Origin of the sequence: Actinomadura sp. NPDC048021 (assembly GCF_040653135.1) — a bacterium.
GTDB classification, from domain to species: domain Bacteria; phylum Actinomycetota; class Actinomycetes; order Streptosporangiales; family Streptosporangiaceae; genus Spirillospora; species Spirillospora verrucosospora.
Genome location: NZ_JBEZJQ010000010.1, coordinates 213,738 through 268,063, shown reverse-complemented (window position 1 = coordinate 268,063; position 54,326 = coordinate 213,738). Strand labels below are relative to the sequence as shown.

Annotated in this window: 57 protein-coding genes, 3 tRNA genes and 1 pseudogene (2 of these 61 cut by a window edge); 41 read left to right on the top strand and 20 right to left on the bottom strand. The window is 72.9% G+C overall.

The genetic code is table 11. The features are described from left to right. The 7 genes from AB0C87_RS19270 to AB0C87_RS19240 all read left to right on the top strand — a co-directional run. On the top strand, positions 1-1,371 hold the 3' portion of the coding sequence (locus AB0C87_RS19270) for an FtsX-like permease family protein (protein ID WP_360578725.1). The gene continues 606 nt to the left of window position 1, outside the view; only the last 1,371 of its 1,977 coding nucleotides appear in the window; the start codon falls outside the window, past its left edge; it ends in the stop codon at positions 1,369-1,371. A gap of 53 nt (positions 1,372-1,424) precedes the next feature. Then, complete coding sequence (locus AB0C87_RS19265) at positions 1,425-2,972, top strand: DUF2079 domain-containing protein (protein WP_360578723.1); 1,548 nt, start codon at positions 1,425-1,427, stop codon at positions 2,970-2,972. A gap of 411 nt (positions 2,973-3,383) precedes the next feature. Then, positions 3,384-4,040: a hypothetical protein gene (locus AB0C87_RS19260; RefSeq protein ID WP_345174829.1), complete on the top strand. Its 657-nt coding sequence runs from the start codon at positions 3,384-3,386 to the stop codon at positions 4,038-4,040. 174 nt (positions 4,041-4,214) lie between these two features. Continuing rightward, positions 4,215-5,804, top strand: a complete 1,590-nt coding sequence (gene serA / locus AB0C87_RS19255) for a phosphoglycerate dehydrogenase (protein ID WP_360578721.1) — start codon at positions 4,215-4,217, stop codon at positions 5,802-5,804. An 871-nt stretch (positions 5,805-6,675) separates the two neighbouring features. Continuing rightward, the gene (locus AB0C87_RS19250) at positions 6,676-7,317 is read left to right on the top strand and encodes a (2Fe-2S)-binding protein (protein ID WP_360578719.1); all 642 of its coding nucleotides are present in this window, start codon (positions 6,676-6,678) and stop codon (positions 7,315-7,317) included. 58 nt (positions 7,318-7,375) lie between these two features. Further along, positions 7,376-8,425, top strand: coding sequence for a 3-isopropylmalate dehydrogenase (locus tag AB0C87_RS19245; RefSeq protein ID WP_345174835.1), 1,050 nt, complete (start codon positions 7,376-7,378; stop codon positions 8,423-8,425). Positions 8,426-8,589: 164 nt separating this feature from the next. After that, positions 8,590-9,693, top strand: coding sequence for a branched-chain amino acid aminotransferase (locus AB0C87_RS19240; RefSeq protein ID WP_360578765.1), 1,104 nt, complete (start codon positions 8,590-8,592; stop codon positions 9,691-9,693). Positions 9,694-9,751: 58 nt separating this feature from the next. Here the strand turns inward: AB0C87_RS19240 and AB0C87_RS19235 are convergent, their stop codons facing one another. Continuing rightward, positions 9,752-10,321: a hypothetical protein gene (locus AB0C87_RS19235; RefSeq protein WP_360578717.1), complete on the bottom strand. Its 570-nt coding sequence runs from the start codon at positions 10,319-10,321 to the stop codon at positions 9,752-9,754. A gap of 77 nt (positions 10,322-10,398) precedes the next feature. Next, positions 10,399-10,638: a cold shock domain-containing protein gene (locus AB0C87_RS19230; protein ID WP_345174838.1), complete on the bottom strand. Its 240-nt coding sequence runs from the start codon at positions 10,636-10,638 to the stop codon at positions 10,399-10,401. A 386-nt stretch (positions 10,639-11,024) separates the two neighbouring features. Here AB0C87_RS19230 and cimA point away from each other — a divergent pair, with 386 nt between their 5' ends. The 10 genes and pseudogenes from cimA to AB0C87_RS19180 all read left to right on the top strand — a co-directional run. Continuing rightward, a complete protein-coding gene (gene cimA, locus AB0C87_RS19225) occupies positions 11,025-12,602 on the top strand; it encodes a citramalate synthase (protein WP_345174840.1) in 1,578 nt (525 codons plus the stop codon). 38 nt (positions 12,603-12,640) lie between these two features. Then, positions 12,641-12,919 carry a GNAT family N-acetyltransferase gene (locus AB0C87_RS19220; protein ID WP_353835678.1) on the top strand — a complete coding sequence of 93 codons (279 nt, stop codon included), beginning with the start codon at positions 12,641-12,643 and terminating at the stop codon, positions 12,917-12,919. Positions 12,920-13,159: 240 nt separating this feature from the next. Next, positions 13,160-13,528 (top strand): hypothetical protein, encoded by a 369-nt coding sequence (locus AB0C87_RS19215; RefSeq protein WP_345174842.1) that lies wholly within the window; start codon positions 13,160-13,162, stop codon positions 13,526-13,528. An 82-nt stretch (positions 13,529-13,610) separates the two neighbouring features. After that, positions 13,611-15,167 (top strand): cellulose binding domain-containing protein, encoded by a 1,557-nt coding sequence (locus tag AB0C87_RS19210; RefSeq protein WP_360578715.1) that lies wholly within the window; start codon positions 13,611-13,613, stop codon positions 15,165-15,167. Between the two features lie 22 nt (positions 15,168-15,189). Then, positions 15,190-15,957, top strand: a complete 768-nt coding sequence (locus AB0C87_RS19205; protein WP_345174845.1) for a fumarylacetoacetate hydrolase family protein — start codon at positions 15,190-15,192, stop codon at positions 15,955-15,957. A gap of 10 nt (positions 15,958-15,967) precedes the next feature. Next, positions 15,968-16,603 (top strand): DUF2461 domain-containing protein, encoded by a 636-nt coding sequence (locus tag AB0C87_RS19200; RefSeq protein WP_345174848.1) that lies wholly within the window; start codon positions 15,968-15,970, stop codon positions 16,601-16,603. A gap of 101 nt (positions 16,604-16,704) precedes the next feature. After that, positions 16,705-16,776 (top strand) — tRNA-Gln (locus AB0C87_RS19195). A gap of 24 nt (positions 16,777-16,800) precedes the next feature. After that, positions 16,801-16,873, top strand: a tRNA-Glu gene (locus tag AB0C87_RS19190). A gap of 546 nt (positions 16,874-17,419) precedes the next feature. Then, positions 17,420-17,492, top strand: a tRNA-Glu gene (locus tag AB0C87_RS19185). Positions 17,493-17,597: 105 nt separating this feature from the next. Further along, positions 17,598-18,185: pseudogene (locus tag AB0C87_RS19180) on the top strand (hypothetical protein); the annotation flags it as partial. A 13-nt stretch (positions 18,186-18,198) separates the two neighbouring features. Here the strand turns inward: AB0C87_RS19180 and AB0C87_RS19175 are convergent. Beyond that, complete coding sequence (locus tag AB0C87_RS19175; RefSeq protein WP_345175211.1) at positions 18,199-18,960, bottom strand: TioE family transcriptional regulator; 762 nt, start codon at positions 18,958-18,960, stop codon at positions 18,199-18,201. Between the two features lie 90 nt (positions 18,961-19,050). On the opposite strand from AB0C87_RS19175, the gene AB0C87_RS19170 reads away from it, so the two are divergent. Then, positions 19,051-20,190 carry an erythromycin esterase family protein gene (locus tag AB0C87_RS19170; RefSeq protein WP_360578713.1) on the top strand — a complete coding sequence of 380 codons (1,140 nt, stop codon included), beginning with the start codon at positions 19,051-19,053 and terminating at the stop codon, positions 20,188-20,190. A 202-nt stretch (positions 20,191-20,392) separates the two neighbouring features. Then, positions 20,393-20,725 (top strand): YnfA family protein, encoded by a 333-nt coding sequence (locus AB0C87_RS19165; RefSeq protein ID WP_345174852.1) that lies wholly within the window; start codon positions 20,393-20,395, stop codon positions 20,723-20,725. Positions 20,726-20,771: 46 nt separating this feature from the next. Here the strand turns inward: AB0C87_RS19165 and AB0C87_RS19160 are convergent, their stop codons facing one another. Continuing rightward, on the bottom strand, positions 20,772-21,695 hold the full coding sequence (locus AB0C87_RS19160; RefSeq protein WP_360578710.1) for an NADP-dependent oxidoreductase: 924 nt from the start codon (positions 21,693-21,695) through the stop codon (positions 20,772-20,774). Positions 21,696-21,908: 213 nt separating this feature from the next. Between AB0C87_RS19160 and AB0C87_RS19155 the strand changes: the two genes are divergently transcribed. Beyond that, entirely contained in the window at positions 21,909-22,898 is a 990-nt protein-coding gene (locus AB0C87_RS19155; RefSeq protein WP_360578708.1) for an AraC family transcriptional regulator, read from the top strand. A 91-nt stretch (positions 22,899-22,989) separates the two neighbouring features. Here AB0C87_RS19155 and AB0C87_RS19150 read toward each other — a convergent pair whose 3' ends face one another. Next, positions 22,990-23,496, bottom strand: a complete 507-nt coding sequence (locus AB0C87_RS19150) for a cupin domain-containing protein (protein WP_353833426.1) — start codon at positions 23,494-23,496, stop codon at positions 22,990-22,992. Positions 23,497-23,553: 57 nt separating this feature from the next. Here AB0C87_RS19150 and AB0C87_RS19145 point away from each other — a divergent pair, with 57 nt between their 5' ends. The 10 genes from AB0C87_RS19145 (at position 23,554) to AB0C87_RS19100 (ending at position 32,992) form a co-directional block, all read left to right on the top strand. Next, positions 23,554-24,222, top strand: coding sequence for a TetR family transcriptional regulator (locus AB0C87_RS19145; RefSeq protein ID WP_353833425.1), 669 nt, complete (start codon positions 23,554-23,556; stop codon positions 24,220-24,222). A gap of 795 nt (positions 24,223-25,017) precedes the next feature. After that, positions 25,018-25,464: a hypothetical protein gene (locus AB0C87_RS19140; RefSeq protein ID WP_345174862.1), complete on the top strand. Its 447-nt coding sequence runs from the start codon at positions 25,018-25,020 to the stop codon at positions 25,462-25,464. 88 nt (positions 25,465-25,552) lie between these two features. Then, positions 25,553-25,897, top strand: a complete 345-nt coding sequence (locus AB0C87_RS19135) for an NADH-quinone oxidoreductase subunit A (RefSeq protein ID WP_345174863.1) — start codon at positions 25,553-25,555, stop codon at positions 25,895-25,897. Beyond that, positions 25,888-26,766, top strand: a complete 879-nt coding sequence (locus AB0C87_RS19130; RefSeq protein WP_360578706.1) for a hypothetical protein — start codon at positions 25,888-25,890, stop codon at positions 26,764-26,766. The genes AB0C87_RS19135 and AB0C87_RS19130 overlap by 10 nt, the downstream gene beginning before the upstream one ends. Next, positions 26,759-27,622 (top strand): complex I subunit 1 family protein, encoded by an 864-nt coding sequence (locus tag AB0C87_RS19125; RefSeq protein ID WP_360578704.1) that lies wholly within the window; start codon positions 26,759-26,761, stop codon positions 27,620-27,622. Before AB0C87_RS19130 ends, AB0C87_RS19125 begins: the two co-directional genes overlap by 8 nt. Positions 27,623-27,631: 9 nt before the next feature. Then, complete coding sequence (locus AB0C87_RS19120) at positions 27,632-28,159, top strand: NADH-quinone oxidoreductase subunit J (protein ID WP_360578702.1); 528 nt, start codon at positions 27,632-27,634, stop codon at positions 28,157-28,159. Further along, entirely contained in the window at positions 28,156-28,461 is a 306-nt protein-coding gene (gene nuoK, locus AB0C87_RS19115; protein ID WP_345174871.1) for an NADH-quinone oxidoreductase subunit NuoK, read from the top strand. The genes AB0C87_RS19120 and nuoK overlap by 4 nt, the downstream gene beginning before the upstream one ends. 40 nt (positions 28,462-28,501) lie before the next feature. Next, a complete protein-coding gene (locus AB0C87_RS19110; RefSeq protein ID WP_360578700.1) occupies positions 28,502-30,139 on the top strand; it encodes a proton-conducting transporter membrane subunit in 1,638 nt (545 codons plus the stop codon). Positions 30,140-30,143: 4 nt separating this feature from the next. After that, positions 30,144-31,625 carry an NADH-quinone oxidoreductase subunit M gene (locus AB0C87_RS19105; protein WP_360578698.1) on the top strand — a complete coding sequence of 494 codons (1,482 nt, stop codon included), beginning with the start codon at positions 30,144-30,146 and terminating at the stop codon, positions 31,623-31,625. Next, complete coding sequence (locus tag AB0C87_RS19100) at positions 31,625-32,992, top strand: NADH-quinone oxidoreductase subunit N (protein WP_360578696.1); 1,368 nt, start codon at positions 31,625-31,627, stop codon at positions 32,990-32,992. Before AB0C87_RS19105 ends, AB0C87_RS19100 begins: the two co-directional genes overlap by 1 nt. Here the strand turns inward: AB0C87_RS19100 and AB0C87_RS19095 are convergent. Together AB0C87_RS19095 and AB0C87_RS19090 are read right to left on the bottom strand one after the other, a co-directional pair. Next, a complete protein-coding gene (locus AB0C87_RS19095) occupies positions 32,989-34,122 on the bottom strand; it encodes a hypothetical protein (RefSeq protein WP_360578694.1) in 1,134 nt (377 codons plus the stop codon). The two genes, AB0C87_RS19100 and AB0C87_RS19095, sit on opposite strands and share 4 nt — an antisense overlap. Positions 34,123-34,244: 122 nt before the next feature. After that, positions 34,245-34,652 carry an NUDIX domain-containing protein gene (locus AB0C87_RS19090; RefSeq protein ID WP_345174880.1) on the bottom strand — a complete coding sequence of 136 codons (408 nt, stop codon included), beginning with the start codon at positions 34,650-34,652 and terminating at the stop codon, positions 34,245-34,247. Between the two features lie 73 nt (positions 34,653-34,725). Here AB0C87_RS19090 and AB0C87_RS19085 point away from each other — a divergent pair, with 73 nt between their 5' ends. Next, a complete protein-coding gene (locus AB0C87_RS19085) occupies positions 34,726-35,685 on the top strand; it encodes a LysR family transcriptional regulator (RefSeq protein WP_345174881.1) in 960 nt (319 codons plus the stop codon). Here AB0C87_RS19085 and AB0C87_RS19080 read toward each other — a convergent pair. From AB0C87_RS19080 to AB0C87_RS19060, 5 genes are all read right to left on the bottom strand, one after another. Further along, positions 35,682-36,914: an NAD(P)-binding domain-containing protein gene (locus AB0C87_RS19080; RefSeq protein ID WP_345174883.1), complete on the bottom strand. Its 1,233-nt coding sequence runs from the start codon at positions 36,912-36,914 to the stop codon at positions 35,682-35,684. The genes AB0C87_RS19085 and AB0C87_RS19080 overlap by 4 nt on opposite strands. 94 nt (positions 36,915-37,008) lie before the next feature. Next, on the bottom strand, positions 37,009-37,311 hold the full coding sequence (locus AB0C87_RS19075; protein ID WP_345174884.1) for a DUF202 domain-containing protein: 303 nt from the start codon (positions 37,309-37,311) through the stop codon (positions 37,009-37,011). After that, complete coding sequence (locus AB0C87_RS19070) at positions 37,308-37,700, bottom strand: DUF202 domain-containing protein (protein WP_345174885.1); 393 nt, start codon at positions 37,698-37,700, stop codon at positions 37,308-37,310. The genes AB0C87_RS19075 and AB0C87_RS19070 overlap by 4 nt, the downstream gene beginning before the upstream one ends. A 96-nt stretch (positions 37,701-37,796) precedes the next feature. Then, entirely contained in the window at positions 37,797-38,474 is a 678-nt protein-coding gene (locus AB0C87_RS19065; RefSeq protein ID WP_360578691.1) for a MerR family transcriptional regulator, read from the bottom strand. A gap of 103 nt (positions 38,475-38,577) precedes the next feature. Beyond that, positions 38,578-39,297 carry an IclR family transcriptional regulator gene (locus AB0C87_RS19060; RefSeq protein WP_360578689.1) on the bottom strand — a complete coding sequence of 240 codons (720 nt, stop codon included), beginning with the start codon at positions 39,295-39,297 and terminating at the stop codon, positions 38,578-38,580. A 136-nt stretch (positions 39,298-39,433) separates the two neighbouring features. Here AB0C87_RS19060 and leuC point away from each other — a divergent pair, with 136 nt between their 5' ends. The 4 genes from leuC (at position 39,434) to AB0C87_RS19040 (ending at position 42,311) form a co-directional block, all read left to right on the top strand. Then, positions 39,434-40,885 (top strand): 3-isopropylmalate dehydratase large subunit, encoded by a 1,452-nt coding sequence (gene leuC, locus AB0C87_RS19055; RefSeq protein WP_345174889.1) that lies wholly within the window; start codon positions 39,434-39,436, stop codon positions 40,883-40,885. 9 nt (positions 40,886-40,894) lie between these two features. Further along, complete coding sequence (leuD, locus tag AB0C87_RS19050) at positions 40,895-41,482, top strand: 3-isopropylmalate dehydratase small subunit (protein ID WP_345174892.1); 588 nt, start codon at positions 40,895-40,897, stop codon at positions 41,480-41,482. 245 nt (positions 41,483-41,727) lie between these two features. Beyond that, complete coding sequence (locus AB0C87_RS19045; RefSeq protein ID WP_345174893.1) at positions 41,728-41,874, top strand: hypothetical protein; 147 nt, start codon at positions 41,728-41,730, stop codon at positions 41,872-41,874. A 158-nt stretch (positions 41,875-42,032) separates the two neighbouring features. Beyond that, positions 42,033-42,311, top strand: coding sequence for an HU family DNA-binding protein (locus AB0C87_RS19040; RefSeq protein WP_021598708.1), 279 nt, complete (start codon positions 42,033-42,035; stop codon positions 42,309-42,311). Positions 42,312-42,417: 106 nt separating this feature from the next. On the opposite strand, the gene AB0C87_RS19035 is transcribed toward AB0C87_RS19040, so the two are convergent. Both AB0C87_RS19035 and cofC read right to left on the bottom strand, forming a co-directional pair. After that, positions 42,418-42,630, bottom strand: coding sequence for a hypothetical protein (locus tag AB0C87_RS19035; protein WP_345174895.1), 213 nt, complete (start codon positions 42,628-42,630; stop codon positions 42,418-42,420). A 10-nt stretch (positions 42,631-42,640) separates the two neighbouring features. Further along, positions 42,641-43,297 (bottom strand): 2-phospho-L-lactate guanylyltransferase, encoded by a 657-nt coding sequence (cofC, locus tag AB0C87_RS19030; RefSeq protein WP_345174897.1) that lies wholly within the window; start codon positions 43,295-43,297, stop codon positions 42,641-42,643. A 105-nt stretch (positions 43,298-43,402) separates the two neighbouring features. Between cofC and AB0C87_RS19025 the strand changes: the two genes are divergently transcribed. The 3 genes from AB0C87_RS19025 to AB0C87_RS19015 all read left to right on the top strand — a co-directional run bounded on the left by AB0C87_RS19025 (position 43,403) and on the right by AB0C87_RS19015 (position 46,562). Further along, a complete protein-coding gene (locus AB0C87_RS19025) occupies positions 43,403-44,359 on the top strand; it encodes a lysophospholipid acyltransferase family protein (RefSeq protein ID WP_360578683.1) in 957 nt (318 codons plus the stop codon). A 17-nt stretch (positions 44,360-44,376) separates the two neighbouring features. Next, positions 44,377-45,366 carry an NAD(P)H-dependent glycerol-3-phosphate dehydrogenase gene (locus tag AB0C87_RS19020; protein WP_345175213.1) on the top strand — a complete coding sequence of 330 codons (990 nt, stop codon included), beginning with the start codon at positions 44,377-44,379 and terminating at the stop codon, positions 45,364-45,366. Between the two features lie 71 nt (positions 45,367-45,437). Then, positions 45,438-46,562, top strand: a complete 1,125-nt coding sequence (locus tag AB0C87_RS19015; RefSeq protein WP_360350947.1) for a D-alanine--D-alanine ligase family protein — start codon at positions 45,438-45,440, stop codon at positions 46,560-46,562. Here the strand turns inward: AB0C87_RS19015 and AB0C87_RS19010 are convergent. Continuing rightward, on the bottom strand, positions 46,559-48,427 hold the full coding sequence (locus tag AB0C87_RS19010; protein WP_360578681.1) for a beta-propeller domain-containing protein: 1,869 nt from the start codon (positions 48,425-48,427) through the stop codon (positions 46,559-46,561). The two genes, AB0C87_RS19015 and AB0C87_RS19010, sit on opposite strands and share 4 nt — an antisense overlap. A gap of 159 nt (positions 48,428-48,586) precedes the next feature. Between AB0C87_RS19010 and AB0C87_RS19005 the strand changes: the two genes are divergently transcribed. Then, complete coding sequence (locus tag AB0C87_RS19005) at positions 48,587-49,159, top strand: acetamidase/formamidase family protein (protein ID WP_345174902.1); 573 nt, start codon at positions 48,587-48,589, stop codon at positions 49,157-49,159. On the opposite strand, the gene AB0C87_RS19000 is transcribed toward AB0C87_RS19005, so the two are convergent. From AB0C87_RS19000 to AB0C87_RS18980, 5 genes are all read right to left on the bottom strand, one after another. Next, positions 49,156-49,497 carry a carboxymuconolactone decarboxylase family protein gene (locus AB0C87_RS19000; protein WP_345174904.1) on the bottom strand — a complete coding sequence of 114 codons (342 nt, stop codon included), beginning with the start codon at positions 49,495-49,497 and terminating at the stop codon, positions 49,156-49,158. The two genes, AB0C87_RS19005 and AB0C87_RS19000, sit on opposite strands and share 4 nt — an antisense overlap. A 115-nt stretch (positions 49,498-49,612) precedes the next feature. Then, positions 49,613-50,488 (bottom strand): NAD(P)-dependent oxidoreductase, encoded by an 876-nt coding sequence (locus AB0C87_RS18995; RefSeq protein WP_360578679.1) that lies wholly within the window; start codon positions 50,486-50,488, stop codon positions 49,613-49,615. After that, positions 50,485-51,219, bottom strand: coding sequence for an SDR family oxidoreductase (locus tag AB0C87_RS18990; RefSeq protein WP_345174908.1), 735 nt, complete (start codon positions 51,217-51,219; stop codon positions 50,485-50,487). The genes AB0C87_RS18995 and AB0C87_RS18990 overlap by 4 nt, the downstream gene beginning before the upstream one ends. Then, positions 51,216-52,646, bottom strand: coding sequence for an aldehyde dehydrogenase (locus AB0C87_RS18985; RefSeq protein WP_345174910.1), 1,431 nt, complete (start codon positions 52,644-52,646; stop codon positions 51,216-51,218). The genes AB0C87_RS18990 and AB0C87_RS18985 overlap by 4 nt, the downstream gene beginning before the upstream one ends. Before the next feature lie 92 nt (positions 52,647-52,738). After that, on the bottom strand, positions 52,739-53,443 hold the full coding sequence (locus AB0C87_RS18980) for an enoyl-CoA hydratase-related protein (RefSeq protein WP_360578677.1): 705 nt from the start codon (positions 53,441-53,443) through the stop codon (positions 52,739-52,741). A 73-nt stretch (positions 53,444-53,516) separates the two neighbouring features. Here AB0C87_RS18980 and AB0C87_RS18975 point away from each other — a divergent pair, with 73 nt between their 5' ends. Further along, entirely contained in the window at positions 53,517-54,092 is a 576-nt protein-coding gene (locus AB0C87_RS18975; protein WP_360578675.1) for a TetR/AcrR family transcriptional regulator, read from the top strand. A gap of 95 nt (positions 54,093-54,187) precedes the next feature. Beyond that, a protein-coding gene (locus AB0C87_RS18970) for a protein kinase (protein WP_360578673.1) crosses the window boundary here: on the top strand, positions 54,188-54,326 show its 5' end (the start). It continues 1,352 nt past the right edge of the window; the window shows 139 of its 1,491 coding nt (coding positions 1-139); it begins with the start codon at positions 54,188-54,190; its stop codon lies beyond the right edge, outside the window.

Genomic DNA, 54,326 nt, shown 5'->3' with positions numbered 1-54,326 from the left:
CTGCCGATCGCCGGCGGCGTCCTCGTCGTGGCGGGCGTGGCGGGATCCCTGGAGGGCGTCCGGGTGCTGCGCGAGTTCGGCGCCGCGCTCGGCGCCGTGGCGATCATCATCGGCCTGGTCCTCGCCGGTCCGTGGATCGTCGAGACGACCGGGCGGCTCGCGCCACGGCTGCCGCTGCCGCTGCGCCTCGCCGTCCGGGACGGCGCCCGCAACCGGGCCCGCACCGCGCCCGCGGTCGCCGCGATCATGGCGGCCGTGGCGGGCGTCACCGCGCTGGCCATCGGGGGCGCCAGCGACTTCCGGCAGCGGCAGGTGGAGTACCAGGCGGTGCTGCCCCACGGCTCGGCGCTGATCCGTGTGACGCATGCCGAGCAGGAGGGCGCCGTGGCCGCCGCCGTCCGGCGCGACCTGCCGGGCGTGCCCCTCGTCCCGCTGCGCACCCTCCCTGGGCCCTGGGGGGAATGCCTGGGCGGGGACAGCGCGAAGTGCCTCTCGCTCTCCCTCTCGGTCAAGCGCGCCGGGCCGCAGGCCGAGGTCCTGCAGGTCGTGGCCGGCGGTCCCCGGGAGGCCCGGATGCTGCTCGGCCGCGACGATCCCGCGGTGTCCTCGGCGCTGGACGCGGGCAAGATCGTCCTGTTCCGGGCGCGGCCGCCCGACCACGGGACGGTCAGCGCCGCCGTGACCTACTGGGACGACGACAAGGAGCACACGCTCGCGACGATCAAGGACCTGCCGGCCGTCGCCGCCCAGGGCGACCCGCACGTGCCCGCCATCGTCCCACCCAAGGTCGCGGAGACGCTCGCCGGGAAGACGGGCCTGCCCGTCCGGACGGAGGCGTTCGGGATCGACCGCGCCGACCACCGGGTCACCAAGGCCGAGCAGGCCCGGCTGACCAGGACCATGCGGACCTTCGGCCCCAGCGACAGCGCGGTGCGCGTCGAACGGGGCTTCACCGAGTCGTACGGGCGCGTCACGCTGATGCTCGGCGGGGCCGCGGCCGCCCTGGCGCTCGGCGCCACCCTGATCGCCACCGGGCTCGCCGCCGCGGACGCCCGTCCCGACCTGGCGACCCTGCGCGCCGTCGGCGCCCGGCCCCGCACCGGCCGGCTGCTGACGATGGGCCGGGGCGCCTTCATCGCCGGGCTCGGCTGCTGGCTCGGCATCGCCGGCGGGCTCGTCCCAGGCCTCGCGGTGACGCGCCCGCTCACCGACAGCCTGGAGGAGACCGGCGCCGCCCCGCACGGCACGATCGTCGACATCCCGTGGCTGCTCCTCATCGCACTGGCGATCGGCGTCCCGCTCGTCGCGGCGCTCGTCGCCGGCGCGGTGACCGGCGGCCGCCTCCCCGCGGTCCGGCGCACCCCGGGGTAGAGACGCCCGGGGCCCCTCAACCACGCGCCGGCGCTGGTGATAGCGTCCGGCGCGTGGTCGAGGCGGTGGCGGTGCAGGGACCGGCGGGCGGCTCCTCCGCGGGCCGCGGGGGCGCCCGCCGCCGGCGCGCCGCCCTGGCGGCGCTGGTCGCGGCGAGCGCGCTGCTGTACGGGACGTACTCGCTGATGCGGCTGCGCGCCTTCCGGACGGGCAGCTACGACCTGGTGATCTTCGACCAGGCGATCCGCTCCTACAGCCGGTTCGGCCTGCCGGTCGCCATCGTCAAGGGCGTCCACAACGACTTCGGCCCGGACTTCTCGATCCTCGGCGACCACTTCTCGCCCCTCCTCGCCCTGCTCGCGCCGCTCTACTGGATCCACGACGGACCGGCGACCCTGCTGGTCGCCCAGGCCGTCCTGCTCGCGCTCGCGATCCCGCCGATCTGGCGGTACACCGAGCGCAGGCTCGGCGCCCGTGCCGCCTACTGCGCCGCGGGCGCCTACGCGCTGTCCTGGCCGATCGCCGAGGCGCTCGCCTTCGACTTCCACGAGGTCGCCTTCGTGCCGCTGCTGTTGGCGCTGATGGTCGAGCGGCACGACGCGGGACGGCGGCTCCAGGCGGCGGCCGCCGCGTTCGCCCTGCTCCTGGTGAAGGAGGACATGGGGCTGCTGCTCGCGGGCTTCGGCCTCTACCTGCTCACCCGTCCCACCGGGCGGGGGCGGCGGAGCCTGCGGGGCCTGCGCGGACTCCTGCCGCCGGGAGACCGGCGGGCCGGCCTGGCCTACGTCGCGGTGGGGGTCGCCGCGACCTGGGCCTGCTCGCGCGTGGCCGTCGCGGCGTTCGGCGGGGACAACGACTACTACTGGGCGTACGGGGCGCTCGGTCCCGACCTTCCCCACGCCGCGGTGCACGCCGTCACCCATCCCTGGGACGTCCTCCGCGTCCTCGGCGACCCGCCGCAGAAGCTCCTCACGATGGCTCTGGTGCTGCTCCCGCTGCTCCTGCTGCCGCTGGCGTCACCGCTGACCCTCACCGCCGTCCCGCTGCTCGCCGAGCGGATGCTCGCCAGCCGGTTCAGCAACTGGTGGGAGCCCCACTACCACTACAACGCGTTCATCGTCGCCGTGCTCGTCCTGGCGGCTGCCGACGGGGCGGCCCGGCTGCGCGGACGGGCCCGGTTCGCGCGAGGCGCGCCGGGACGTCTGCCGTCCGCCGCGCCGATGGCGGGAATCCTCGCGGTCACGGTCGCTTTCGCGCCGTTCTTCGCCTATCGCCATTTGGCCGACCCCGCGCTGTGGCGGCCGAACGAGCGGGTCCGGGCCGCGTCCGCGGCCGTCGAACGCATCCCGGACGGCGCGCTCGTCGAGGCCGCGAACGGCCTCGGCCCGGCGCTGACGTCCCGCGCCCGCGTGCTGCTGTGGGACGACCGCTCGCACGGCGCGCCCTGGGTGATCGCCCAGGTGGAGCGGCTGGAGTTCCCCTTCGCCTCGCCCGCCGAGCAGCGGCGGCGGGTCGAGGGGCTCAAGGCGGAGGGGTACCGGGAGGTCTTCCAGAGAGAGGGCTACGTCGTCCTGCACAAGGACGTCCCCGATCCCTGGTGAGGCGGGGCCCGGCGGGCGGGTCCCCGGTAAGGCGAACGCCTGGTAAGGCGAAACGCGGCTTTTGGACAGATTGTCCGATGACCGATCATCGTCGCACGGGTAAGAATTCGAGTGAAGGCGCCTCCCGGCCAATCATCCCTACCCTTTCTGGGTACTTTGCCAGATACTTGAAGAAAGCCGTTACGGCCGGGGCCGGCGCGGGAGGAGAGCCTGCGCGAACACCCCGTGACCTCGGCCGGAGCGGGCCTTGGGGCGTGTACATGAGCGGTGTGAGGCTGAACGGCGGCGAGGCGAGGGCACCGGTGGGCGGTGGCCCGGAATTTCTCGTCCGGCGGGCAATGCGACGGGCAGGCGAATCCCCGACGATCCGCGCGGCGGACCGGGGAACCGGTCACGGCGGGGAGCCGTGACATGCCGGGGCGGGAGGACATGCCGGGGCGGGAGGACCGGGACGTCCGGCGCTTCGAGACGTGCGGGCGGGCGTGGATCGGCGTCCTGCGGCACGTGTGGGCGGCCGGGGAGGCGGGGCTGGAGGACGGCGGGCCCATCATCGAGGGGCCGCCGCTGCTGTTCGAGATCTGCTCGCTGAGCTGGGAGGACCCGATCCTGCGCGAGTACGGCGACCGGGCGCGCCTGGTCCGTCGGGCGCAGGAGCGCACCCGCCGGGCCGTCCGCGGGCGGTTCTGGCCGCGGCTGCACGACCTGCAGGGCCACGACCAGATCCGGTGGGTGGTGGACCTGCTGCGCGCGAGGCCGTGGACCACCAGCGCCTGGATCTCGCTCACGATCCCGGGCGAGCCGGCCGACGGGCTGCCGGCGCTCACCGCGCTGTCGTTCCGCATTCGCGGCTACCGTCTGATCATGACGGCGATGTTCCGGTCGCAGAACGTCCACCGCGCCTACCTGGCCTACATCCCGCTCCGCGAGGTGCAGGTCCAGGTCGCCGACGAGCTGGGGCTGCCGCCCGGGCCGCTGCGGGTGTTCGTGGACGTCCCGCACGTGCACGTCGGCGACGCCGAGCGGGTGGCGTCCGTGCTCGCCTCCGTGCCGGAGCCGAACGCCGCCTGACGAATCATTACAACGCAGGACGAACAGGAGTTACTGACGGGTCTTTCCCTGCCGCGAACCCCCGCCGCCCCCGGGTTATAGACTCACCGGAGGGGGCGAGGGCACGACGAGGTGACTCGCGACTTCACCTGCACAGCACACGAACACCTACTTTTCTCGAAGGACTGTTTCCACTTGAGCAAGCCCGTCGTCCTCGTCGCAGAAGAACTCTCCCCGGCCGGCATCGCCGTCCTGGAGGCCGACTACGACGTCCGCCACGTCGACGGCAGCGACAAAGAACAACTGCTGCCCGCCGTCGCCGACGTGGACGCCCTGATCGTCCGCAGCGCCACCAAGGTCACCGCCGAGGTGTTCCGGCACGCCAAGAAGCTCCGGGTCGTCGCCCGGGCCGGCGTCGGCCTCGACAACGTCGACGTGGAGGCCGCCACCAAGGCCGGCGTGATGGTCGTCAACGCGCCCACGTCCAACATCGTCACCGCCGCCGAGCACGCGATCGCGCTGCTCCTGGCCACCGCCCGGAACGTGCCGCAGGGCCACTCCGCGCTCAAGCAGGGCGAGTGGAAGCGCTCCAAGTACACCGGCGTCGAGCTCCAGGGCAAGACCGTCGGCGTGCTCGGCCTCGGCCGCATCGGCGTCCTCGTCGCCCAGCGCCTCGCCGCGTTCGACATGAACGTCATCGCCTTCGACCCCTACGTCCAGGCCGCCCGCGCCGCGCAGCTCGGCGTGAAGCTCGTCACGCTCGACGAGCTGCTCCGCGAGAGCGACTTCATCACCGTCCACCTGCCGAAGACGCCCGAGACCCTCGGCCTCATCGGCGACCGCGAGCTCCAGCAGGTCAAGCCGTCCGTCCGCATCGTCAACGCCGCCCGCGGCGGCATCGTCGACGAGGCGGCCCTCGACCTCGCGCTCAAGGACGGCCGCGTCGCCGGCGCCGGCATCGACGTGTTCAGCACCGAGCCGTGCACCGAGAGCCCGCTGTTCCACCATGACAGCGTCGTCGTCACCCCGCACCTCGGCGCCAGCACCCACGAGGCGCAGGAGAAGGCGGGCACCCAGGTCGCCCGCTCCGTGAAGCTCGCGCTGTCCGGCGAGTTCGTCCCGGACGCGGTGAACGTGCAGGGCGGCGCCGTCGCCGAGGACGTCAAGCCCGGCCTGCCGCTCGCCGAGAAGCTCGGCCGCATCTTCACCGCCCTCGCCGGCGGCGTCCCCGTCCGGCTGGACGTGGTGGTCCGCGGCGAGATCGCCGAGCACGACGTGAAGGTCCTGGAGCTGGCCGCGCTCAAGGGCGTCTTCGTGGACGTCATCGAGGAGGCCGTGACCTTCGTCAACGCGCCGCTGCTGGCCCGCGACCGCGGCGTCGAGGTCACCCTCACCACCAGCGAGGACAGCCCCGACTGGCGCAACGTCGTGCAGGTGCGCGGCACCATGTCCGACGGCTCCGTCGTGTCGGTGTCGGGCACCCTCACCGGCCCCAAGCACGCCGAGCGGATCATCGAGATCAACGGCTACAACATGGAGCTCGTCCCGACCGAGCACATGGCGTTCTTCTCCTACGTCGACCGCCCCGGCATCGTCGGCGCCGTCGGCAAGCTGCTCGGCGACGAGCAGGTCAACATCGCCGGCATGCAGGTCGGCCGCGACGCCAAGGGCGGCAAGGCGCTCATCGCGCTCACCGTCGACTCGGCCATCGCGCCCCAGCTCGTCGACGCCATCAGCCGCGAGGTGGGCGCCGACATGGGCCGCCGCGTCGACCTGGAGGGTTAGCCGCCGGGGGGCGACCCCCGCATGACGCGAAGGCCGGCCGTCACGACGGCTGAGCCTCGGGCGGGCGTCCGGCCACGGGCCGGACGCCCGCCCATCTCATATGCCGAGATTTTGAGCCACGGGTCGGGACAACCCGCCGAACCGCGGGTAGCCTCGCTGTAGTCATGCGGCGCTTCGTGGTAATCCTTCGCTGCCGCAGCGGGGCCTGAACATCGGCAGGCCGGCACCCGCTGCGGAGGCTCTGCCTGGCCGTGAGTCCGATGCCGAACCGGACCGTGCGAACCACGGCCCCCCCGGCGGCCCCTCTGGCCACCAGCCCAGCGATCGGAGCATTCCATCATGAACGAGACCCGGAACAACGCCCCCGCCGACGACGCCCAGGAAGAAGCCGCCCGCGCCCTGCAGACGGCCCTGGAAAGAAGAGCCGATTAATTCTTCTCCTCCTTCGGGCCTAGGGGCCCTCCATCGTCGAAGAATTAGGGCGATCGCTGGCATCGCTCCGTCTCGCCTGGCGGCTCGCTGCGCGATCAGGTTCTCGCTTCGCTTGAACCTGCCTTCGGACGCGATCGCAACCACTGAGGTTGTCGCGGGGTTGCGAGGCAGGCTGAGGCGGTTGCAGTAGTGGGTCCGGTCAGCGAGTCGGGTGCCGCGTAGTGGCCGCCTCTAAGGCCCGAGGTTGCCCGCCAGTCTCGCTGCGTCGTGCCGGGCAGCCGCTCCGCGCTCAGGTTTCGTTTGCTTGAAGCTGCCTTGGACGCGATCGCGAGCCTTGAGGGCGTGCGTGGTTGCGGTGCTGGGCGGGCGGGCCTTGCCCGGGCGCCGATGCGAGACTGGGGGAGTGGCGGGCGATGTGAGTAGTGCCGAGGTTCGTAGCGTGCTGGGGCGCGTTGCCGGGCTTGGGCCCTATTTCGAGCTCGTTGCGGAGGAGGTCTCCGGCGAGGCCGGCTGGGGGGCGTTTCCCGGGGGTGCCGGACGGCTGCGGGAGGTCGTCCGCGACCATGCCGGGCGGCTCGGGACCGATGAGACCCGGGTGGCGGCCTCGCTGCTCTTCCAGGGGCTCGCGGCGCGGATCTGGTCGCCGGTCGTCGCCGCGGCGGCGCTCGGGGTCGTGCCCGATCTTTCGGGGCTGCGGTGGCGGTGGGCGCCGGGTGAGCCGATCATGCTGGGGCTCGCCGACGTGCGCGGGTGGCGCGTCGGGAGCGTGGCCGAGGCCGTCGAGATCGTCCATCCCATGGTCGTGGACGGGCTGCTGCGGCCGCTGCGGGAGGCGCTGCTGGACTTCGTCAGGCTCGCGGACGGGCTGGTCTGGGGCAACGCGGCCTCGGCCCTCGCCGGGAGCCTGAACGTGGGGGCCGCCGATCCCGGGCGTGCCGCGATCGTGCGGGCGCTGCTCGCGCGGGAACCACTGGTCGGGGCCGGGTCCTTCGGGCCGCGCGGGTTCGTCCGGAACAATTGCTGCCTGTATTACCGCGTCCCTGGTGGTGGCATGTGCGGTGATTGCGGGCTGGCGCGCTGAATGCCCGCGATGTGAGACGAAAGCCCAAGCACTGAGACGTTTGCAGTAGAGTGCGCGCATGGCTTCGCGCAGCATTCGTCTGGCCGTCATCCCGGGGGACGGGATCGGCCCCGAGGTGGTCGCCGAGGGACTGAAGGTCCTCGACGCCGTGTCCGGCGACCTCACGTTCGAGCAGACCTCCTACGACCTGGGCGCCGCGCGGTGGCACCGGACGGGGGAGACGCTGCCCGACTCGGTCCTGGAGGAACTGCGCGAGCAGGAGGTCATCCTGCTCGGCGCCGTCGGCGACCCGAGCGTGCCGAGCGGCACGCTGGAGCGCGGGCTGCTGCTGCGGACCCGGTTCGAGCTGGACCACTACGTCAACCTGCGCCCGGTGAAGCTGTTCCCGGGCGTCAGCACCCCGCTGGCCGGCGTGACCCCGGACGACATCGACATGGTCGTCGTGCGGGAGGGCACCGAGGGCCCGTACACCGGCGTCGGCGGCGTCCTGCGCAAGGGCACCCCGCACGAGGTCGCCACGCAGGAGAGCGTCAACACCGCCTACGGCGTCGAGCGCGTCATCCGGTACGCGTTCGAGGTCGCGGCGTCGCGGCCGCGCAGGAAGCTCACGCTCGTCCACAAGGACAACGTGCTCACCTTCGCCGGTGACCTCTACCAGCGGACCCTGAAGCGGGTCGCCGCGGAGTACCCGCAGGTCACGACCGACTACTGCCACGTGGACGCGGCCACGATGTTCTTCGTGAGCCAGCCGCGGCGGTACGACGTCATCGTCACCGACAACCTGTTCGGCGACATCATCACCGACATCGGCGCCGCGATCGCCGGCGGCATCGGGCTCGCCGCGTCCGGGAACGTCAACCCCGACCGCACCGCGCCGTCGATGTTCGAGCCGGTGCACGGCAGCGCCCCCGACATCGCCGGACAGGGCAAGGCCGACCCGACCGCCACGATCCTGTCGGTCGCCATGCTGCTCGACCACGTCGGCGAGGGCGACGCCGCCCGCCGCGTCGAGCAGGCCGTCTCGGACGACCTGGCCGAGCGCGCCGCGCTGGGCGCCCGGTCCACGTCCCAGATCGGCGACGCGATCGCCAAGCGAGTATCCGGCTAGGGGCACGCCGCCTCCGGCCAGACCGGGCGTGCCCTCGCGGCGCGCCCGGTTTTCCGTATGCGCCCGCGTGGAGGAGCAGGTCTAGACGAAGTAGGACAATGGGGACTAGGAAGCCGATGCGGCGATGGGGCAGCATGGGCCATCCGCGAGAGGACGAGACCGCGATGAGCGACACCCTGGAATTCGAGATCACGCGCACCGAGCGGCCCGCGACCGCCGAGGACCGCGCGCGGATCCTGGCCGAGCCCGGTTTCGGCCGATACTTCACCGACCACATGGTCACGATCCGGTACTCGGCCGAGCGCGGCTGGCACGACGCGAAGCTCGAACCCTACGGGCCGATCCCGATGGACCCGGCCTCGCAGGTGTTCCACTACGCCCAGGAGCTCTTCGAGGGCCTCAAGGCCTACCGGCAGCCCGACGGTTCGATCGTCACCTTCCGGCCGTACATGAACGCCGCGCGGATGAACCGGTCGGCCAGGCGGATGGCGATGCCGGAGATCCCCGAGCAGCTGTTCGTGGACGCCGTCGAGACGCTCGTCCGCACCGACAAGGACTGGGTGCCCGACACCGAGGGCCACAGCCTCTACCTGCGGCCCTTCATGTTCGCCACCACGCGGGCGCTCGGCGTCAACAGCCCGGCCCACGAGTTCCTCTTCATGGTCATCGCGTCCCCGTCCGGCCTCTACTACCCGCGCGGCATCAAGCCCGTCTCGGTGTGGCTGTCGCAGGACTACACCCGCGCGGCGCCCGGCGGGACCGGGGAGGCCAAGTTCGGCGGCAACTACGCCGCGTCCTTCGCCGGCCAGGCCGAGGCCGTCGCGCAGGGCTGCGACCAGGTCGTCTGGCTCGACGCGGTGGAGCACCGCTGGGTCGAGGAGGTCGGCTCGATGAACCTCATGTTCGTCTACGGCTCCGGGGCCCAGGCCCGGCTGCTCACCCCCGCGCTCACCGGCACCCTGCTCGCCGGCGTCACCCGCGACTCGATGCTCAAGCTGGCGCCCGACCTCGGCGTGCCCACCGAGGAAGGCAAGATCAGCATCGACGAGTGGGAGGCGGGCTGTGCCTCCGGCGAGATCACCGAGGTGTTCGGCTGCGGCACCGCCGCGATCATCAGCCCGGTCGGCCGGGTCAAGGGCCGGGACCGCGAGTGGACGATCGGCGACGGCGAGCCCGGCGAGATCTCGATGCGGCTGCGCCAGGAGCTGGTCGGCATCCAGTACGGCACCCGTCCCGACCCCTACGGCTGGGTCCACAAGATCGTCTGACCGGCGGCGCCGGCGGCGCGCGCCCGCAGCGGCGCGCCGCCGGACCGGTCCGGGCCGCTCAGTGGCGGATGTGCACGGACGTCTCGACGACCGGGCCCTTGCTCGCCGGTCCCGCGCCCCGCGAGGACGGGTTGATGGCGTAGTTGAACGAGAAGCCGACGAAGGCGCGGCCGGGGCGGCCGCCCTCCTGCACCGCGAAGGTGCAGATGCCCGAGAGCGTGTAGACCTTCCGGACGCGGTGCGGTGCCACCGTGGAGTGCCAGAGGTAGCCGACGGGGACGACGTGCCGGTCGTGGTACCGGCCGTTCAGCCCGGTCGCCGTGCAGACGGCCCTGCTGCGCGCGATCGCCCGCAGCCTCGCACTGGTGATCTGGAACAGCCACGGCATCGGGTAGCCCCTGGAGGGCCTGGCCACGTTCACCTGCGCGTGGAACCGGCCGACCGAGTCGCGGTAGACGAACGACTGGCGGCTTTTCGTGAACGTGAAGTAATGGGTGGGTGCGGCGCGTTCCGGACGCCCGGCCGCGGACGCGGCGGATGCGGCGGACGCGGTGGACACGGTGCCGAGCGCCATCACCAGCGCCGTTCCGGAAGCGGCCGCGACCCGGCCGTATGTGTGCATGCGCATTCCAGGAATTCCCTTCGGAAAGGTTCGCCGTCCGCCACGTCGGGTGGACGGCCTCGGTCAGCCCGCCGCCCGGGTGCTCAGCCGCGGCCGACCGACCGCACGTACAGCGCGCGGTAGGCGTAGCCGTCCTGCTCGGCCTCCTCCCAGGTGAAGAGCACGCTCTCGCCCGGGTCGAGCGAGGCGAAGGCACCCGGTTCGGCCTGCACGTCCGAGAAGTGCGCCCAGACCTCGCCGGGCACGTCGGGTGAGACCAGAACCCCCCACCCGGCATCGTCGTCCCAGGACGCCACCGTCCCGCGGACCGGTTCGCCGCTCATCGGATCCCCCTTCTCCGGCGGACAGTGCGATCCTCATTCCTTTTACCGTGAAAGCGCAAGTGCATTTCGGGGTGAGGAATGTATTGCCATCATCTTTTGATTGGTAATCGTTCTTTATTGTGCAATGGACTCCAAGGGGAGAAAGTCGCGTTATGGCCGCGGGGCGGCGGCGGGGCGGCGGCGGGTCCGGCGGCGACGTCCCAGCATCTGAGACGGATGTCCAAGATCCGAGGACCATGTGGCAGACTGTGAGCATCATGCGCCACAGCCTCGTGATTATCGGCTGGCGCGCCGGCAGCTAACGGGACACCGCCGGCGCGCAGACCTCTCACGTCCGTGAGGGGTCTTTTTTGCGTCCTGGCGCTGGTCCCCCTGGGGGTTCTCACATGCAAGGCGACGCGTTCCACGTCTACGACACCACTCTGCGCGACGGCTCGCAGCAGGAGGGGCTCAACCTCTCCGTGCCCGACAAGCTCGCGGTCGCGCGACATCTGGACGACCTGGGCGTCGGCTTCATCGAGGGCGGCTGGCCGGGCGCCAACCCCAAGGACACCGAGTTCTTCAGGCGGGCTCGAACAGAGCTCGACCTGAGGCACGCGCAGCTCACCGCGTTCGGCGCGACCCGCCGGGCCGGGGTGAAGGCGGCCGACGACCCCCAGGTCGCCGCTCTGCGCGAATCCGGCGCGTCCGTCGTGACCCTGGTCGCCAAGAGTCACGACAGGCACGTCGAGCTGGCCCTCCGCACCACCCTGGAGGAGAACCTCGCGATGATCCGCGACACGGTCTCCCACCTGCGTGCGGAGGGCCAACGGGTCTTCCTGGACGCCGAGCACTTCTTCGACGGCTACAAGGCCAACCGCGCCTACGCGCTGGAGGCCGTCCGCACCGCCGCCGAGGCGGGCGCCGACGTCGTCGCGCTCTGCGACACCAACGGCGGCATGCTGCCGGACGAGCTGGCCGAGGTCGTGCACGAGGTCGTCGGCCACGGCGTCCGCGTCGGCATCCACTGCCACGACGACTCCGGCTGCGCGGTCGCCAACACGCTCGCCGCCGTCCGGGCCGGCGCGACGCACGTCCAGGGCTGCGCGAACGGGTACGGCGAGCGCAGCGGCAACGCCAACCTGTTCACCGTCGTCGGGAACCTCCAGCTCAAGCGGGGCATGAGCCTCGTCTCCGACGCCCAGCTCGCCGAGATGACGCGGATCGCCCACGCCGTCTCCGAGGTCACCAACGTCGCGCCGAGCTCGCAGCAGCCGTACGTGGGCGTGTCCGCGTTCGCGCACAAGGCCGGGCTGCACGCGTCCGCCGTCAAGATCGACCCCGACCTGTACCAGCACATCGACCCGGCCGCCGTCGGCAACGACATGCGGATGCTGGTGTCCAGCATGGCCGGGCGCGCGTCGGTCGAGCTGAAGGGCCGCGAGCTCGGCTACGACCTGTCCGGGGAGAAGGCCAAGGCCGTCGTGGCCCGGGTGAAGGAGCTGGAGTCCACCGGCTACACCTTCGAGGCCGCGGACGCCTCGTTCGAGCTGCTGCTGCGCGAGGAGCTGACCGGCGTCCGGCAGCGGCACTTCGAGGTCGAGTCGTGGCGGTCGATCGTGGAGCGCCGGCCGGACGGCTCCATGATCAGCGAGGCCACCGTCAAGCTGCACGCCAAGGGCGAGCGGATCATCGCGACCGGTGAGGGCAACGGCCCCGTCAACGCCCTCGACAACGCGCTGCGGCTCGCGCTCGGCCGCCTCTACCCGGAGCTGGCGCGGCTGGAGCTGGTCGACTACAAGGTCCGCATCCTGGAGGGCGCGCACGGCACCGACGCGCGGACCCGGGTGCTCGTCGAGTCCGGCGACGGCGAGCGCGAGTGGGGGACCGTCGGCGTCGAGGACAACGTGATCGCCGCGTCCTGGCAGGCCCTGGAGGAGGCCGTCACCTACTGCCTGCTCCGCGCCGGCTACGAGGCCGGCTGAGGCGGGAATCTCCGCGCGGTCGCGGGCATTATCAGGGCATGAGCACCGAGATCAGCGACAACGCCGAGCAGAGCCGCTACGAGATCCGGGTGGACGGCGACCTCGCCGGATTCGCCGAGTACGAGCGGGGCGAGGGCACCGTCGTCTTCACCCACACCGAGGTCGACTCCGCGTTCGAGGGCAAGGGCCTGGGCAGTGCGCTGGCACGTGGCGCCTTGGACGACGTCCGCTCCAAGGGTTTCTCGGTCGTCCCGCTGTGCCCGTTCATCAAGAAGTGGATTGACAGACACCCGGATTACCATGGCCTGGTGCGCTAGCCGCGTCGCGTTAAAGGAGCGCGCCGATGCTCGCGGACACGGGGAGCGGCCCGTTCGTTCGGATGAACGGGGATCTTTCCGTGAGTATCGGTACGGTCACGCAGAAAGTTCGCCAAACCGGCGAAACCGGTAGCGGATTTCAGTTGAAGGATCCACTATGGCATTCTGCGCGGCACGTGCGCGCAAGCCCCGTCCCCTGTGAACCGATGTCCCTGCGACCCGACCCGCCGGAGTGATCGTATGCCTGTCCGACCCTGGAGCCCCGAGGACCTTGGGCGTCCCACGGACGGGACCTGGGCCGACGTGGCGTTCGGCCTCGGCGAGACGTACGAGCGCGAGGGCCGTCTGGAGCAGGCGGCCGGCTGGTACCGGCGGGCGGCCGAGTCCGGGAGCGCCGACGCCGCGCTGCGCCTCGGCGCCGTCCTCGGGCGGATGGCCGACGCCGGAGCCGACCACACGGCCGTCGAGCTGCTGGCGGAGGCGACCCGCTGGCTCAGCGGCGCGCAGGACGCCACCACTCCCGACGCGATCGAGCTCATCACCGCTACGCTCAACCGGCAGATGCGGCAGGCCGCGCGCCGCGGACTCGAACCGGCCCCCGCCGGCTGACGCCGTCGGGGCGGGGGGCGAACCGATCCGTCACGCCGGTCGTCGGACTCCATGAGATCGGCGTCAGTGGAAGGTGGACGAGTTGAGCGGCGAGGACTCCGGGTACGTGCCCCCGGACCACAAGACGACCGCCGAGTTCGGCGTCTCCAGGAAGTCCCCGGTGTCCGGAGAGCTGCCCCTTCCCGGGACGGTGGACGGTCCGGCCGACGGCGACGACCTGGACGACGACCTCTTCGACGGGGACGCCACGACCCATGACGTCCCCCAGTCGGACGCCGTGGTGATGCAGGACCTCCCGTCCGACGACCCCGAGGACGATCTGGAGACGACGTACCAGGACGGTCCGGGCGTCGAGCCGGACGACGACTTCGACAGGACGCTGCGCGACCCGGGCGTCATCACCTTCCAGAAGCCGCCGCCCGCGGACACCGTCGACGAGCTCGACGTGACCGCGTTCCAGCCTCCCGCCACCTTCACCGACATCCCCATGGAGCAGCCCGCCAGGCCCGCGCCGCCCCCGGCCGCTCCGCCCGTCCCGCCCCAGGCCGCTCCGGCCGTCCCGCCACTGGCGCAGCCGGCCGCCTTCGAGCAGGGCGCGAACCCGGCGCCGGTGTACGCCCAGCCTCCCGCTCCGTACCAGGAGCCGCCGCCCTTCCGGGAGCCGGCGCCCTTCCCCGAGCCGGCGCTCTTCCCGGAGCAGGCGCCCCCGTCGGAGCAGGCGCCGCCCGCGCAGGTCGCGGCCCAGGCCGCCGCCCCGATGCCCGCCGAGGCGCCGTGGACGGAGCAGTTCGCCTCCGAGGAGGAGACGGCGAACCCGGCGGAGAGCGGCCCCCCGGCGTTCGCCTACGGGATGCCCGGGGCCCCTTCCCCTGCCCAGAGCACGATGCCCCCGCACCACGAGTCGACCGTCCCGCCGATGCCGCCGCCCGCGGTGGCGTCGCCGTCCGGCGGGCTGCCCGGCGGGCCGCCCGGCGGGCAGCCGCCGTCCCGGTCGCGGCGGCCGCCGGTCCTCATCCTGCTGGGCGCCCTGGTGGTGGTCCTCGTCCTGGTCGGCGTCGTGGCGCTGGTGCTCGGCGGCGGCTCCGAGAAGGGCAAGGCCTCCGGCCAGACGTCCCCGACCCCGTCGGCGAGCGGTCCGGCGACGGGCGGCGGCACCGGACCAGCGTCGTCCGGCGCGCCCACGCCCGGCGGCGGCGCGCCCGCCACGCCCCCGCAGTCCGGGGCCCCCACGAACCAGCCGCCCGGGGGGCAGCAGCCTGGGGGGCAGCAGCCCGGCGGGCAGCCCGTCACGCCGCCCCCGGTGACCACCGCCCCGATCGGGCCGCTCGTGCAGGGCAAGGGCATCACGTACCAGCTCGTCCAGCAGGACAGCGGGTACTTCGAGGGCAAGATGGTCATCACGAACCACACCAAGAAGCCCCTGAAGGCGTGGAAGCTGACGTTCAAGGCCCCCCGCGCCGACGTGAAGAACATCTGGGGCGCCCGGCTCGTGCACGGCGGCTCCACTGTCGAGATCAGGAACCTGGACGGCGTCCCCCCGATCCAGCCCGGCTCGACCTGGGACATCCAGTTCGGCGCGGCCGGGACGGCGTCCACCCCGAAGTCCTGCGTGCTGAACGGCAGGGCCTGCGGCTTCTGACCGGCGTACTAGGCTCTTGACCATGCGTATCGCCAGATTCTCCACCGACGACGGCATGTCCTTCGGTGTGGTGGAGGAGAACACCGTCGCCGTCATCGCGGCCCACCCCTTCGGGGAGCTGACCTTCACCGGGCAGCGCCTCCCGCTCGCCGACGTCCGGCTGCTCGCCCCGATCCTGCCCAGCAAGATCATCGCGATCGGGAAGAACTACGCCGACCACGTCCGCGAGATGGGCGGGGACGAGCCGCCCGCCGAGCCGGTGCTGTTCTCCAAGCCGTCCACCGCCGTGATCGGCCCCGAGGAGGCGATCGCCTACCCGCAGAAGCTGTCCGAGCGCGTCGACCACGAGGGCGAGCTCGCCGTCGTCATCGGCCGGATGTGCCGCGAGGTCCCGGCGGCCCGCGCCGCCGAGGTCATCCTCGGCTACACCTGCGCCAACGACGTCACCGCCCGCGACCTGCAGGCCAAGGACGGGCAGTGGACGCGGGCCAAGGGCTTCGACACGTTCTGCCCGATCGGGCCGTGGATCGAGACCGAGGTCGATCCCGCCGACCTGTCGATCTCCACCACCGTCAACGGGGAGGTCCGGCAGGAGGCCCGCACGTCCCTGCTGCTGCACGACGTCCCCACCCTGGTCGAGTACGTCAGCCAGGTCATGACGCTGCTGCCCGGCGACGTCATCCTGACCGGCACCCCCGCCGGCGTCGGCCCCCTGGAGGTCGGGGACGAGGTCACCGTCACCGTCGAGAACATCGGCAGCCTCACCAACCGGGTCATCGCCCGCGACTGAGGGGGCCCAGGTGTTCAGCGGCTTCAGCGACGAGGCGTTCGCCTTCTACGAGGGTTTGCAGGCCGACAACAGCAAGCCCTACTGGACGTCCCACAAGGACGTCTACGAGCGCCACGTGCGTGAGCCCTTGGCCGAGCTGTGCGCCGAACTCGAAGGCGAGTTCGGCGCGGTCAAGCTTTTCCGCCCCTACCGCGACGTCCGGTTCAGCAAGGACAAGACGCCGTACAAGACGCACCAGGGCGGCCACACCAGCGAGGGCTTCTACATCCAGGTCGACGCGGACGGGCTCATGGTCGCGGGCGGCATGTACGCCCCGACCCCCGACCAGCTCCGCCGCTACCGCGAGGCCGTCGCCTCCGACACCCACGGCGCCGAGCTGCGGGCCATCGTGGACGACCTCCGCGCCGCCGGCATGGAGATCGCCGGCGACCGCCTCAAGACCCGCCCGCGCGGGACCGACCCCGACCACCCCCGGCTGGACCTCCTGCGGCACCGCTCCCTCTACGCCCGCGAGGGCTGGCCCGCCGACCCGTGGATGTCCGACGCCGACGAGGTCGTCTCCCGGGTCGGCGCGTCCTGGCGGCGCCTCCGCCCCCTCGTCGCCTGGGGTCACGAGCACATCGGACCGCCCGACTTCACCCGATGACCCTCCGGTCGGCCAATCGTTTTGGCCCTGCTCCCACTGTCCTGTATTCTCTTCGAGGCGCGAGCAACCAGCCGGAAACGGTTCGGGAGCCCGTACCTCACTGGGGTATGGTGTAATCGGCAGCACGAGTGATTCTGGTTCACTTAGTCTAGGTTCGAGTCCTGGTACCCCAGCTGCGTCCGCTCAGGCGGACACATGCCCCCGTCGTCTAGTGGCCTAGGACGCCGCCCTCTCAAGGCGGTAACGGCGGTTCGAATCCGCTCGGGGGTACGTGGCGGGCTTCCCTGCTCGTTGAGGCCCTTTGGGCCTCAACTTCGCCGGGGCCCGCAGTGTCTTCCCAGGGGGGCGACCCCCTGGAACCCCCGGTGTTCGGGCTTCGCCCTCACTTGGTTGGGGCGTACGCCTAGAGGGTTTTTTCTGCGACGTCCAACCGGCGTTTTTCTGTCGCCTTCGTGCGATTCCCTCGTGTTGGCGGTTTGTGTCGACTGGCGCTTTCCTTCTCTGTGCTTCGACGAGCCGTTCAGTTCGTTCGGGGCTCAAGTCGACGATTTCTGCAATGGCGGATTCGAGCCGGTTGTCCGGAGCGCCTTCCTGGCCCGCGAAGGCGGGCGTTGAAGCCTGGGCGGCCAAGTGGGGGGCAGGAGCGTCCCCGCTCCTCCGGCTGCGATCGTGTGATCGAGGTTGTGCAGTCTGTAGACGGGCTTCGTCGTGAGCGTGGGGGTGCTGGGAGGTTCGGGGGGAAACCGGTTCGAGGTGGGGGGTCGGGTCCGGTAAGCTAGGCGAGGCCGCGCGGGAGACCGCGAAGGTCATGGTCCTGCCCCCGTCGTCTAGTGGCCTAGGACGCCGCCCTCTCAAGGCGGTAACGGCGGTTCGAATCCGCTCGGGGGTACCTGGCAAGTCTCTAGGCGCGTACGTGTGCGCCCCCTCTTTCTCACAAGCTCGTGACGAGCATTTCTCTGTGTCTCCCCCGCACGGCGCGCATTCTGATGCGCCGATGAGGTGCTTCCGGTGCGGGCCGGGGAATGTTCCGGCCGTGAGGTGGGGGACCAAGAGCTGGTACGCGGTGCTCGTGGCGGTCATGGTGCTCGTCACGGTGGACGTCCTGCTGGACGGTCCGCTCCGCCACCTCGACCACGTCGTGCACGACTGGAGCGACGCGCACGTCCAGGGCTGGCGGCTGACGGCGGTGGACGTCTTCGCGGCGCTCGGCCAGCGGGGCTACCTGGCGAGGGTCATCGTCCCGCTCGCGATCATCGCCGCGGTACGGGTGCGGTCGGTCCGGTACCCGCTGGCGAGCGTGCTGATCGTGGGCGTCCTCTCGCTGCTGCAGGTGCTGCTGAAGGCGGCGATCCCCCGGACGTTCCCGATCAGCGAGACCGACGTGCTGTTCGTCCGCGGCGACGCCTACCCGTCCGGCCACACCCTCAACGGGTTCGTGCTCGTCTGGGTCATCCTCGAACTGGTGGTCGTCGCGTTCCCCGCGACGTCCGGGGCCCTGCCTCCGCGCCGCCGCCGCGACATCGCGGTGGTGACCGGGACGGTCACGGCGGTGGCCCTCACGGTGGTCGACAAGCACTGGCTCACCGACTGCCTGTTCAGCCTCGCCCTCGGCCCCCTCCTGCTGCAGTGCCTGCTTCTCCTGGATCCGTTCGCCACCCGGCGCGGTCGAGAACGTCCAGATAGCGGCTCAGTTCACCGGACGCGGCGAGCATGGCGAGGCCCCGTGCGGTGAGCCTGCGCCGCCAGTCGTCCAGCGCCTCCGCCAGGGGCCCGGTGCCGCCCGCCGTCCGGACCTGCCGGACCACCGTGGCGATGTGCTCCAGCGGGTAGCCGCCGCGCCTGAGGAGATGGGCGAGTTCGGCGTCGCGGACGTCGCTCGCGCGGAAGACGCGGTACCCGGTCGCCGGATCGCGGGCGGGGACGAGGATGCCGATGCCCTCCCAGTTGCGCAGCGTCGCGGGGGTGACGTCGAGCCGGTGGGCGAGTTCGCCGATCGTCAGCGGCCCGGGGGCGCCCGGGCGCTCGGCGCCCGGCTCCGCCATCAGATGGTCCACCGCGCTCTTCACCGCCGTGAGGGTCTCGCGGTCGCGGAGCACCTGCTCGTGGCCGCGGTCGATGACCAGCAGGGCGTCGTCGACGTCGCCGTCGTGGACCGCGTTCATGATCCGGCCGCCGGCGGCGTGCCCGAACGCCGGGACGAGGGCGAGGAACGCGCGCAGGGCGGCCGCGTGCACCTCGGTGTAGATCCGGTAGCCGCTGGGCGTGCGGTCGGCGGGCGGGAGGAACCCGTCGCGCTCGTAGTTGCGCACGGCCTGCGCCGAGAGGCCGTGCCCGCGCGCGAGGTCGGACGGTCGCAGGGTGATCACCGCTTTGAGACTTGGGACGGAAGAACGACGGTCACAGGCGGGAAAGTATCAACCGTCTTTTCAAGGATACGCTTTCACCACATGAGTCAGGACATTCGCGACTTCGTGCCCGCCTCCTGTGACCTTCTGGCGTTCGGCGAGCCGACGCACCGGGAGCCGTCCTTCGGGCGGCTCCGCAACGAACTGTTCGCCCGGCTGGCGGGCCACGGCTTCCGGTCGATCGCCATGGAGACCGACCGGGTCGCCGCCCTCGCCGTCGACGACTTCGTCCAGGAGGGGAAGGGGAGCCTCGACGCCGTGATGAGCGAAGGCTTCTCGCACGGCTGGGGGGAGATCGACGCCAACCGGCGGCTGGTCGCCTGGATGCGGGAGTACAACGAGGGCCGTCCCCCGCACGAGCGGCTGGCCTTCCACGGCTTCGACGCTCCGATGGAGACCCTCAGCGCCCCCAGCCCGCGCGCCTACCTCGAACACGCCCGCGACTACATGGGACTCGACCTCGACATCGCGGCCCTCTCCGGCGACGACCGGCGGTGGAGCCGCCCGGAGGCGGTCATGGATCCGGCCCAGTCGATCGGTGCGACGCCCGAGGCGGGCAGGCTGCGGACGATCGCCGACGACATGCTCCTCGCGCTCTACGAGCGCGCCCCGAAACTGATCGCGGCGACGTCGCGCGCCGAGTGGTCCAGAGCGGAGATCCACCTCACCGCCGCCATCGGCCTGCTGCGGTACCACAAGCGGGCGACCCAGCGCCTGGAGCGGGACGCGCGCATCTCGCGCCTGGCGGCCGCCCGCGACGCGCTCATGGCCCAGAACCTCCTGGCCGTCCGGAACGCCGAGGACCGGCGCGGCCCGACCTTCGTCTTCGCGCACAACACCCACCTGCAGCGAAACCCGTGCCATATGAGCATGGGGGACATCGACCTCACCTGGTTCGGCACCGGCTCCGTCATCGCGTCCCTGCTGGACGAGCGGTACGCCTTCATCGCCGGGAGCCTGGGCCGCAGTGAAACGATCAAGCTCGGGGAACCGGAGCCGGACACCTACGAGGGCGGCATGCAGAGCCGCATCGCCACGTGGGGCCTGACGCCGGCCGCCGCGATCCCGTCCGCCCGCCGGCGCACCGACACCGTCCCCGAGCAGGGCTATTTCCCTCTGGACCAGGCGGTCCTCGACACGGCCGACGCGGTCCTGCACATCAGCGACGGCGCGACCGTCTGAGGTATCTCCGTCCCCGCCGCCGCGTGACCGGCGGCGGGGACGGGCGCGGCACCCCCCGGGTTGCATCCGGTAGTGGGGCACAGGCTTACCGTCAGGTCATGGGCCGCCGCAGGGCGGCCGGGACGGGGAGCCGGGATGCGGAGACGCCGATCGCCTGCCGGGGCCGCGGGGGAGCGGTTCCGTGCGTGAGTACCGTTCCGGTATGACGATCGCGCGCTCCCTCGCCCTGTTCGCCCTCGCCGCGGTCGCGGAGATCGGCGGCGCCTGGATGATCTGGCAGGGCGTCCGCGAGCACCGGGGCGGCTGGTGGATCGGCGCGGGCCTGGTCGCCCTCGGCCTGTACGGCTTCGTCGCGACCTTCCAGCCCGACGCCCACTTCGGCCGCGTCCTGGCCGCCTACGGGGGCGTGTTCGTCGCCGGGTCCCTGGCCTGGGGCATGGCCGTGGACGGTTTCCGCCCCGACCGCTGGGACGTCGCCGGGGCGGCCGTCTGCGTCCTCGGCGTCCTGATCATCATGTACGCACCGCGCGCCTGATCGCTGCGGTCCCGGAGGGCAGGCGGGCGGCGCCGCCCGATGGCCATCAGGGGACGAGGATGGTCCTGCCGTTCGCGCGGCCGGCCTCGGCGTCCCGGTGCACGGCCGGGAGTTCCGCGAGCGGACGGGCCGCCGCGACGTCCACCCGCACCGCGCCGTCGTCGACGAGGGCGATGAGTTCGGCGAGTTGAGCGGGGTCGTTGCGGGCGACGAAGTGCGCGGCCGTCACGTCCGATCCGGGCGGGGGCTGCACCGGGCCGGTGATCGAGACGAGGGAGCCGCCGGGGCGGGCGGCGCGGCACAGCGCCCGCGCGGCCTCGGGCGCTGTCGGGACGAGGTTGAACACCAGATCCACCGGACGGTCCAGCGCCTCGTGCGGAGGGACCCGCGTGTAGTCGATGATCTGCTCGGCGCCGTAGCCGCGGACCCGGTCGGAGCTGCGCGGACCGGCGGTGGCGATGACGCGGGCGCCGGCGCGCCGGGCCAGCTGGACGGCGAACATGCCCACGCCGCCCCCCGCGCCGTTGACGAGGATCCGCGTGCCCGGTCCGACGCGGGCGTGGTCGAACAGCCCCTGCCAGGCGGTCAGCCCCGCGACCGGGATCGCCGCGGCATGGGCGAGCGGGAGCCCGGAAGGCGCGCTGGCGAGCCGGGCGGCGGAAGCGGTGAGGTACTCGGCCGCCGCGCCGCCCTCGTCGAGGCGGCCGACGACGTGGTCGCCGACCGCGAAGCGTTCGACGCCGTCGCCGACCTGGACGACCGTCCCGGCGGCCTCGGAGCCGAGAGTGAACGGCAGGTCCAGCGGGACGATGTCGCGCATCATGCCGGCCCGGAAGCCCACGTCCGAGGGGTTGAACCCGGCGGCCGCGACGCGCACCAGCACCTCGCCCGGTCCCGGGGACGGACGGGGGACCCGCTCATAGCGGATCACGTCGGGCCCGCCGAAGGCGTGGACGCGCGCCGCCGTCATCGTCGCACTACGGCTCGGAGCGGGCCGATCCGATCGGAGTCCTGGTGTCATGAGTCGTCCTCAATGGAAGGGGATCGCGCATCTCTCGTGCACGTCCTTGCTGATCTTGAGTGATATCGACCGTAGATCCGGCGCCGTGGACGACCAATGCGTGCTCATCTCGGATTCTTAAGCGAGCGTCTCCCCGACGAGCACCATCGCTAGGATCCGGGGATGGATGTGCTGAGCGACGTGATAGCCGTGATGCGCACCGGTGAGCCGCGGTCGGCGCTGGTCGAATGGTCGGCGCCGTGGGGGCAGCGGTTCCGGACAGTGCCGGGAGCGGCCGGGTTCCAGATCGTCTTGCGGGGGTCCTGCTGGTTCATCCCGGAAGGTGGCGACCCGTTCCCGTTGGCCGCCGGTGACGTGGTGTTCCTTCCCCACGAGAGCCGGCACGGCCTGGCCGACGCTCCGTCCACGCCCTTGGCCGAGCACGCCTGCGATCCGCAGGACGACGTAAGGTTCGAGCGCAGGCACGCCGCCGCTCCGATCGGACGGGCGGGCTCGGGCTCCCCGGCCGCGGTGACGCTCTGCGGGGCCTACGAGCTCGCCGCCGCCCGCGTCCACCCGCTGCTCGACGATCTGCCTCCGGTGCTGCATCTGCCCGCTCGGCTGGGACGCCACCACCGGCTGCGCGCCGCGGTCGAGCTGCTGGGCGCGGAACTCGAGGACCCTCAGCCGGGCACCGGCGCCCTCGTGCCCGCTCTGCTGGACACGCTGCTGCTCTACATCCTCCGGGCGTGGTTCGCCGATCAACCGGAGGGCGGCGGGGCCACCGGGTGGGCGGCGGCGCTCGCCGACCCCGCGATCAGTACCGCCCTGGAGGCGCTCCACGGCGATCCCGCGCGTCCCTGGACCGTCGCCGGCCTGGGCGCGCACGCGGGACTGTCGCGGGCCGCCTTCTCCCGTCGTTTCACGGCGCTCGTGGGGCGGCCGCCGCTGGCCTACCTGACCTGGTGGCGGTTGACGATCGCGACGCGGCTGCTGCGCGACTCCGACGCCCCTCTGAACGTCGTGGCGGAACAGGTCGGATACGGCTCGGAGTACGCATTCGCCAACGCGTTCAAACGCGAGTTCGGCCTCCCGCCCGGACGCTACCGGCGCGACAGCCGCTCTCCCGGCAGGCCGGAGCCGGCGGACTCCGATCTCGTCCCGCACGCCTGAGGTCGCCCCCAGCCGCGAACGCGTGCGTCCACGCCGCGGACCCGCGCGTTCGCCTCGGCGTCCGCCGCGGCCTTCCTCCAGTCCTCGGCCGTCACTCCGGACGAGACGCGCCGACGGCGTTCGGGGGAGGGCCGAGGATCTCGACGTGGTGGCGTGCCGCCGCGTGCCCGAGCACCGCGGGGTCGAACGGTTCCGGGTCGGGGAGCCGGAGTTCGCGGGCCGGGGTGCCGGCTTCCGCGGCGAACTCCTCGAAGCCGCACGGCGTGGTGATCTGAAGGCAGCGCAGCGGTTCATCGGAGCCGACCACGAACGTGTGGGGCAGGCCGACCGGCAGGAGCACGAAGTCCCCAGGACGGGCGACGAGCTCCTCGCCGTCGCACAGGAAGCGGGCCGTGCCCGACAGGACGTAGAACATCTCGTCCTCTTCCAGGTGGCGGTGCAGCGGCGGGGCGAATCCGGCCGGGTTGAGGAACTCCGCGACGGTGACCCCGCCCCGGGTCTGCGCGCCCGCGGCCTTGACGGTGACGAGGTTGCCGAGGAACCACAGCGCCTGGCCCTCGGCGCTTCCCAGGACGTAGGGACGGTTGACGGGTAACACGGCCGCCTCCAGTTGGAGAGACAACGTCTATTGAATAGGACGGTAGTATGCCTCGGCATGGGCGTCAATGACAGCTCGTCCGGCCGCGGGAGGCGCCGGTACGACTCGCCGCTGCGCGACCAGCGGGCCCGGCAGACCCGGCAGGCGATCGTCGCTGCGGCGAACCGCCTCTTCGTCGAGCGCGGCTACGCCGCCGCCTCCCTCGCCGACATCGCCAAGGACGCCGAGGTGGCGCGGCCGACGGCCTTCGCCGCCTTCGGCTCCAAGGCTGCGCTGCTCCGCGAGGTGGTGGACCAGGCCCTCGCGGGCGACGACGAGCCGGTGCCGGTCGCCGAGCGCCCGTGGTTCCGGCCGGTGCTGGAGGGGACGACGCCGGAGGCGGTCGTGAACGCCTACGCCGAGGTCTGCCGCCTCATCGGCGAGCGTGCCGCGGAGATCTTCGAGGTGGCCCGCCGGGCGGCCGACGAGGGGCCCGAACCGGCCGAGCTGTGGGAGACGATGCAGCGCAACCGCCGCCTCGGCGCCGCCATGGTGGTCGACCGCATCGAGTCGCTGGGCCCCGCGTCGCACGACCTCGACCACGAGCGCGCCGTGGACGTCGTGTGGCTGTTCAACGACCCGTCCCACTACCGAGCCCTGGTCACGACACGAGGCTGGAGCCCCCAGGCCTACACCGCCTGGCTGTCCAGCCAACTCCGTCACGCCCTGGGCGTCTCGACCGGTTGACCCGCCCGCGCACTTCCGGTGCGCGCGTACCCGGTGCCGGGGCCCGGCGGGGACGCCGTCGCGTTCGTCGCGGTGCTCGACCCGTGACGGGCATGCGAGAGGGGCGGCCCCCCCGACCGCCCCTCCGCGTCCTCGAAAGAACGCCCGCCCAGCGGGAGCCATTCCGGGCCCCGGGGCGTTCGAAGAACATGTTAGTCGAATGCGCGTTGCCGAAGAGTTGGAAATGAAAATTCTCGTAAGTGCGGAAGGAAGGTGACCGGGTTCACCCGTCTGTCCGATCGTCGTCCTAGTTGCCCGAATGTGTCGGAGAGGTCGCGTCCGTGAGGCTGTGGGGGGACGGGAAAACAATCACGATCACGTCTCCCCGGAAGGGGTATTCATGCGGGAATCCTCTCCTGACCTTGGGCGTTACCTGCCATCATGTGCCGTTGTCAGGGTGTGGCGGAAGGAGCGTGTGGGTTCTCTTCGGTGAGGTGATTCGCGGGTGCATGAAAGTCGCGTTTGTCGCGATCGTTGGAATGAATAATGCTCTTGATAATGGATTCCGTGAGCTGTTGAGAACTGGAACGTTTGGTTAGGCTTCCCTATGTTCGAAGAAGGTGCGGGCCCTCGGGCGCGATCGGTCACCGAGAGCCCGCGCGCAATTCACGCCAATTTCGCGCTGATCACTTCGGCCGGCCGACCGGTGGGGGACCGGCCCGCGCCACGACCGTCCCTCTCGTGGGGCATGTCCTTGGCTGACGGATGAGGGTGTGGTCAACTTAAATCGTTGGCGATGGGGGGAGTGGGAGCCGAATGCAGCGTCATGTGGACGAGGTGCCGCCGGGAGCGTCGCTCGCCGAGAAGGTCGAGTGGCTGATCCAGAACCTCTGGCCGGCGGACGCGGAGCCGCCGCGCAACAACGTGGAGACGGCCGCGGCCATCGCGCACGCCACCGGTGAGGACATCTCGTCCACCACCGTGTGGAAGCTGCGCACCGGGCGGCAGGAGAACCCGCAGTTGAAGACCCTGACGGCGCTCGCCACGTTTTTCGGCGTGCCGATCGGCTACTTCGGGTTCGCCGGGGAGTCCGAGCCCATCGGCGAGGACCTCACGCTGAAGGCGCTGCGCCGGGACGTCGAGCAGGGCATCATCCGGCCCGAGGTGCTGCGCGCCCTGGTCGACCTGTCCCCGGAGGCGCGCTGGGTCGTGGACGAGATGATCCTCGCCGCCGCCGAGGCCGACCGCGTGCGCCATGCCTGAGTCCGCGCGGGCTGCGCCGGGCGATGTTTCGGCGGGGAGCTGATCAGGTAGAGGGCGACTAGCACGTCACCCGTACCCCGGAGGGGCAATGTCGTCGTCCGCCGCCGTCCTCTCGGTTCTCGGGCTGGTGGCCGCCCTGGTCGCCGGGGTCTACGCCGTCTCGTTCGCGGCGGCGCCCCGCGGGTTCGAGAGCGGGCCGTTCCTGTCGGGGGCGCGCCCGGCCGAGCACGCGGTGTCGCGGTACCACGTGCGCTGGTACACGGTGTCGATGGTCTTCCTGGCCTTCGACATGGAGATGGTCTTCATGTTCCCGTGGGCGCTCGTCGTCGCGTCGATCGGCGCCAAGGCGGTCGTCGAGATGTTCCTCTTCCTGGCGCTGCTGCTGGTCGGGGTCCTCTACGCGTGGCGGGAGGGGGCGTTCCGGTGGGCCTGAGACGGTCCCTGGGGCTCGGACGGCTCGCCGCGCGGCGCCCGTTCGTCGTCTCGGCCGCGGACGGGACGCGCGACCGGCTCGCGGTCGAGCGCGCGCTGCGCGGACGCCGGTGGCGCCCCGCCCTGTCGCCCGCGGAGACCGGGATGCTCGTGGTGTGCGGGAACCCCGGACCCGCGCTGGCCGAGGCCATCGACGTGGTCTGGCGGGACATGCCCGAGCCGCGCGTGCGCGTCTCTGCGACCGATCTGGAAGGCGTCGCCGGAGGCCGGCGTCCCGGCCTCGACCTGGACGCGGACATGGCCGGCCGGGCCGACGACAGGGACGGCCTGAAGCTGGACGTCCTGCACGTGCCGCTAGGGCCTGTGCTGTCGTACTGGCCGGCAGGGCTGCGCGTCGATCTGACCGTGCAGGGCGACGTCGTCCAGGAAGCCGAGGTCACCGCCGTCGACAGCGGCGGCGGGACGTTCTGGACGCGGGAACGCCAGGCCGCGTCCCTTCTCGACAGCCTGTCCCGGCTGCTGCACGTGGCGGGATGGGAGGCGGCCGGGGAGCGCGCCGCGGTGCTGCGGGACGACGCCCTGACCGGGGCCGCCGACGACGTGCTGGGGCGGCGGTTCGCACCGTTCGCCCGGCAGGTCGGACGGTCGCGCGCGCTGGCGTGGATGACGCGGGGCTTCGTGAAGGAGCGGCTGGACGGCTGGCTCCGCGACGTCGGCGCCGCCCTGGAAGGACGACCCGTCCAGCCGCGCGAGACCTGGGACGAGGCGGCGGCCGTCCTGCCGGTGCTGCTGAGGGGAGCGGAACTGGCCGCGGCCCGGTTGGCCGTCGCGAGCCTGGATCCCGATCTCGGGGCGGTCGCCGATGGTTGAGGTGCTGGTCCTCGGCGTCCTCGCGGTCGCGGCGGCGTCGTTCGGTGGCGCGCTCGCCGGACGTCCGGCCGAGCCGTTCCGCGAGGCCGTGCGGCTGCTGACGGTGCAGCGGCGCGTCACGGCCAGGGCGGACGCGCTGCTCACCAGGATCGGCGCGGTGTCGCTGCCGGTGGCGGCGGCCCTGGCGGCGCTGGTGGTGCCGTTCGGCGACCGCGTCGCGGCCGGGACGCGGATCGGCGTCGTCTGGTTCAACGCGATGGAGGTCGTCGCGTGGGGGTCGGTGTGGCTCGCGGGCTGGGGCGTCAACTCGGCGTTCGGGCTGGTGGGCGGGTACCGGTTCCTCGCGCAGGGGCTCGCCTACGAGCTGCCGCACATGTTCGCGCTCATCACCGCCGCGCTCGCCGCGCACTCGCTCGACCTGCGCGCCATCGGCCACGCGCAGGAGGGGCTGTGGTTCGCGGTCTGGATGCCGGTCGCGTTCGCCGTCTACCTGGTCTCGGCGGCGGCGATGGCGTTCTGGGGGCCGTTCGACCATCCCCTCGGCGCCGACGTGGCCGGGGGCGTCCTGGCCGAACTGTCCGGTCCCGACCGGCTCGTCTTCCTGGCGGGACGCTACGGACTGCTGGCGGCGGCCTCGGCCGTCGCCGTCCCGCTGTTCCTCGGCGGCGGCTCGGGGCCGCTGCTGCCGGCGTGGCTGTGGTCGCTGGTGAAGGCGTGCGCCGTCCTGGCGCTGCTGGTCTGGACGCGGCGGCGCATCCCGGTGCTGCGCATGGACCGCGCCATGACCGCGGCGTGGGCGGTCCTGATCCCGGCCTCGGTCCTGCAGATGCTCGTCGTCGCGATCGTCGTGGTGTGAGGGGGGACCGTGGAGGCCGTCGCGTTCTGGGTGCTGGCCGTCGCCGCCGTCGGGGCGGGCGTCGCCGTGTTCGCCGTCGACTCGATGGCGCGGGCGACGTTCGCGCTCCTGGCCTCGTTCCTGTGCGTCGGCGGCGAGTTGCTGCTGATCGACCTGCACTACCTCGGCGTCCTGATCGTCCTCATGATGATCATGGAGATGCTAGTGATGGCCGTCTTCATGGTCATGTACATGATGAACCCGGCCGGGTTGATGCCGATGAGGATGCTGCACAACCGGCGGGGCGCGTTCGCCATCTCCGGCGCCGCCTTCGCCGCGCTGGCCGCCGGGGTGTTCGCCGTCCCGTGGCCCGAGCGCGCGGGGCGCCCGCCGCGCGACCCCACGGTGGCGCTCGGCGAGGCGATCATGGGTCCGAAGATGCTGGTCATGATGGTGATCGGCGCCGCCATCCTGGCCACCATGATCGCGACGGTGGTGCTGGCCGCGCACCGGGGCCGCTACGACGGGGGCCGCGACGGCGGGGAGGGGGCGCGATGACGCTGGAGGCGTTCCTGCTGCTCGCCTCCGCGCTGTTCTGCGTGGGGCTCTTCGGGGCGCTGTCGCAGCAGTCGATCGTGATGCTGATGATGGGCCTCGAACTCATGATCAACGGGATCGTGGTCGCCGCGGCGGCGTTCTGGTTCTGGGTGTCGCCCGGCGCGGCGGACGGGCAGGTGCTGGTCCTCGTCGCGATCACGGTGATGGCGCTGGAGATGGCGATGGGGTTCGCCGTCGTCACCGCCCTGTTCCGGGCCCGCGACGTGGACGTGACCGACGACGCGGGGGACCTCAGGGGATGAGCGGATCGCGCGGGGCCGTCCGCTCGCGGGGAGCGCGCGGATGACGTTCCTGCCCGGCTGGCCGGGCGGGCTCGCGGTGGACGGGCTGTCCGCCGTCCTGCTCGTGACACTCGCGGCCGTCCTGGCGGCGGTCCTCGTCTTCGCGGCGGGGGAGAGGCGCGGCGCCCGCTTCTTCGGCCTGATGCTGCTGTTCGCCGCGGCGATGGCCGTCACGGTGACGACGACCGACCTGGTCCTGCTGCTGATGGGCTGGGAGGTCATGGGCGCGATGTCGTACGCGCTCATCGGGTACGAGTGGTGGGACGAGCGACGGGTCAGGTCGGCGGGCGTCGCGTTCCTGACGACCCGGGCCGCCGACATGGGCCTCTACGCGGCGGCCGGGTTCGCGATCGCCGGGGCCCACTCCCTCCGGCTCGACGACCTCGCCGCGTCCGGCGCCCCCTGGCGGGACCTCCTCGCGGCCGGACTGGTGGTGTCGGCGCTCGGGAAGTCGGCGCAACTCCCGTTCTCCTTCTGGCTGTCGCGCGCCATGGACGGCCCGAGCCCGGTGTCGGCGCTCCTGCACTCGGCCACGATGGTCGCCGCAGGCGCCTACCTGCTGATACGCGTGCATCCGCTGCTGGCCGCGACCGGCTGGGCCGCCACGCTGGTGACCTGGGCCGGGGCCGTGACCGCCCTGGTCCTGGGCGCCGTCGCGCTCGCGCAGCGCGACCTCAAGCAGCTCCTCGCCGCGTCCACATGCGCGCAGATCGGCTTCATGGTGCTCGGAGCCGGTGCCGGCGCGCTCAGCGGCGGCACGGCGCACCTCGTCGCGCACGCGGCGGTGAAGAGCCTCCTGTTCCTCTGCGCGGGCGTGTGGCTGGGCGTGCTCGGGACGCACCGGTTGGACGCGTTGCAGGGCGCGGCACGGCGGCATCGGACGGTCGGCGCGGCGTTCGGAGCGGGCGCGCTCGCGCTGGCCGGCGTCCCGCCGCTGTCGCTGTGGGTCACCAAGGACGAGATCCTCGCGGGCTCCGGCGGCTCGCCGGCCCTCCTCGCGGTGGGGCTCGCGGCGTCGGTCCTGTCGGCGGCGTATGCCGCGAAGGCCCTGCTCGCCGCGTTCCGTCCGGTGGCCGGAGGCGGGGCGGTCCGGGTGCCGTTCGCGCAGCGGGCGCCGCTGGTCCCGCTCGCCGTCGCGGCGGCCTCGCTCGGGGCGCTCGGCCTGCCCCCGGTCGCGGACGCCTGGCGGCGGCTGCTCGGCATGCCGGACGAGAGCGGCCCCGGACCCTGGTCGTTCGCCCTCTCCGGTGTTCTGGCGGTGCTCACGGTGGGCGCGGTCGTGGCCGTCCGGCGGATCCCGGAGCCGGCGTGGGCGCTGCACTGGCTCTGGCTGGAGGACGCCGTCTCGGTCCTGGTGGTCCGTCCGTCGTTCGCCGCGGCCCGGGCCCTCGCACGATTCGACGACCGGGTCGTCGACGGCGCGGTCCGGGGCGTCGCGCGCGGCGTCCAGGCGACCGCCGGGCTGGCCGGGCGCCGCGTCGAGTTCCGGGTGGACGGCCTCGTCAACGCGGTCGGGCGCGCGGCGCGCGGGCTCGGCGCCCTGGCGCGGCGCCCGCAGACCGGGCAGGTCCACATGTACTACGCGCAGGCCGCCGTGGTGCTCGCGGTGCTCGTCGTCGTCGCCGTGCTGGCCGGGTGAGCCGATGCTGAACCTGGTGGTCTTCCTCCCGCTGGCGGTGGCGCTCGCGCTGCCCGCCGTCCCGCGCCGCGCGGTCCCCTGGACGTGGATCGGCGTCAGCGTCCTTGACCTCGCGCTCGTCATCGGGATGTGGGCCGCGCACGGCACCCGCGGCGGGATCGCCTACGAGACCGACGTCCGGTGGATCCCGTCCGTCCGGGCCGGTTACCACGTCGGCGTGGACGGCCTGTCGCTGCCGCTGCTGGCCCTGACCGCCGTGCTGTTCGCCGCGTGCGCGGTGTACTCGCTGCGGCAGACCCACCGGGTGCGGGCCTTCGCGATCCTGTTCCTCTTCCTGGAGACCGTGTGCCTGGGCCTTTTCGCGGCCCTCGACCTGCTGCTGTTCTTCGTCTTCTTCGACCTGTCGATCGTCGGCATGTACTTCGTGATCCTGCTGTGGGGGCACGGCGACCGGACGCGGTCGGCGCTGGTGTTCTTCCTCTACACGTTCCTCGGATCGCTCGTCCTGCTGCTCGGGTTCATCGGCCTCTACCTGGGCGCCGACCCGCACACGTTCGACATGGTCGAACTGACCCGGAACCCGCCGCAGAGCGGCGGCCTGGCGGCGCTGACGCTCCTTGCCGTCGGGATCGGCCTCGGCGTCAAGACGCCCGTCGTGCCCTTCCACACCTGGCTGCCGCCCGCGCACACCGACGCGCCCGCCGCGGGGTCGGCGATCCTGGCCGGCGTGATGCTGAAGATGGGCGTCTACGGGCTCGTCCGGATCGCGATGCCGATGCTGCCGGACGCCTGGCGGCGCTACGCTCTGGTCTTCCTGATCGTCGGGCTGGTCGGCGTCCTGTACGGGGCGCTGGTCGCGCTGGCGCAGGACGACCTCAAGCGGCTCGTCGCCTACACGTCGGTCAACCACATGGGGTACATCGTCCTCGCGCTGGGCGCGGCCGGATACGCCGCCGGCGACGCCGACGCGCGGCGGCTCGCCGTCACCGGCGCGGTCACGCAGATGGTCAGCCACGGCCTCGTCACCGGCGCGCTGTTCCTGCTGTGCGGCGTCCTGTACGACCGGGCGGGCAGCTACGACCTCGGGCGGTTCGGCGGCATCGCGCGCGGCGCGCCCGTCTTCGCCGCGCTGACCGCGGTGGCCGCGTTCGCCTCGCTCGGGCTGCCGGGCCTGTCCGGGTTCGTCGCCGAGTTCCAGATCTTCGCCGGGACGATCGGGAGCGGCACGGCGGCGACGGCGGTCACCGGCGCCCTGGCCGTCCTCGGCATCCTCGTCACGGCGGCGCTGTTCCTGCGCGTCCTGCACCGCGCCGTGCTCGGCCCGCCCGGCGAGCTGACCCCGCTCGTCACCGACGTGCGGCGCCCCGAACTGGCCGCGCTCGTCCCGCTGCTGGCGCTGTCGCTGGTGATCGGCGTCGCGCCGCGCTTCCTGCTCGACACGATCGACCCGCTGTCGGCCGCGGTCGTCGCGCTGGTGGGCCGCTGATGAACGAGAACCCCGCCGACCTCGCCCCCGAACTGTGCGTGCTGGCCGCCGCCGTGGCCGGGCTGATGGCGGGGATGTTCCTGCCCCGGGCGCGCCAGTGGCCGGTCCCGGTGGTCTGCTCGGCCGGGCTCGTCGCCGGCCTGGCCTTCGCGGGGGCCGCGGCGGCCCGTCCCGGCCTCATGGCGTTCGACTCCTTCTCCGTCGACGCGGTCACGCACGTCACCCGGATCACCGTGCTCGGCTCGACGCTCGCCGTGGTCCTGCTCGCGGCCGGGCGGGTCCGCGGCCATCCGAGGGAGAGCGAGCACCACGTCCTGATCCTGCTCTCCGCACTCGGGACGATCATGCTCGGCGCCTCGTCCGACCTGCTCGTCCTCGTCGCCGCGTACCTGCTGGCGAGCATCCCCGCCTACGCGCTCGCCGGGTTCGGCAAGGACGCGCCCGGGACCGAGGCCGCGCTGAAGTACTACCTGATGGGAGCGCTGCTGGGCGTGCTCATGCTCGGCGGCGTGACGCTGCTGTCCGGCGTCGGGCGCGGCACCGCCTACCCGGTGCTGCGGACCGGGCTCGCCGGCGCGCCCCCGGCGGCGGTCGCGGCGGGCCTCGTCGCGCTCCTCGCCGGGCTCCTGTTCAAGGCGGGCGCCGTCCCGGGCCACTACTGGGTGCCGGACGTGACCGAGGGCGCCCCGCCCGCCGTCGCCGCGTACGTCACCACCGTCCCCAAGGTCGGCGCGTTCGCCGCCCTCTACCGCTTCGGCGCCGAGACCTCCCCGGACGGCTGGGCCGCCCTCCTCGCCGTGGTCGCGGCGGCGACGATGACGCTCGGCAACCTCGCCGCGTTCGGGCAGGACAACGTCCGGCGCCTGCTGGCGTACTCGACCGTGAGCCAGGCGGGCTACCTGCTCGTCCCGGTCGCGATGGCGGGACGGACCGATCTGGCCCGTCCCGCGCTGCTGTACTTCGTGGCCGCCTACGCGGTGACGAACCTCGGCGCCTTCGCGGTCGTGGTCGCCGCCGGCCGCGACGACCTGGCCGGATACACCGGGCTGCTGCGCGCCTCGCCGCTGCTCGGCCTGTCCCTCGTCGTCTGCCTGCTCGGCTTCGTCGGGACGCCGCCGACCGCCGTGTTCGTCGGGAAGGTCCTGATGTTCGGCGCGGCGCTGGACGGCGGTCACGCGTGGCTCGCGGCGGTCGCCGCCGTGAACACGGTCGCCAGCGTCTTCTACTACCTGCGCTGGATCGTCCCGCTTTTCCGGCGGCCGTCCCGCCCGCCGCCCCGGGCGCGCGGCGCCACCGCGCTCGCCGCTGCCGCCGCCCTGCTGTCCCTGGCCCTCGGCATCGCCGCCGGCGCCGCCCTCGCCGTCTAGGGGGCGTAGCGGCGGGCGAGGGTGCGGAATGCGAGCTTCGGCTCGAAGTGGCCGGTCTTCTCGTAGCCGAGTCCCGTCTCGGGTGGGAGCACCTTGACCAGGGAGAACCCGGCCATGTCGAGGTCCCTGGCGGGATCGGGGGAGTACGGGCCGTCGGGCTCGATGAAGTCGTAGACGAACGCGCCGTACACGCCCTCGGCCTCGTAGACGTCCAGGAGCTCTGAGATGTAGCGGGCCTGGGTCCGCTCGTCGCGGACGTAGCCCGGCGGGATGACGGGCGGGTCCTGCGACCAGTCGACGATGTCGAACCCGTCGCCGCCGCGCCTGTCCGCGCCCCGGTAGGTGCAGCATCCGAACTCGGTGATGACGACGGGCTTGCCGAACCGGTGCAGGGCCCGGACGTCCTGGACGTAGGTCGCCTCGTTCGTCTCGTCCCGGTACAGGTCGACGCCCACGACGTCGAAGCCGCGCCAGGCGACCTCCTCCCAGACGCCGGAGGTGTAGGTGAGGCGGCCGCCGAACAGCGGCCGGACGGTCCTGAGCGCCCGGCCGAGGAACGCGTTCAGCCGCTCGTTGTAGCCCTCGCCCGCCGGGGTCCCGAGGTTGGCGGCCCGCTCCCGCCAGTCCTTACCGGGCACCAGCCCCTCCATGAAGATCGTCAGCTCGCAGCCCACCGAGATGCCGACGCCGGCGTGGACGCGGCGGAGCCCCTCGGCCGCCTTGGCGACGCCGGTGAGGAACTTCAGTGTCGCCCGCGCGTCCCTGTCGAACTGCCGGGCCTCGAACCACACGAACATGCCCTCCTCCGCCGCGCAGCGGGCCGCGTGCATGAGGCGTCCCAGGTTCGAGCCGAGCAGGATGATCGCGTTGCAGTGCAGGTCGCGGCGGATCGCCCGGATCTCGCGCCGCACGTACGCGGGCTTCCACACCTCGCGCTCGGTGTCGTAGTTGACGCCGTGCTGCGGCAGCGGCCGCCTCCGGGCCGGCGCGGCCTGCGCGGTGCCGGTCGTCGGGGCAGAGGCGATCACCGCCGCCCCGGACACGGCGGCCGCCGCCGTCCCGGCGAGCACGGTCCTGCGGCTGATCTTCGCCGAAGGTCTCCGCTGCGCCGTCGGTCCCTGGTGTGACACGTCTGCTCCTCGCTGGTCGAGCCGCCCGCCACCGAGCCTTCCGGGGTCGGGCACGCCCGGGCAGCGGCCACCGGACCAGGCTCCGGCGACCAAAGTCGCCGGGGGCCGGGTCCGAAGGTCGATCAGGGGAGCAGGCCGTGCCGCTCGGCGAGGTCGAGGGCGGCCTGCGCGGCCGGCGCGAGCAGGTGCCGGTCGCCGCGCCCGACGTAGACGTACTCGTCCACCTCGCCGGCCGCCGCCATCGCGCCCCGGTACGCGGCGGTGAAGCAGGCCATGCGGACGTGGGCGAAGTCGGGCTGGTCGTGGGCGGGGGCCCGGATCACGCCCAGTTCCCGGAAGGACGCCCGGTCGAGCTCCAGATCCAGCTCCTCGCGGACCTCCCGGGACAGGGCCGACCAGTCGTCCTCGCCCGGCTCCCGTTTCCCTCCGGGCAGGTACAGCAGGTCGCGGCCCCGGGACCGGACGGCGAGCATCCGGCCGTCCGACACCTGGATCCACGCGACGACGTCGAGATCTTCCACGGCGGTCATTCTCCTCCAGGCCGCGCGGCGGCGCGCGGGGAGGCGGCGCCGTGCGGGCAGCAGCGGGCCGTATGCTCCGGGAGTGCGTGCCGAAGCCCTCGATCCCGTCCTGCTGCGGACCTTCGTCGCCGTCGCCGACCTGGGCTCCTTCACCGCCGCCGCGGCCGCGGAGGGCTACACGCAGTCGGCCGTCTCGCGGCAGATCGCGGCGCTGGAGGACGTCTGCGGAGTGGAGCTGTTCGCGCGCGGCGCCCGGGGCGTGCGGCCGACGCCCGCCGGGGAGTACCTCCTCCCGCACGCGCGCGCCCTCCTCGACCGGCTCGCCGACACGGCCCGCGCCCTCGACGGGCTGCGCCGGCTCGACACCGGGACCCTGCGGCTCGGCGCGTTCCCCACCGCCAACGCCGTGCTCGTCCCCCGCGCGCTCGCCCGGTTCCGGGCCCGGCACCCGGGCGTCCGGCCGCTGCTGCGCGAGGGCACCACCGAGCGCCTGCTGCCGATGCTGGAGGCGGGGGATCTCGACATGGCCCTGGTCAGCACCCACAAGGTCCCCTCGATCGCCGCCGACGACCTGGTGACCCTGCTGGACGACGCGCTGCTCGTCGCGCTGCCGTCCGGCCACCGGCTCGCCGCGCGCGAACGCGTCCCGCTCGCGGAACTGGCCGACGAGCCGTGGATCGTCGCCGACGACCCGGAGGCGATCGCGGCGCTGCGCGCCCGGTGCGAGGCGGCCGGGTTCGTGCCGCAGACGCCGCTGCGGGTCGCCGAGTGGATCTCCAAGCTGGGGCTGGTCGCCGAGGGGTTCGGCGTCACGCTCGTCCCGGCCGTGGCCGCCTCCGCCCTGGCGCGGGACGGCGTCGTGCTCCGCGCCGTGACGTCCGGCCGCCCCCGCCGCGCCGTCTACGCGGCGGTGGGGCGGCACGCGCGCCGGTCCCCGGCCGTCACCGCCTTCCTCGCGGACCTGCGGGACGTGGCCGCGGAGCTGCGGTCCGAGGGCGGGCCCGGAATCTCGCGGGGCGCGGCGGGGAGGCCCCGGACCTAGGGGACGACCGCGACGATCTCCACCTCCAGCAGGGCGTCGGGGTGGAAGAGGCGGGACACCTCGACGGTCGTGCTGGTGGGCGGCGGGCCGGTGAAGTACCGCCGGCGGACGTCGCCGTACTCCCGCAGCCGGTCCAGGTCGGTGACGAACGTCCGGATGTTGACCACGTCGCCGAAGCCCGCCCCGTGGGCGGCGAGGATCCGCTCCAGCAGCGACATGATCACCTCCGACTGGCGGGTCATGTCGCCGGGCTTGTCGATCTCGCCGTCCGCGCCGAGAGCGATCTGCCCCGACACGTACAGCATCGGGCCCTGCGTCACGTACGCGGTGTGGGAGTAGGCCGGGTTCGGCGGGGCCGGGACGGTCTCGGGGTTGGCGAGCGTCACGCGCATGGGCGGAGTCCTCCTGATGTGGTCGGTGAGAGCGACGAGGTCGTGACCGCCGAGCCCGGCGGCGAGCGCGGCGTCCGTCCGGGCGCGGACGGTGGGCAGGACGCCCGCGGGCGGGGAGCCGTCGAGGGCGAGGCCGAGGTCCTTGGCCGCCAACGCGAGCGTGAAGCGCGGCGAGTCGCCGTCGGCGTGCTCCTTGAGGCGGCGGGCCTGGGGGCTGGTGCGCGCCAGCGCGTCCAGGGCGAGGCCCGGGTCGACGCCGAGCCGGTCGGCCAGGGCCAGCACCTCGCCGAGTACGGCGAAGTTCCCGACGAGCGCGCTGTTGACCACCAGCTTGAGCGCGGCCCCCGAGCCGGGCGGGCCGACGTGCCGGACGTCCCCGAGGGCGGCGAGGACGCCGGCGCAGCGGGCGAGGTCCTCCGGCCCGGCGCCCGCGAGGATCACGAGCTCGCCCGCCTCCGCCTGCGGGACGCTGCCGGAGACCGGCGCGTCGACGTACCCGATCCCCTCCGGGAGCCGGCTCCGGACGCGGTGGACGGCGTCCGGGCCGATCGTCGACATGTCGGCGATCACGGCGCCGGGCGGCAGGGCCGGGGCGGCGCCGTCCGGGCCGAACAGCACGTCGTCGACGGCGGCCGCGTCGGTGAGCATCGTGACGACCAGCTCGCGGTCCCGCGCCGCCTCGGCGGGCGTGCCGCGGACGGCGGCGCCCGCCTCCGCGAGCGGGGCGGCCCGGGAGGGCGTGCGGTTCCAGACGGTCAGGTCGTGCCCGGCGGCGATGAGGCGCCGGGCCATCGGGACGCCCATGCGTCCCAGTCCGAGAAAGGCGATTCGTGTCATGGCGCGTCCGACGTTAGACGTCGCGCACTCATGTCACCAGCGAAGACTTCGCACGCCAGTCATGCGCGACGCGCATGGCTCGCTGGGACGCGCCTCAGAAGGCGAAGGCGGCGGCGACGCCCGCCAGCAGGATGGCCAGACCGGTCGTGATCAGGATCGAGACCGGGTCGGCCGCGCCCGCCCCGGTGGGCAGGGCGCGCCGGGCGTGGAAGCTCCTGCGGGTGCGGCGCAGCATGAGCGCGGCCCCGCCGCACACGACCGACGCGGCGAGGATGGTGCCCGGGGCCGAGGGGGCCAGGCGCACGCACAGCAGGCCCGCGCCGATCAGGGCCAGGGTGGTGCGGGACCAGGCCAGCGCCGTCCGCTCCGGCTGCGCGCCGGGGTCCCGGAGCCTCACCGGGTGATCAGCAGCGCGATCAGCAGGACGATCGCGGCGCCCGCCAGCCCGTAGGAGATGACCGGGGCCAGCGCGGGCGGCGGCAGCGTCTCGGCGCGCCGCAGCGCGCGCTCGGTGCGCAGCCACCGGCGGAACGCCAGCGCCGCGACCAGGGCGCCGCCCGCGGCGAAGCCGACCGCGAGCACCTGCCGCAGCGGCGAATCGATCAGGTCGCCCGCCAGGGCGAGGCCGATGCCGCCCGCGATCAGTGCCAGAGCCGTGCGGATCCAGGCCAGGAACGTGCGCTCGTTGGCCATGGTGAAGCGCGGATCGGGGTCGTCGCCCTCGGCGAGCAGGCGGTCGGTCCACCTGCCGCCGGAGGAGGAGCCCGGAGGCGTCGTCGCGGTCATCGCCTTTCATATTAGGCGAAGAAAGTGAAAGCCCTAAAACGGGGGCGTGAATGGCAATTCCGATCGTCTATCCCGGAAAAGCCTGGTGGGACCGGGTCAGGCCGGCGGAGCGGGGTCCGGCCGGGGGGAGGCGCGCGGGGCGGGCACGGTGCGGCCGAAGCGGCGCGCCGAGGCGTCCTCCTGGGCCAGCCGGTGCAGGGACGCGAGGACCTGTTCGTAGAGGACGGTCGACACCAGCAGCGAATGGACGGTCCGGGCCCGCGGGGCGCCCTCCGCGACCCGTCCGATCTCGTGCTCGGCGACCTCGGCGGCGGCCTTCACGTAGGGGCGCAGGTCCTTGAGGGTGATCGGGAAGCCGAGGCGGCGCAGCGCCACGAACGCGTGCGCCAGCAGGTCGCGGGCGGGGGCGCGGTCGCCGACCTGCCAGCCGAGCTCGCGGACGATGGCGTCGACGTCCTCGCGGGCGGCCCGCCAGTGCGGGTCGTGCGGCGCGGCGGCGTGCGGGCCGACGGCGTGCTGGGCGGTGGCGAACAGCTCGTGCATGCCGACCCGGTCGTCCTCGACGGCCTCGATGACCTCCTGGATCGCCGAGATCGGCATGTCGCCCACCTCGCGCAGCGCGCTGATCAGCCGGAGCCGCTCCAGATGCCGCCCGTCGTACTCCGAGCGCGTGGCGCTGACCGTCGAGCCCTTCGGCAGCAGGCCCTCCCGGATGTAGAACTTGATCGTCTGGACCGTCAGCCCGCTGCGGTCGCTGAGCTCGGAGATCTGCACGTTGCACCCCCTTTACCGAAGGCAACGGTAGCGAGGTCGGGGGCGCGGAGACCGGCACACTCCCAGGTCCGTCCGGCTTGTGGCGGTTCGCCCCACGGCCGGATCAGGACGCGGTGCGGCGCATGCCTTCGGAGATCTTCTCGGCGGCGGCGGCGACGGGCGCGGCGTGCAGGCGCCCGGGGGAGCGGGTGAGGCGTTCGAGGGGACCGGACACCGAGACGGCCGCGATCACCCGTCCGGCGGCGCCGCGGACGGGGGCCGAGACGGAGCCGACGCCCTGCTCCCGCTCGCCGACGCTCTGCGCCCAGCCCCGGCGCCGCACGGACGCCAGCGTCGTGGCCTCGAACTTGGCGCCGCGCAGCCCGCGGTGCAGCCGGTCGGGCTCCTCCCACGCGAGCAGGATCTGCGCGGCGGACCCCGCCGTCATCGGCAGCGCCGCGCCGACCGGGATGGTGTCGCGCAGGCCGCTGGTGCGCTCGGCGGCGGCCACGCAGACCCGCACGTCCCCCTGGCGGCGGAACAGCGACGCGCTCTCGCCGGTGTGGTCGCGCAGCTGGGCCAGGATGGGCTGCGCGATCGCGAGCAGGCGGTCCTCGCCCGCGGCGACCGCGAGCTCCGCCAGCCGCGGCCCGAGGATGAAGCGCCCCTGCGCGTCGCGGTGGACGAGGCGGTGGTGCTCCAGCGCGACGGCCAGCCGGTGGGCGGTGGGGCGGGCCAGCCCCGTCGTCTGGACGAGCTGGGCGAGCGAGGCCGGACCGGCCTCCAGCGCGTTCATCACGAGCACCGCTTTGTCAAGTACGCCGACTCCGCTAGAGTTGTCCATGCATTGATATTGCCGTCTCGTAATTTGAGATGCAAATCGAGGTGGCCGGGACCGCCCGAGCGACCGGGCCGGCGGCGCGCCGCCGGCCGGCACGACGACCAGCACAGCCGACGATCAGCACAGGTGAGGTGGAGTGATGGGCCGAACACTGGCCGAGAAGGTGTACGACGCGCACGTCGTACGGCACGCCGAGGGCGAGCCCGACCTCCTCTACATCGACCTGCACCTGGTCCACGAGGTCACGAGCCCGCAGGCGTTCGACGGGCTGCGGATGGCGGGCCGCCAGGTCCGCCGCCCGGACCTGACGATCGCCACCGAGGACCACAACGTCCCGACCACGGACCTGCTCAAGCCGATCGCCGACCCGGTGTCGCGCACCCAGGTCGAGACGCTGCGCAAGAACTGCTCCGACTTCGGGATCCGGCTCCACCCGATGGGCGACGAGGGCCAGGGCATCGTGCACGTCATCGGCCCGCAGCTGGGCCTGACCCAGCCGGGGATGACCGTCGTGTGCGGCGACTCGCACACCTCCACCCACGGCGCGTTCGGCGCTCTCGCCTTCGGGATCGGCACCAGCGAGGTCGAGCACGTCCTCGCCACGCAGACGCTGCCGCAGATCCGCCCGAAGACGATGGCGGTCACGGTCGAGGGCGCGCTGCCCGAGGGCGTGACCGCCAAGGACCTGATCCTCGCGATCATCGCACGGATCGGCACCGGCGGCGGTCAGGGCCACATCGTCGAGTACCGGGGCGAGGCCGTCCGGTCGCTGTCGATGGAGGGCCGCATGACGGTCTGCAACATGTCCATCGAGGCCGGCGCCCGCGCCGGGATGATCGCCCCGGACGAGACGACCTTCGCCTACCTCAAGGACCGCCCGCACGCCCCGCGGGGCGAGGACTGGGACCGCGCCGTCGAGTACTGGACGTCCCTGCGCACCGACGACGACGCGGTCTTCGACCGGGAGGTCGTGATCGACGCCGCCGAGCTGACCCCGTTCGTCACGTGGGGGACGAATCCGGGCCAGGGCCTGCCGCTCGGCGAGTCCGTGCCCGACCCCGCGTCCTTCGACGACCCCGTCCAGCGCCAGTCCGCCGAGCGCGCCCTGGAGTACATGGGCCTGACCGCCGGGACGCCGCTGCGCGACATCGCGGTCGACACCGTCTTCGTCGGCTCCTGCACCAACGGCCGGATCGAGGACCTGCGCGCCGTCGCGGGCGTGCTGGAGGGACGCAAGGTCGCCGACGGCGTCCGGATGCTGGTCGTCCCCGGCTCCATGAAGGTCAAGAAGCAGGCCGAGGAGGAGGGGCTGGACGCCGTCATCTCGGCCTCCGGCGCGGAGTGGCGCGAGGCCGGCTGCTCGATGTGCCTGGCGATGAACCCCGACAAGCTCGCGCCCGGCGAGCGCAGCGCCTCCACGTCCAACCGCAACTTCGAGGGCCGGCAGGGACCGGGCGGCCGCACCCACCTGGTGTCGCCCGCCGTCGCCGCCGCCACCGCCGTGACCGGGCATCTGGCCGCCCCCGCTGACCTCGGCGCAGCCGCCGGGGGGTCTGGGGGGTCGTCCCCCCAGAATGACGCCGACCTCTAAGGAAGCACGATGGAAGCGTTCACCACCTACACCGGGCGCGCGGTGCCGCTGCGCCGCAGCAACGTCGACACCGACCAGATCATCCCGGCCGTCTGGCTCAAGCAGGTCAGCCGCACCGGATTCGACAAGGGCCTGTTCTCGGCCTGGCGCGAGGACCCGGACTTCGTCCTGAACCAGCCGCGGTACCAGGGCGCGGGCATCCTGGTCGCCGGGCCCGACTTCGGCACCGGCTCGTCCCGCGAGCACGCCGTCTGGGCGCTGCAGCAGTACGGCTTCCGCGTCGTGATCGCGTCGCGCTTCGGCGACATCTTCCGCAACAACTCCACGAAGATGGGCCTGCTGCCGGTCGTCCTCACGGGCGAGCAGGTCGAGGCGCTGCAGAGCGCGGTCGAGAAGGACCCCGCCCTGGAGATCACCGTCGACCTGGGCGAGCGCGAGGTCCGCTGGGGCGCCGAGACCGCGACGTTCGAGATCGACGACTACACCCGCTGGCGGCTGATGGAGGGCCTGGACGACATCGGCCTCACGCTGCGCCACGCCGACGCCATCGCCGAGTTCGAGGCGGCCCGCACCGCCCTGCTCCCCACCACGGTGTAGCCCGTCCGAGATCCGCGACACGCCGCCCGTGGCGCCAGATACCTGGAAGTATCCGGCGTCACGGGCGCGCCCGAACGTACCCCGGGCGAGACGGTCGGCGCGGACGCGGGGAGAATCTCCCTGGTGTGCAACGACCGCCGACCGTTGGGGGACTCCAAGTGAGCACGGCCCCGTGGACCGGGCCAGAGTGGGACGATCCGACGTTGACGCAGCTCGCACGACAGTTGCGTGACGCTCATCGCGCCGTGGCACCGCTCCCGCCACAGGACCGGCAGCGGCTCATCCGGCACCTTCTGGCGATCACCGATCTGGCGAAACGGGACGCCGAACTGGCCGCCCGCAGGCTGGACGCGTTCCTCGCCGATTTCCAAGAGGGGCCCGACGTCGGTTAGCGTGCGCAGTGGCCGGATCCGGTCCGGTCACCGGGCGAGACGGGGGCGAGACCGACAAAAACGCCAGCGACACGCCATCGTTTGCGTGAAGGTGATTGTGTCCATGGTGAGGGTCCCTTAGTTTCGTTCGGGCAAGGGGGGAACTAGAGGAGTAACCCATGAACAAGCGTGAGCTGGTCGACGCCATCTCTGACCGGCTGGGCAGCAAGAAGGCCGCAGCCGAGGCGGTCGACGCCATCCTGGAGGCGATCCAGAACGCGGTCGCCAAGGGCGACAAGGTCGCGATCACCGGGTTCGGTTCGTTCGAGAAGGCCGACCGGCCTGCCCGCACGGCCCGCAACCCCGCAACGGGCAAGACCATCGAGGTTCCCGCGACGTCCGTGCCGAAGTTCAAGGCGGGCGCCGACTTCAAGAACCTGGTGGCCGGCAAGAAGTAGTGCCTCACCGCGTCAGCGCCCGGGACCGCATGGTTCCGGGCGCTGCCGCGTTTCCGGGCTCGTCCGGCCGCGCTCCTCCGGGACGTGCTCGTCCGGGACCGCCCGCTCAGGCGGGCGGTGCGGGAAGCGGGAAGGTCGACAGCGTCACCACCGAGATCCGCTCGCCGTCCAGCGCGAGGTTCACCCGCTGGCCGAAGCGCAGCAGCCGCAGGCCGCCCGCCGCGAACGCCTCGGCGTCGAAGGGAAGTTCCGTCCCGTCGTCGAGGAGCACGCTCCCCGAGCGGGTCCGCGCGTCGAACGCCTTCACCGTCCCCTGCATACCCCCGACTCTAGGCCAACGAGGGCAGCCGGGAGGCGACGGCCGTGGTGCGGGGACCGGCGCCGAGCGCGAGCGCCGCGCGGAGGTCGTCCGGGGTGTCGACGTCGCGGCGTACGCTGTCGGTGCCGGGCAGGAGGATCTCCCGGGCGCCGCGGGCGCGGTGGGCGGTCCGCGAGCCGCCGCCGAACGCGGGGGAGAACGGGACGCCCGGGCGGGCCGTGTAGAGGGTCGTGCCGACGCCGGCCGCGTCCGGCACGAACGCCTCGGGCGCGGCGCTCGCGGCGTCCAGGACGCGAGCGAGTTCAAGAGGTCGCAAAGCGGGCAAGTCGGCTGAAAGCGCCCCGACGCCGGCGTCGGCGGCCAGCTCCCGGCCGCGGCCGGCGCCGTAGACGAGGGCCGGGTTCAGGCCGGCATCCGGGACGTCCGGAACGATCCGGGCGCCGAGGGCGGCGAGCTCGGCCGCCGGAAGGGGATCGTCGGTGACTACGATCACGTCGCGGACCCGGTCGCAGCGCAGCGCGGCGGCGACCGTGTCGGCCGCGACCGCGAGCGCCAGGGCCTCCCGGTGCGGTCCCGCCGCGGCCGACATGCGGGTCTTGGCCTTGGCGAGGACCTTGACGGGGACGACGAGCGACCACCGGAGCGGCGGCTTCCCGTGCGCTCGCACGGGGGGTGCTGGTGTAGACATGGCAACTCGACACTATGCGCCCGCAACCGCGACACTTGAGGACACCCCAGGTTCACCTGCGGGCCGGATCGAGGGAGGGGCGGGATGAGCGGAGCGAAGCAGGGGGTCGCCCCCTCGCAGGAGGAGGGACGCCCGGGCCACCGCTACTCGCCGGGGTGGCGCAAGCTCACGATCGTCATCCTCCGGCCGCTGCTGTTCGGGCTGCTCAAGCGCGACTGGCGCGGCCGCGGCAACGTCCCGAGGAAGGGCGGCGTGATCATCGCCGCCAACCACATCTCCGAGTCCGACCCGCTCGCGCTCGCCCACTTCGTCTACGAGTCGGGCCGCTACCCCGTCTACCTGGCCAAGTCCACGCTGTTCGGCGTGAGGTTCATCGGCGCGGTGCTGCGGGGCACCGGCCAGATCCCGGTCTACCGCGACAGCGCCGACGCCGCCCTGGCCCTCAGGGACGCCGAGAAGGCCCTCCTGGACGGGGAGTGCCTGATGTTCTACCCGGAGGGCAGTTGCACCCGTGACCCGGAGCTGTGGCCGATGACGGGGCAGACGGGCGCCGCGCGGATGGCGCTGCAGACCGGCGCCAAGGTCGTCCCGGTCGCGAGCTGGGGCGCGCACGAGCTGATGCCGTACAAGAAGGGCGAGCAGAAGGGCTTGGCGGGCAGCCTGAAGAAGGGCGTGCACCCGCTGCCCCGCAAGACGATGAGAGTGATCGCCGGGCCGCCCGTGGACCTGTCGCGGTACGCGGGCCTCCCGCTGGACCGCGACACCCTGCGCGCCGCCACCGACGACATCATGGCCGCGATCACCGCGCTGCTCGGCGAGCTGCGCGGCGAGGAGCCGCCTTCCGAGCCCTTCGACCACCACAGGGTCCTGGAGGAGCGCCGCCGCGCCGCCCAGGCCGAGGCGGACGCGGGCGCGGCCAAGGACGCGGGCGCGGCCAAGGACGCGGGCGCGGCCAAGGACGCGGTCCCCGAGCAGGCCGGACCGGCCGGGCCGGAGTCCGGCGGGCAGCGCGCGGCCGAACCGAAGGCGGCCGACTCGTGACCTTCCGTACCGCGGTGATGGGCTCCGGCTCCTGGGGCACCACGTTCGCGATGATGCTGCACGACGCCGGCGGCGAGGTCACCCTCTGGGGACGCCGCCCCGAGGTGGTCGAGGGCATCAACGAACGGCACGAGAACACCGACTACCTGCCGGGCGTCCCGCTCCCCGAGGGCATTCGCGCCACCCTGGACCCGGCGGAGGCCCTGCGCGGCGCCGACTTCGTCGCGCTCGCCGTCCCCGCGCAGACGCTCCGGCACAACCTCGGCGGCTGGGTCTCCCTGCTGCCGCGCGAGGCCGTCCTGGTCAGCCTGATGAAGGGCGTCGAGCTCGGCACCACCCGGCGGATGTCGGAGGTGATCCGCGAGGTCGCCGACGTCCCGCAGGAGCGCGTCGCCGTCTTCAGCGGCCCGAACGTGGCGCGCGAGATCGCCACCGGCGAGCCCAGCGCCGCCGTCGCCGCGTGCGTGGACGAGGACGCCGCGCGCGGGCTGCAGGCCGCCACGATGACGTCCTACTTCCGCGTCTACACCTCCACGGACGTGATCGGCGTCGAGCTGGGCGGCGCGGTGAAGAACGTCGTCGCCCTGTGCGTCGGGATGTCGGTCGGGCTCGGGTTCGGCTCCAACACCCAGGCGCTGCTGATGACCCGCGGGCTGGCCGAGATCGCCCGGCTGGGCGCCGCCCTCGGCGCCGACGAGCACACCTTCGCGGGCCTCGCCGGGATGGGCGACCTCGTCGCCTCCTGCGTCTCGCCGCTCGCGCGCAACCGGACGTTCGGCGAGAACCTCGGCCGCGGCATGACCCTGGACGAGGTCATCGCCGTCACCAAGCAGACCGCGGAGGGCGTGAAGTCGGCCGAGGCGGTGCTGGAGCTGGCGCGCAAGCACAACGTGGAGATGCCGATCACCGAGGCCGTCACCGCCGTGCTGCACCGCGGCATACCGATCAAGGAGGCGGCGATCTCGCTGATTTCGCGGTCTCCCAAGCCCGAGCGGTACGGGGTGTGACGGAATGGCAGCGCAGCGCGCCCGGTTCGCTCGTGGCCGACCCGTGCTGATCACCGGTAGGGTCGGGCGTCATGTCCCAGGTTTCTAGGATCCGCGTGGCGGTGGTGTTCGGCGGGCGCAGCTCCGAGCACGCGATCTCCTGCGTCACCGCCGGCGCCGTCATGGCCGCCATCGACCGGGACCGGTACGAGGTCGTGCCGATCGGCATCGCCCGCGACGGGCGCTGGGTGCTCCCGCCCGCGGACCTGCGCCTGGCGATCGAGGGCGGCCGGCTCCCGGAGGTGACCGGGGAGGGCGGCGTCCTCGCGCTGCCGTTCGACCCCGACAGCCGCGGCCTGATGGTGGTCCGGCCGGGCGAGGTGCCCGCGGCCCTCGGCGACGTCGACGTGGTCCTGCCGCTGCTGCACGGCCCCTACGGCGAGGACGGCACGATCCAGGGCCTGCTCGACCTCGCCGGCATCCGCTACGTCGGCGCCGGCGTGCTGGCCAGCGCGGTCGGCATGGACAAGGGGTTCATGAAGCTCGTGTGGCAGGCGCGCGGCCTGCCCGTCGGCCCGTACGTCCTGGTCGGCGACCGGGAGTGGCGGCGCGAGCGCAAGCGCAAGGTCGACGAGATCATCAGGGAGCTCGGCCTGGCCGACGGCACGCCGGTGTTCGTCAAGCCGGCCCGCGCCGGGTCGAGCATGGGCATCACCCGGGTCACCGACGAGGCCGGCCTGGAGGCCGCGGTCGACGCGGCCCGCGAGCACGACCCCAAGGTCATCGTGGAGGCCGCCGTCGAGGGCCGCGAGATCGAGTGCGGCGTCCTGCAGGGGGTGGACGACGGCCCCGCCGAGGCCAGCGTGCCCGCCGAGGTCCTGATGGGGGGCGGCCACGACTTCTACGACTTCGAGACGAAGTACCTCGACGGCTCCACCACCATGGCGATCCCGCCGGACCTGCCGCCCGCGGCGATCGAGGAGGTCCGCCGCATCGCCGTGCAGGCGTTCGACGCGCTCGACTGCGAGGGCCTCGCCCGGGTCGACTTCTTCCACACGCCCGACGGCCGCTGGATCCTCAACGAGATCAACACGATGCCCGGCTTCACCCCGGCGTCGGCGTTCCCGCAGATGTGGGCGGCCACGGGACTCGACTACCCGGCGCTGGTCGACCGGCTCATCCAGACGGCGCTCCAGCGCTCGACCGGGCTGCGCTAGCCGAAGGCGAGCCGGTCGCCGCCCTTGAGGGTGGCCGCGTCGACGGCGTGCGCGCCCGCGTCGGAGAACGTCCAGAGGGTGTCGCCGATGACGAGTGAGCGGCCGGCGCCGCCGCCGAAGTCCGGGCCCGGGGCCCGGACGGTTCCGAGCCTCGTGACGCCCGAACCGGTGACCCTGAGGGCGAGGGCCTCGGGCGGGCCGCCGTCCCGCCGCGTCACCGGCACGACGGTGAGACCGGTCTTCGGCCAGTACAGGAACGCGTGCGGTTCGAACTCCGCCTGGGAGGCCGCCCCGGGGAGCTTGTAGGCGTCCAGCCTGCGGGGGCCTTCGGAGACGTCGAAGAGCGACACCTGGAGACCGCTCGTCCGGCCGGAGGAGTCGGCGTCCTGCCCCACCCCGAGCAGCTTCCCGTCCGCCGTCGGATGCAGGTAGGCGGAATAGCCGTTGATCTTGAGTTCGCCGGTCGTCCGGGGGCGGCGGGGGTCCCTGAGATCGACGACGTACAGGGGGTCCGTCTGCCGGAACGTCACGACGTAGCCGGTGGCGCCGATGAACCGGACGGAGTGGATCCGCTCGCCCTTGCCGAGGCCGTCGAGCCGCCCGATCTGGTCGAGTCGCGCGCCGTGCTGGGCCAGGACGTACACCGAGCTCTGCGACGCCTGGCTGCCGGGTTCGTTCCGGCTGGTCGTCGCGGCCAGGCGGAGATTCCCCTCGTGCTCCGACATCGAGTACTGGTTGAGCAGGAACCCCTTGACCGAGCCTGAGGCCACGTAGCGAGGACGGTCGCCACCGCGGACGTCGAACTTGTAGACGTCCGTACGCGGCTCGACCGCCTTCTTGCGCGGCCACGCGAAGAGCTGTGGGGGAGTGCCGGTGATGTAGAGGCTGTTCCCGTTGCCGTAGACGGTCGAGCCGTCAGCGGCCACCGCGACCGGCCGCGGGTCGCCGAGGCCCTTCGCCAGGTCGAGCGTCAGCACGGTCAGCATCGAGGAACCCGCGGACGAGGACGGGCGGCTGACCTGGTCGCACGGCGTCCGGTACGTCGCCCCGCCCTCCACCTCGAAGGACGGGAGCCAGGCGTCCAGCGGGGCCTTCCACACGGCCTCCCGGTTCGCCGCCACGGCCTTCTTCTCGCCGTCGCCACCGGGGAAGTAGATGCGCGGAAGGGACCTCACCACCACGCGGACCGTCGAGCCGGTCTGCCGCGCGTCCATGTAGTCGGCGCCGGACGTCATCGTCCCGGCGACCCTGGGCCTGCCGGCCAGATCGACCAGTGTGAGGCGCGTCGCCTGCGTCGACCCGGGCAGCGGTCGACCGGGTGCCGACCGGCCCGGTCCCGGCCCTTCGAAGGGCACGGCCATGGTCTGCCGCGTCAGCACGAGCACGCGGTCACCACTGAGCAGCAGCTCCCCGCTGTCGTAGCGGGTGCCGCCCGGGAGTTCCACCGTGTGCGCCACCTTGCGCGACACCGGGTCGATGACCTTGAGGCGTCCCCGGGCGAACACGACGATCCTGCGGCCGTCGGTCTTCACGAGATCGGGCTCGTCCGCGTCCGGCTCGTGCGCGTTCGTGGTGGAGTGCTCCGGTGCGGGCGCGGGAGCCCCGGGGACCTTGTCCGCTTTCGACGCCTTCGCCAGCGCCTCCATGCCGCCGCCGCCCGGCACGCCGTCGAGCCCGTAAGGGCCGACCTTGTCCAGGGTGGCGCGGCGCAGCTCGTCGAGGAGCGCGTCGCAGCCGCCATAGGCGACGAGCCGCACCGGCGGCGCCTGGGAGTCCCGGTCGTGGACCTGCCCTGACCTGGAGCACCCGGCGCTCCCGGCCAGCAGGAGCGTCGTCGCGACCGGGAGGAGGATACGACCACGCATGGACCTTGGACGCGCGCTCTCGCGGCCCGGTTCCCCGGGGCTCGCGGATTTTCCGGTGAAGGCCGTCTTACGCGGGCGTCAGGAAGCCGAAACCGTCCCGAAACAGCGGCTGGGCAGGATCGGAACATCACCTGGTCCCTGCGGAAGGAGCTCTGCCCGATGCCTTCACCAGCCGTGTTCGACCTCGGCGACCCCGGGATGCGGGACGTTCTCGGACACTCCCACTGGCACCCCGACATCCCGGGTGTGGCGGAGGTCATCACGGGCGGGTCCGTCCGGATGGAGTGCCCCGGCCGGGAACCCGGCGGCGGCGTCCTGCTGTGCGGTCCGCTCGTCGTCGTCGGCGCGGAGCCCGGCGACGTCATCGTGGTGGACGTGCTCGCCGTCGGGCGCCCCGGCGGCGGGCGCGACGCCGGCGGCCACCCCGGGATCATCGGCTGCGCGCCGTCCGACCCCGTGGCCGTGCCCGGCGAAGCGCGCGGCCGCGACGTCGGCGGATGCCTCATCGCCCCGCTCACCGCCGGCTCCCGCATCCTGCTGCCGGTGCACGTGCGCGGCGCGAAGCTGTCGGTGGGCGACCTGCACTTCCCGCTGAGGGGCGCCTACGACTGCGGCGAGCCGGGCGTGCGCGGCTGGATCGACCTGCGCGTCAGCCTCACCCGGCAGGGCGTCGAACGGTTCCGCGTGACCGGGCCGATGCTGATGCCCGACCCGACCCCGCGCCTGTGCTAGCCGTCCCGCCGCGCGCGCTTCTCGTGCCTGGCGATCAGCGTGTCGATCTGGACGCTCAGCTTCGACCCGAGCGGCCAGCCGATGTAGTGGGTGAGGAACACGCCGATCTCGCGCAGCTCGTCCGGGGACAGCTCCCCGTTGGCCAGCGCCGCCGGGATCTGGATGTCGAGGACGTCGTTCAGCCCCTGCCCGGCGAGGGCCCCGACGAGCAGCAGCCGCCGGTCGCGCATGCTCAGCCCCGGTCGCGTCCAGATCTCGCCGAACAGGTGCTCCACGGTGATGCCGAAGAAGTCGCCGGGCCCGTCCGAGACCTCCCAGCCGTAGACCTGGCGCATCATCTCCAGCCCACGCTCACGCCGCCCCACGGCTTCGCCGCGCTCACCCCCCGGTTCGCTCCGCTCAGTCATGTTCTCTGTGGGGGGTCGACCCCCCACGCCCCCCGGTTCGCTCCGCTCAGTCATTGGCCTCTCCCACCAACCCCAGCCCCGCACCGAACCGGTCGAGGGCGATCCGGGCGAGCGGGGTGTCGACGCCGAGCTCGTCCGCCAGCTCCAGCGCGAGCGCCAGGTCCTTCTCGCCGAGATCCCGCGTGTGCCGCAGGATGTCGTACAGGTCGTCGTCCGGCTCCAGCGGCGCGGTCGTCGGCCGCAGCATGATCGAGCCCGCGCCGCCGGTGATCGCGTCGGTGTGCCGGACGACCCTGCCGAGCTTGCGCAGCGACACCCCCGCCGCCTCCGCGAGCCGCTGCGCCTCCGCGGCGGCCGTGAACGAGATGAAGTGCAGCATGTTGCGGGCCAGCTTCGCGCGGGTGCCCGCGCCGACCGGCCCCATGTGCAGGACGAGGTCCGCCCAGGCGCCGAACGGCTCGCGGCACCGCTCGAACGCCTCGTCCGACCCCCCGACCATGACCGCGAGGCTGCCCGCGCTCGCCCCCATGAACCCGCCGCTCACCGGCGCGTCCACCACCTCGATCCCGTAGCGCCGCGCTCGCGAGGCCAGGTCCTCGGCGGTCCGCGCGCGGATGGTCGAGTGGACGGCGAGGACCGTGCCCGGACGCGCGCTCGCGAGGACCTCCTCGCCCACCTCCGTCACCTGGGCGTCGTCCCGGACCATGACCGAGACCAGGTCGCAGTGCGCGGCCACCTCGGCGACGCTCCTCGCGGCCCGCGCACCCGCCTTCACCAGCGGCGCCATCGCCTCGGCCCGCGCGTCGTACACGGCCAGGCCCCGGCCCGCCAGGTGGGTCGCCATGGGCGCCCCCATCTGCCCGAGCCCGACGAAGCCGACCGCCCTGCGTTCACCCTGCGGGGGGACGCGCGCATCGCTCATGCCCGGAACACCTCGCCGCCGTCCACGTTGAGGATCTGGCCGGTGATCCACGCGGCGTCGTCCGACAGCAGGAACAGGCACGCTCCCACCAGGTCCTCGGGCGACCCCATCCGCTTGAGCGCCATCTTGTCCCGGACGATCTTCTGCGACATGTTCCCCGGCACGACGGCCCGGTTGGCCTCGGTGTCGATCGGGCCCGGCGCGATCGCGTTCACGCGGATGTTCATGCCGCCCAGCTCGTGCGCGAGCTGCTGCGTGAGCCCGTTGACGCCGACCTTGGCCAGCCCGTAGAAGCCCGAGTACTGCCACGCCGCCGTGGACGACTGGTTGACGATCGAACCGCCGCCGCGCGCCTGCATGTGGGGGTGGCAGGCGCGGGCGCACAGCAGCGCGCCGTCCATGTTCACCGACATGAACTTCTTGTAGTAGTCCCAGTCGACGGTGAAGAGGAAGTCCAGCTTCATCGTTCCGAAGATGGCGGCGTTGTTGACGAGATGGTCGATCCCGCCGAACCGCTCCGCCGCCTCCCCGGCCATGGCGTCCACGGACGCGGGGTCGGACACGTCCGTCCGCACGAACAGGCCCTTGATGTCGTCCGCGACGTCCCGGCCGCGCTCGTCCACGTCCGCGACGACCACGTGGGCGCCCTCGGAGGCCAGCGCACGCGCGTACGCCTCGCCGATTCCCTGCGCGGCCCCGGTGACGACCGCGACCTTTCCCTCGAACCTCACACGCCCTCCGCGATCGCCTTGGTCTCCAGGTACTCCTCGAAACCGGCCACGCCCATCTCGCGGCCGATGCCCGACTGCTTGTAGCCCCCGAAGGGGACGTCCGCGCCGTACCAGACGCCGCCGTTCACGCTGACCGTCCCGGTCCGCAGCCTCCGCGCGACCCCGCGCGCCCGCTCGACGTCCCCGCCGTGCACCGCGCCCGACAGCCCGTACGGCGAGTCGTTCGCGATCCGCACCGCGTCGTCGTCGCCGTCGTGCGGCAGGATCACCAGCACCGGGCCGAAGATCTCCTCCCGCGCCGCGCGGGAGTCGTTGGTCAACCCGGTGATCAGCGTCGGCTCGATCCAGAAGCCCCTGTCCCGGCCCTCCGGGCGGCCGCCGCCGCAGGCGAACGCGCCGCCGTCCTTGACGGCCAGGTCCAGGTAGCCCTCGATCCGCTCGCGCTGGCGCGCCGAGATGACCGGGCCGCAGATCGTCCGGTCGTCCTGCGGGTCGCCGGCGCCGAGCTTCGCCAGCGCCCCGGCGGTGATCTCCACGGCCTCGTCGTGGCGTTCGCGCGGGACGAGGATCCGGGTCGTGATCGCGCAGCCCTGACCGGCGTGGGTGATGCCGGCGAACGCCGCGTACGAGCACGCGGCCCGCAGGTCGGCGTCGTCCAGGACCACGAACGCCGACTTGCCGCCGAGCTCCAGGAACACCCGCTTGAGCGTCCCGGCCGCGCTCGCCATCACGTCGCGCCCCGTCGCGGTGGACCCGGTGAACGACACCAGGTCGACGCGGGGATCCCGGGTGAGCTGGGCGCCCAGCGCGTGATCGGACGAGGTGACCACGTTGACCACGCCCGGCGGGATGTCGGTCTCCTCCGCGATGACCTCGCCGAGCACCGCCGCGCACCAGGGCGTGTCGGGCGCCGGCTTCAGCACCACCGTGTTGCCCGCCGCCAGCGCCGGGCCCAGCTTGGCGAGGTTGATCTGGTGCGGGAAGTTCCACGGGGTGACGGCGCCGACGACGCCCACCGCCTCCCGGACGACCCGCCGGTGGCTGGGCATCCCCATCGGCTCGGCCCGCCCGAGGTCCCGCTCCCAGCCGTACTCCTCGACCAGGTCCGCGAACCACGCGAGGTCGTCGACGGGCGCGTCCAGCTGGGCCCCGAACGTCAGGAACCTCGGCGCGCCCACCTCCTTGATCGTGAGTTCGCGCAGCTCGTCGGCGCGCCGCCGCAGCCCTTCCCGGAACTGCCGCAGGCACCGCGCGCGGAAGGCGTGGTCGGTCGACCACCCGGTCTCGTCGAACGCGCGGCGCGCGGCCGCGATCGCCCGGTCCATGTCGTCTGCGGAGGCGTCGGCGGCGGTGCCGAGCACCTCCTCGGTCGCGGGATTGATCGTCTCGAAGGCGCCGCCCGCCCCGGGGACGAGACGCCCGTCCACCAGAAGCAAGCGATCGTTTGTTCTGGACACCTGTCCAGACTACAGTTCAGCCCCCGCCGGGACGCAAGACGCCCACGCGAATTCGCGTCTGGTCACGTGCGCGTGGGCAGGGCGGCCAGGGCGAGAGTCGTTTCGTTCTTCAGGGCATCTGCCTCGGGGAGAGGGCCCTGTGCCAGGAGGGACGCGCGCGCGGCCTGGAGGGCCGGGGCGGGGAGGGACGCTATCCGGGCGGCCAGGGCAAGCGCAGTCTCCAGGGCTTCGCCGGGCGGGGTGAGGGCGGTCAGCAGGCCCCAGCTCGCGGCTTCCCGGGCGGAGATGCGGCGGGCGGTCAGGAGGGCGTCCAGGGCGCGGGGCTGCCCCACCAGGCGGGGGAGACGGACGGTGGCGCCGTCCAGGGACGGGAGGCCGTGCTCGAAGTTGAGCAGGCCGAACTCGGCGGTCTCCGACGCCACCCGGAGGTCGCACCACAGGGCCAGTTCGAAGCCGCCGCCGAAGCAGTAGCCCTCGATCGCCGCGATCACCGGCTTGGACGGGCGGGCGCGCGTGACGGCCATCGGGGGCGGGCCGCCGGCGGTCGGGGCGGGGAAGTCGCCCGCGGCCATCGCCTTCAGGTCGCTGCCCGCGCAGAAGGCCCCGCCGGCGCCGGTCACCACGGCGGCCTTCGCGTCGCCGTCCTCGAAGGCGCGGACCGCGTCGGCCAGCCGCCGGGCGGTCGGCCCGTCGACCGCGTTGCGGCGGTCCGGGCGGTCGAGGGTGATGACGTGGACGGGGCCGCGGCGTTCGGTTCGCACGCTCATGAGCGCCTCCTGTCTGGATCGATCGTCATAGTAGATAGATCGATCTAGTGAGGGCAATGGCTAGGGTGTCCCCATGACGCGCGACACACGGACCCGGCTGCTGGAGGCCAGCGCCCAGCTGTTCCGCGAGCAGGGGTACGCCGGGACGGGGCTCAAGCAGATCACCGCGGCGGGCGAGGCGCCCTGGGGGTCGCTGTACCACTTCTTCCCGGGCGGGAAGGAGCAGCTGGGGGCCGAGGCCGTGCGGCATTCGGGCGATCGGTACCTGCGCCTGTTCGACCGCGTGTTCGCGCGGGCCGACCAGAGCCTGGAGCGGTCGGTCCTCGACATGTTCCGGCTGAGCGCGGAGGCGTTGGAGAGGTCGGAGTGGGGCGACGGGTGCCCGATCGCGACCGTGGCGCTGGAGGTCGCCAGCACGAGCGAGCCGCTGCGGCACGCGTGCGCGGAGGTGTTCGCGTCGTGGGAGCTCTCCCTCGCGCGCAGGCTGGCCGAGGGCGGGATCCCGGACGCGCGCGCGAAGGATCTGTCCACCTACGTGCTGAGCGCCTTCGAGGGGGCGCTCGTGCTCAGCCGGACGGCGCACGACGTCCGTCCGCTGGAGGTGACCGCCGAGGTGGTGGCCCGGACGTTGCGGGCCGAGCTCGGCTGAGGGGCGCGGGCCCGGGGAGATGGCGGACCGGGCCGCGTGAAGTGTGGGGATGTGCCAGGCTTGTAGGGCCGATCGCCGTCCCGAGGAGTATGTCCGTGCCGCACGCCGACCTGCCGGAACGCATCGGCCCCTACCGGGTCGTCGACCGTCTCGGCGAGGGCGGCATGGGGACGGTGTACGCGGGGCTGGACGCGTCCGGGCGCAAGGTCGCCCTCAAGGTGATCCGGCGGGAGT

Excerpts from the sequence above, each read along its gene's own strand:
- AB0C87_RS19260 (WP_345174829.1), top strand. The coding sequence starts at position 3,384 with ATGCCGGGGCGGGAGGACATGCCGGGGCGGGAGGACCGGGACGTCCGG.
- AB0C87_RS19245 (WP_345174835.1), top strand. The coding sequence starts at position 7,376 with ATGGCTTCGCGCAGCATTCGTCTGGCCGTCATCCCGGGGGACGGGATC.
- AB0C87_RS19240 (WP_360578765.1), top strand. The coding sequence starts at position 8,590 with ATGAGCGACACCCTGGAATTCGAGATCACGCGCACCGAGCGGCCCGCG.
- AB0C87_RS19235 (WP_360578717.1), bottom strand. The coding sequence starts at position 10,321 with ATGCGCATGCACACATACGGCCGGGTCGCGGCCGCTTCCGGAACGGCG.
- AB0C87_RS19230 (WP_345174838.1), bottom strand. The coding sequence starts at position 10,638 with ATGAGCGGCGAACCGGTCCGCGGGACGGTGGCGTCCTGGGACGACGAT.
- cimA (WP_345174840.1), top strand. The coding sequence starts at position 11,025 with ATGCAAGGCGACGCGTTCCACGTCTACGACACCACTCTGCGCGACGGC.
- AB0C87_RS19220 (WP_353835678.1), top strand. The coding sequence starts at position 12,641 with ATGAGCACCGAGATCAGCGACAACGCCGAGCAGAGCCGCTACGAGATC.
- AB0C87_RS19215 (WP_345174842.1), top strand. The coding sequence starts at position 13,160 with ATGCCTGTCCGACCCTGGAGCCCCGAGGACCTTGGGCGTCCCACGGAC.
- AB0C87_RS19205 (WP_345174845.1), top strand. The coding sequence starts at position 15,190 with ATGCGTATCGCCAGATTCTCCACCGACGACGGCATGTCCTTCGGTGTG.
- AB0C87_RS19170 (WP_360578713.1), top strand. The coding sequence starts at position 19,051 with ATGAGTCAGGACATTCGCGACTTCGTGCCCGCCTCCTGTGACCTTCTG.
- AB0C87_RS19165 (WP_345174852.1), top strand. The coding sequence starts at position 20,393 with ATGACGATCGCGCGCTCCCTCGCCCTGTTCGCCCTCGCCGCGGTCGCG.
- AB0C87_RS19160 (WP_360578710.1), bottom strand. The coding sequence starts at position 21,695 with ATGACGGCGGCGCGCGTCCACGCCTTCGGCGGGCCCGACGTGATCCGC.
- AB0C87_RS19155 (WP_360578708.1), top strand. The coding sequence starts at position 21,909 with ATGGATGTGCTGAGCGACGTGATAGCCGTGATGCGCACCGGTGAGCCG.
- AB0C87_RS19145 (WP_353833425.1), top strand. The coding sequence starts at position 23,554 with ATGGGCGTCAATGACAGCTCGTCCGGCCGCGGGAGGCGCCGGTACGAC.
- AB0C87_RS19140 (WP_345174862.1), top strand. The coding sequence starts at position 25,018 with ATGCAGCGTCATGTGGACGAGGTGCCGCCGGGAGCGTCGCTCGCCGAG.
- AB0C87_RS19135 (WP_345174863.1), top strand. The coding sequence starts at position 25,553 with ATGTCGTCGTCCGCCGCCGTCCTCTCGGTTCTCGGGCTGGTGGCCGCC.
- AB0C87_RS19125 (WP_360578704.1), top strand. The coding sequence starts at position 26,759 with ATGGTTGAGGTGCTGGTCCTCGGCGTCCTCGCGGTCGCGGCGGCGTCG.
- nuoK (WP_345174871.1), top strand. The coding sequence starts at position 28,156 with ATGACGCTGGAGGCGTTCCTGCTGCTCGCCTCCGCGCTGTTCTGCGTG.
- AB0C87_RS19110 (WP_360578700.1), top strand. The coding sequence starts at position 28,502 with ATGACGTTCCTGCCCGGCTGGCCGGGCGGGCTCGCGGTGGACGGGCTG.
- AB0C87_RS19105 (WP_360578698.1), top strand. The coding sequence starts at position 30,144 with ATGCTGAACCTGGTGGTCTTCCTCCCGCTGGCGGTGGCGCTCGCGCTG.
- AB0C87_RS19100 (WP_360578696.1), top strand. The coding sequence starts at position 31,625 with ATGAACGAGAACCCCGCCGACCTCGCCCCCGAACTGTGCGTGCTGGCC.
- AB0C87_RS19090 (WP_345174880.1), bottom strand. The coding sequence starts at position 34,652 with ATGACCGCCGTGGAAGATCTCGACGTCGTCGCGTGGATCCAGGTGTCG.
- AB0C87_RS19080 (WP_345174883.1), bottom strand. The coding sequence starts at position 36,914 with ATGACACGAATCGCCTTTCTCGGACTGGGACGCATGGGCGTCCCGATG.
- AB0C87_RS19070 (WP_345174885.1), bottom strand. The coding sequence starts at position 37,700 with ATGACCGCGACGACGCCTCCGGGCTCCTCCTCCGGCGGCAGGTGGACC.
- AB0C87_RS19060 (WP_360578689.1), bottom strand. The coding sequence starts at position 39,297 with ATGGACAACTCTAGCGGAGTCGGCGTACTTGACAAAGCGGTGCTCGTG.
- leuC (WP_345174889.1), top strand. The coding sequence starts at position 39,434 with ATGGGCCGAACACTGGCCGAGAAGGTGTACGACGCGCACGTCGTACGG.
- leuD (WP_345174892.1), top strand. The coding sequence starts at position 40,895 with ATGGAAGCGTTCACCACCTACACCGGGCGCGCGGTGCCGCTGCGCCGC.
- AB0C87_RS19040 (WP_021598708.1), top strand. The coding sequence starts at position 42,033 with ATGAACAAGCGTGAGCTGGTCGACGCCATCTCTGACCGGCTGGGCAGC.
- AB0C87_RS19035 (WP_345174895.1), bottom strand. The coding sequence starts at position 42,630 with ATGCAGGGGACGGTGAAGGCGTTCGACGCGCGGACCCGCTCGGGGAGC.
- AB0C87_RS19025 (WP_360578683.1), top strand. The coding sequence starts at position 43,403 with ATGAGCGGAGCGAAGCAGGGGGTCGCCCCCTCGCAGGAGGAGGGACGC.
- AB0C87_RS19020 (WP_345175213.1), top strand. The coding sequence starts at position 44,377 with ATGGGCTCCGGCTCCTGGGGCACCACGTTCGCGATGATGCTGCACGAC.
- AB0C87_RS19015 (WP_360350947.1), top strand. The coding sequence starts at position 45,438 with ATGTCCCAGGTTTCTAGGATCCGCGTGGCGGTGGTGTTCGGCGGGCGC.
- AB0C87_RS19010 (WP_360578681.1), bottom strand. The coding sequence starts at position 48,427 with ATGCGTGGTCGTATCCTCCTCCCGGTCGCGACGACGCTCCTGCTGGCC.
- AB0C87_RS19005 (WP_345174902.1), top strand. The coding sequence starts at position 48,587 with ATGCCTTCACCAGCCGTGTTCGACCTCGGCGACCCCGGGATGCGGGAC.
- AB0C87_RS19000 (WP_345174904.1), bottom strand. The coding sequence starts at position 49,497 with ATGATGCGCCAGGTCTACGGCTGGGAGGTCTCGGACGGGCCCGGCGAC.
- AB0C87_RS18995 (WP_360578679.1), bottom strand. The coding sequence starts at position 50,488 with ATGAGCGATGCGCGCGTCCCCCCGCAGGGTGAACGCAGGGCGGTCGGC.
- AB0C87_RS18980 (WP_360578677.1), bottom strand. The coding sequence starts at position 53,443 with ATGAGCGTGCGAACCGAACGCCGCGGCCCCGTCCACGTCATCACCCTC.
- AB0C87_RS18975 (WP_360578675.1), top strand. The coding sequence starts at position 53,517 with ATGACGCGCGACACACGGACCCGGCTGCTGGAGGCCAGCGCCCAGCTG.